This is a genomic window from Bradyrhizobium sp. S3.7.6, from assembly GCF_054061875.1.
In genome coordinates this window covers 447145-504815 of record NZ_JBSSEQ010000001.1, presented here as the reverse complement: position 1 = coordinate 504815, position 57671 = coordinate 447145, and the positions used below count along the sequence as shown (strand labels likewise).

Genomic DNA, 57671 nt, shown 5'->3' with positions numbered 1-57671 from the left:
CGATGGCGCGCCGGATCTGCATCTGCGTCGGATCGAAGCCGAGAACGCGGCGCCGCAGGATGCCCATCTCCCTGACGCCGAGCGCGTAGGTTGAAGCCGTCTTCTGTGCATCGTGGATGCGGAAGCAGGCGAGAAATCGCGGCAGGCGCACGAACTTGAATTCCGCGGCTTGCGCCCGCAGGATAAAATCCCAGTCCATCGCGTAGTGAAAGCTCTCGTCGATGGGCCCGATCATGTCCCACACGCGCTTGCGCCAGAACATCGTCTCCTGCGGGATGTAGTCGGCATATTGCAAAGCCTTGCCGTCATGGGGCGGCAGCACGGCGCGTCCGACCTCGAGCCCCTCGCGGTCGACGAAGATGCGATGGCCGTAGACGACGTCGACATCGGGATGCGACATGAAGTAGTTGGCGACATAGGCGAGCGCTCCGGGCAGCAGCATGTCATCGCTGTTGAGATAGGCCATGATCTCGCAATCGGCACCGGCGAAGCCGAGATTGATGGCGTTCGACTGCCCCTTGTCCGGCTCGCTCGTCCAGCTGATGCCTTCGCCTCCGCTCTTCAGGAGATCGATCGTGCCGTCGATCGAGGCGCCGTCCTGCACGTGATAAGTGAGCTTCGGATAGTTCTGACTGACGATGCTCTCGATCGTGGCGCCGAGATATTGCGCCTGATTGTAGCTCGGTGTGACCATCGTGATCCGCGGCGCATTCGCCGGGATCGCGGGCGCAGGCGGGAAGGCAGTCAGGTTGAGCAGGCGCGGCGGATATTGCTCGAAGGTCCACATCGGCGGGCGTCGCCAGAGGCTCCGCAGCGAGGACCGTCTCTGTCCGGCAGCAATGAGGTCCTGATTCCGTTCAAGGAGCGCGACACGATTTTCGAGTTGCTCCAGCCGCTGTTCGAGGCGCTGCCTGAACTCGTCGTCCATTACAGGTTGTCCTGAAAATTACAGCGCCAAAAGATCAATCGGCTGTTCTTACAGGTCTATGGGAGACGACGCCAGTTCAGCGGCCCGATCAAGCGCGGTTCCCCGGCTGTTCGGCGCGGTCTCTATCGATCCCGGATGGCCGATTGCGAACCGCTATTCACCTGTTTCGATCAAGGTGGCATGCAGGACGTAGCGCTCGGGCCCGGGCGTGACGGCGTCGAAGGGCCAGCAGGTCGTGAGCACCAGTTGGACATCTTGCGCCGCGGGATCGATGCCGGAATCATCGAAGCGAACCACAGCGGAGGAATCCGCCCGATAGCGAAAGTGCTTTCCGTCACGGCGTGTGACATCGATTACGTCACCAATGGCGACATTCCGCAGGAAGCGGAAATGTGTATCGCGGTGCGCAGCATATACGGCAATGCCGCGCTCGCCGGCATCAGCCGTTTGGTGGATATGGCCGGGTCCGAACGCGAGGGCCTGGCCGCTGGCGCCTTCGAGCACGATCGCGCTGGCCCCGATCCGCTTCACCTCGATCCGCGCGACCGGCCAGGTGTCGGCCCATGACCACGGCTTGACCGGCTCGCCGGTCGCAACGCTCCTGTCGAACGCGCGCTCCAGCAGCACCTGCGCGAGCCGTGCCTTGGCATGGATGTAGGCGCCGTCACCGAACAGGATGAGGCCGACAAGTGCAAGAGCGAGAGGAGAGATCAGGCGGAGCATTGTTTCCACACGCGTCATTGCGAGCGCAGCCAAGCAATCCAGAATCCTTCCGCGGAGGCAGCCTGGATTGCTTCGCTGCGCTCGCAATGACGGCAAGAAGAAAAAGGCGCGCGCGGCCGTTGGTATGGGACGGGCAGCCGCGCGCGCTAACAGAGGAGTTCGGGGGGCTCCTCTCTCAAACGACGTCAGTGAGCAAGGGCTGACGCCGGTTGAACACGTACAGAATCAGTGCGAGCACGATCAGGATGAAACCTGCGATCATCTTGAGCTCGGCCGAGGTTGCGGTCTTCGGTAGGCGGATCGTATCGGGCGCGGCGGGCGTCGGCCGCCTCGTCGCCGGCTGGTTGCGCGCATCCGCATGGCGTTCGCGCAACTGTGTGGGCGTCAGGTGCGGTCGCTCGCCAAAAACCTTCTCGAAATCCCAACCGGCCGGCAGGTTGAGCGGTAGCTCGCTGAGCTTGAGCGGCGCGCCCTCGGGGCGGCTCGGCGTCTTGTCGACCGCGACGAGGCTGGTGAGCCGCGTGACGATCTGATGGTCGAGCGCCAGCGCGAGGATCGCCTTGTCGGAGTCTTCGGGCGTCATCTCGCGCATGGTACGCGCCACCTCGGCATCGCCGATCTTGCGCTTGGCCCAGAGTTTTGACAGGCCCTTGCCTTCGGCGGCGTTTTGCAGCGGCAGCGTCACCGACCACGGGCGGTCGCCGACACGTCCCTTGATCTCGAGCGAGCCGGCGAGCTTGTCGAGCTTTGCCGCCAGCACCAGCGGTTCGTCGCGATAGACGTCGGGAATGATCGCAGGCGTCACGTCTGCCTTGGCATCGGAGAACTTTACGCTGAGCCCGGTCACCGCGGGGTTCTCCAGCTTGGCGAACAGGCCGCGCATGCGCTCCTCGACCTGCTCGACGGAGCCGATATGGGTGAAGGCCCCACGGCCGAGCTCGGCGGCGCGCGTCATCAGATAGGTGTTGGGCGCGGATCCGATGCCGACCATGAACACGCGCGAGCGGCCCCGCATCGCAGTGATCGTTTCGAACAAGTGCTGTTCGTTGCCGATCGCGCCGTCGGTCAGGAACACCACCTGGCGGACCATGCTGGTGTCGCCAGCCTTGTCGGTCAGCGCGGCGCGCATCGCCGGCACCATCTCGGTGCCGCCGCGGGCCTGTAATCCATTCACGAAACCGAGTGCTTCGCCGAGATGCGCGGGGTCGGCCGGCACGGAGGTCGAGAACAGCACGTCCATGGTGTCGTCGAAACGGATCACATTGAAACGGTCATTCGGCTGGAGGCGGCCGAGGGCATAGAGTAGGCTCGCCTTGGCCTGAACGATCGACGTACCGCCCATCGAGCCCGAATTGTCGATCACGAACACGACCTCGCGCGGCAGCGGCTTTTGCGTCGTCTGCTCGGCACTGGGCGGGGTGACGAAGGCGAGCAAATAGTCGGCATCGCCGACACGCTCGCGGAACAGGCCAACCGATGGTGCCTTCTCCGCGGCCGGCTTCCAGGTCAGCTCGAAATCGCGGTCGGCGGCCACGGCGCCGTCAGCGAGCGTGACGATTCGCGTCGCATTGTCCGGGCTCTCGACCTTGACGTTATGGTGGTGACTCCTGACCTCGCCGAGCGCGAAGCCTGCCTTCAGGCGCACCGTGATGCTGGTCGGATTGACCGGCGCGTTTCTGGCGGGATCCAGCACCGGCGGCGAGATACGGTCGCGGTCCGGCACCGGCTCCGAATTGGTCGCGCCCCAGCCCGAGCCGTCCGTGCGGAAGTCGACGCTCTGCACGATCGGCGCCGGATTGTAGCGCGGCCCGACCACCAGCGGCAGCCGCAGCGAATATTCATTGCCGGATTGATGCACCGGCTCCTGATATTCGATCTGCACCAGCACGGTTTCGCCGGGACCGATATTGGCGACCGAATTGGTGAAGATGTTCGGCCGCTCCTGCTCGGTGAGCGCGGCCTTCTGGCCGGCACGGCGCGCCTGCTCGTAGATCACCCGTGCCTGCTGCCGCTCCTTGATGTCGCCGATGATGACGCGGTCACCGACCACCATCTTCAGCGTGTCGACGGCGCCGCCGGTGGGAAGCGGATAAACGTAGGTCGCCTCGACCCAGTCCTTGGTCGGATTGCGGAAGGCCTGGGTGACGCGGGCGCGCAGTGTCGGGCCTGATACCGTGATGTCGACGTCGATGCCGAGGCGGATCGCCTCCGTGTAGGCACCGTCCTCCTTCAGGAGAAGGGTGCCGGATTTGGCATCGCCGGGCTGGAGCAGGCTGGCCTGCTCCGTCGTCGCCGACCATCCGGGCTCAAGACTCACGAGCAGGGCCACGAAGGCGACCAGCATCACCGCGATGCCCTGCACCAGAAGAAACAATCCGAGCTTGATCAGCCGCCCCAGCATGGGGTGCTCGTCGCTGTCGGCTGTGTCGTAGCTATCCATTTCGCCTGCTCCCGAAGGGTGTTCGCTGGCTCCGAGCATCCGTCGGGAGCGCCTGAATGCGCGAGCAGAATGATCGGCAATGTTCCGCCGCGGCCGGCCCGGGCAGGCCAAGGCCGGGATGGCCATGTACGGTTTTGTACTGGTTTGTCCGCCCTGCTAGACTGGCGTCCGTGGAGCAGGGCTGACGATGCAGATGCAGGATAAAGTCACCGACGGACAGCTTTCGGACGAGCAGAGCCGCGAGATCGCGGAGACCATTCGCGAGGAGCTCGCCAGGCGCCGGATTTCCCGGCAGGCGTTGGCCGAGCAGGCCAAGCTCAGCCTGTCGACGCTGGAGAAGGCGCTCGGTGGCCGGCGGCCGTTCACGCTGGCAACGACCGTGCGGCTGGAGCAGGCGCTGGGCGTCTCCTTGCGTAAAAGCACCGCCGTGGTGACGCCTCCGGCCGCAAACGATGTCGCGCCCGACAGCCTCGGCTCCTATGCGCATCGCGCGGTGACCTGGCTCGAGGACGTCTACATCACGCTGCGGCCGTCCTTCGGCGACAAGGATGCGATCTTCGCCTATCGCACCGAGATCGTCTGGGAGCCGAAGGTGTCTTCGCTGGTGTTCCGCGAGGGCGAGCGGACCGATGCCGCCTATGAGCATACCGGCGAAGTTGCGGTGCCGCATCAGTCCGGCTTCATCTATCTCGTCATCATCAAGCACGGCCAGCATCGCGTGATCACGGTGTCGCGGCCGACGGTTGCCGGCGAGATGTACGGCATCATCTCGACGCTCCGCGCCGGACCCGGCTCGCAACTGACGCCGATCGCAGCGCCGATCGCCTATGTGCCGCTCCGCAACGTTGCGAAGCCGTCCCTGGGACGGGTCGGCCCCGACGATGCCAACCATGCATTGTATGGAAAGCATCTGCGCCGCACGGTGGAGGAATCGTTCGCGTTGTTTCTGTCGGTATAGTCCGCGAGAAAGAGTCCGGAATGGCGTCGCGTGCGTCTATAAGGGAATATGCAGGACGTGCCCGCACCATACGGCGGTGAATCTCCGCTGTTCTCCATCATCATCCCGCTGGAACATCACCGCGGGCAGTGGGAGCTGTCCTGGCTCGGCTGGACGTCGCAGACTGCCGACAAATCGCTTTACGAAATCATCCTGGTGGTGCCGCCTGATTTCGAGGCACTCAACGAGCTGAAGGCGCTGGCCGGCGGCAAAGCGCGCCTCGAATTCACCAATTCGGACCATGACATCGGGCTCTGCGCCTTCGGCGCCACCAAGGCCCGCGGCAAATATCTGTTCTTCACGGAGTCGCATTGCCGGCCCGAGCCTGACGTGATGGAGGCCTGCATCCGCGCGATCGACGCGCGTCCCGACTGGGCGGGGTTCTCCTGTCAGTCGGTGCCGATCTGCCATAACCGGCTGTCCGTGGCGGAGGCCGCCATGTACCAGGCCGACATCGAGTTCGGCATGAAACAGCATCCCTGGCGCAAGGTGCTGGACCAGTGCTTCGTGACGCGGCGCGACGTCTATCGGGAATGCGGCGGCCTGCGCGAGGAATTCGGCCATTTCGCCGAATGGGTGCTCGCCGCCGCGTATCACGCGAGGGGCCATACGATCGGCTATCTCGAGGAGGCGCGCTTCCATCACTACTATATCGGCGAAATCGGCGAGCTGAAGACATTCACGCTCGATTTCGTGCGGGGCGAGATCCGCTATCTCAGCGAAGCGCACAACGATCCCGGCAGCGAGCTGCTCGAAACTCCGGTCGAGTGGAGCAGCCGCGGCGATTTCAACGTCGCGCTGGCGCGTAGCGCCCTTGCTGCACGGATGCGCGCCGGCGGCGTAACCGGCGAAGGCCTGCAGGCGATCGGGCGTTGGGGCGCGATCGCACTGGCCGGCGACCGCCTTGCGCTTGGTCTTGCACGTTTGTCGGCAGGCTATGCGCGTTGCAGTCTGACCCTGCTCACCATGGGCGGCTCTCGCGGCAGCATCGCGCGCTGGCTGAAGCGCTATATCGCCGCGCTGATCCACTATCAGCGCCTCCATTGTATCCGTGGCATTCGGGGGAGCCTTGGCGGAGCTGCGCAGAGTCCCGGCGATCAGATGGTCGCACAGGCCGGCTTCCATGCCTGGGAGGTCTGGCAGGGCCGCAGCTTCCGCTGGAGCGAGCCGGAAGCCGCCTTGCGGATCGAGGCGCCGCCTGGACGCACCATCATTCGCATCGCGTCGCCGGAAATTCGCGAGCCGCTGGATCGGATCGGCGTGCAGTTCTATCTCGACGGCGTGCGCGTTGCGGATACCGCGACCGCGATCGACGCGGGTGCCTTCGTTCTTCAGCTCGATCTGCCGCCATCGGGCGGGGCGATCCTGGCATGGGCCTGTCCGCGTTTTGCGGCCATCGATGACCCGCGCCGGCTCGGCCTGCCGGTCGCGGGGATCGACGTCAGTGCAGGCGAAGACGTCAGCTGCACGTCTCCGCCCGTTGCTGCGATGCGTGGCTAGCCGCCCGTTTCGGCGCTGATGATGTCGCCGAACAGCTCCCACTGGCCCTTCTTGAACCGCCACATCTTGAGCTGCTCGATTGGCGCGAAGTCGGTAGATGAGGTGTTGATCTTGATCCCCGGGATCAGCGTGTCGGGGACGAAGTCCTTCAGGCTGGCGGCCTGCTTCATCACGTTCTCACGGGTCAGATTGTCGCCCGACTGCTTCAGCACCTGCACCATCGTCTGGGCTGCGGCATAGGCGTACACCAGATTGGCGTCCGAGATGTTCGCACCGGGCATGTACTTGTCGATGAAGGTCATGAATTTCTTCATGCCCTCGTCGTCCTTCCACTGCGGATCCGACGCATCCTTCAGATAGCCGGCCGACAGCACGCCTTCGGATGCCTCGAGGCCGGCCGGCTTCATCACCGCGCCGATGGAGACCGAGACGTCGGTCATCAGGTGCATCGGCTTCCACTCGAGCTCCGCGATCTTCTTGATGGCCTGGGCCGCGAATTTCGGGGTCGCGATGTTCACGAAGACATCGGCACCGGTGCCCTTGAGCTTGACGATGTGGGCGTCGATCGACGGCTCCGAGGTCTCGTAGCTCTCCTCGGCCACGATCAGCTTCGATGCCTTGTCTCCGAACACGTCCTTGATGCCGGCGAGGTAGTCTTTGCCGAAATCGTCGTTGGCATAGAAGATCGCGACCTTCGCGTCCGGCCTCTCCTTCAGAATGTATTTTGCGAAGATCTGTGCCTCGACCCGGTAGCTGGGCTGGAAGCCCATGGTCCAGGGAAAGTTCTTCGGGTCGTTCCACTTGCTGGCGCCGGTGGCGAGGAAGAGCTGCGGCACCTTCTTGGAATTGTGATACTTCTGCACGGCGGTCTGGGTCGGCGTGCCCAGCGCGTTGAAGACCAGGAAGACCTCGTCGCTCTCGATCAGCTTGCGGATCTGCTCCACGGTCTTCGGCGGCGAGTAGCCGTCATCATAGGAAATCCAGTTGATCTTGCGGCCGTTGATGCCGCCCTGGTCGTTGATCATCTTGAAATAGGCTTCCTCGGTCTTGCCGATGATGCCGTAGGCGGACGCGGGACCGGAATAGGCCTCGACATTGCCGATCCTGATCTCGGTGTCGGTGACGCCGGTGTCGTACGCCTTCTGCGCATACGCGGACGGGGTCGCAAGCAGCGTCAACGCCGTTGCCGCGGCAAGCAGGGAGAGTTTCTTGTTCATGAAAATTCCTTGGGGTTTTCTTTGCGGTTTCTTCTGGGTTGGAGCAGGCACGTCAGAAACGAAGAAGCGCCCGCAAGGGGCGCTTTGATCAGGCGTTGGCGACTTTCTTGTCGACTTCGGACGCCACCGAGAATTCTTTCCGCAACGTCGGCTTGTGGATCTTGCCGGTGGCGTTGCGCGGCAGCGCATCGACGAAGCGCACCTGTCGTGGGCATTTGAAGCGCGCGAGATTGGCCGCGCAGTGCGCAAAGACATCCGCCTCGGTCAGCCGCTGACCGGGCTTGGCTGCGACGATGGCGAGCCCTACCTCGCCCCATTGCGGATCGGGAATGCCGATCACGGCGGCTTCCGCGATCGCGGGGAGCTGATGCAAGACGTTCTCGACCTCGGCCGGATAGACGTTCTCGCCGCCCGAGATGTACATGTCCTTCCAGCGGTCGACGATGTAGTAGAAGCCTTCCTCGTCGACGCGCGTCGCATCGCCCGTGTGCAGCCAGCCGTCGGTGAAGGATGTCTTGTTCGCCTCCGGCCTGTTCCAGTAGCCCGGCGTGATGTTCGGGCCCTTGACCCAGAGCTCGCCGAGTTCGCCGACCTCGGCATCGCTGCCGTCGGGTCGCACGATCCGCACCTCGGTGTGCAGCACCGGCTTGCCGGCCGAACCCGCCTTGCGTGCCGCATCCTCGCGATCCAGCACCAGCACGGCCGGCGAGGTCTCGGTCATGCCGTAGCCCTGCTGCAGCGCGACGCCGCGCGCCTCCCACACCTTGAGCAGCGGCACCGGCATCGGCGCGCCGCCGACACCGCAGACGATCAACCGGGTCAGGTCAGTCGTCGCGAAGGCCGGATGCTGTGCCATGAACTGATAGATCGCGGGCACGCCGAAGAACACGTTGATGCCCTGCGCCGGATCGTTGATCAGGCCGAGCGCCGTGCCGGGATCGAAGGCGCGCATGATCATCACGGTGCCGCCGGCATGCAGCACCGGGTTGGTGTAGCAATTGAGCCCGCCGGTGTGGAACAGCGGCAGCACCGTGAGCAGCACCGAGGCCGGACCGATGCAGGCGGGGCCGCCGAGATTGACGCAATTCCAGAACGTCATGCCATGGGTGATGGTCGCACCCTTGGGATGGCCCGTGGTGCCCGACGTGTACATGATGGTCGAGACGTCATCGAGCGTGACCTCCTCGGCGCGGGCAAGCGGCTTGGCGGACGCGATGCCGGTCTCGTAAGCGCCGCCGGGGCCGAGCAGCAGGCTGGTCGCGACGTTGCAGAGCTTTGCGACGGCGAGCGCGGTCTCGGCGAGATCGGTGTCGTGGATCATCACCTTCGGCGCGCAATCGCCGGTGATGAACTGGAGCTCGGGAACGGTGAGGCGGGTGTTCAGCGGCACGAAGACGGCGCCGAGCCGTCCGCAGGCGAACTGCACCTCCAGCGTATCGGTCGTGTTCAGCGCCAGCACCGCGACGCGGTCACCGCGCGAGACCTTGAGAGTGTCACGGAGAAATCCGGCCAGGCGCGAGACGCGGGCATCGAGCTGCGAATAGGTGAAGCGGCGCTCGCTCGCGAGGTCGATGACCGCGACCTTGTCAGGCGTACGGCGGCCGTGATGGACGATCCAGTCGTAATAACGAACGGCCAAAAATCCCTCCCTCGGCGGTCTTGTGCCGCCTGCGTCCCTATTTGCCGGGCACCATGCCCGGCGTGGCCCTGGGGCCAGCCGGAGTTTGTGCGCACGTCTTTTTTTGCCCCGGAGTTGGCCTGCGAGCGGCGAAAATCGTCTTGCGTTGAGTTGCTAGGCGATGGGCTGCCGTGCAGCGGTTCCCCCGGTCAGCCACTCTGCGCAAGTGAGCGGCAAATGTTCCGGCCATGGTGGCCAACACGAATCCGCCAGCAGGGCGAGACGACGATGAAGAGCCCGTTCTATACCACCGAGCATGACGCCTTCCGCGAGGTGATGCGCCGCTTTGTCGAGAAGGAGATCACGCCCTTTGCCCATGAATGGGACGAGGCCGGCGAATTTCCCCGCGTGCTTTATCGCAAGGCGGCCGAGATTGGCCTGTTGGGGCTCGGATTCCCCGAGGAATATGGCGGGATCGCCGCCGACCAGTTCATGAAGATCGTCGCGAGCCAGGAATTGGCGCGCGCCGGGGCCGGCGGGGTCAGCGCCAGCCTGATGAGCCACACCATCGGCTCGCCGCCGATCGCGCGGGCGGCGCGCCCGGAGGTCAAGGCACGCGTGCTGCCGCAGGTGCTGTCGGGTGAGAAGATCTCCGCGTTGGCAATCACCGAGCCGGGCGGCGGCTCTGATGTCGCGAACCTCCGCACCAGGGCGCGGCGCGATGGCGATCACTACGTCGTGACCGGCGAGAAGACCTTCATCACCTCAGGGATGCGCGCCGACTATCTGACCGTTGCGGTGCGTACAGGCGGCGAGGGCGCCGGCGGCGTCAGCCTGCTTCTGATCGAGGGTGACACGCCCGGCCTGTCACGGACGAAACTGAAGAAGATGGGCTGGTGGGCCTCCGACACCGCGACGCTGCATTTCGATGACTGCCGCGTGCCGGCCGAAAACCTGATCGGCGAGGAAGGCCAGGGCTTCAAGATCATCATGCGGAATTTCAACAGCGAGCGCATGGGCATGGCGGCCGGCTGCACCGCCTTCGCGCGGGTCTGCCTCGACGAGGCGATCGCCTATGCCAAGGAGCGCAAGACTTTTGGCAAGCCGCTCGCCCAGCACCAGGTCATCCGTCACAAGATCGTCGACATGGCGCAGAAGGTCGCGGCATCCCAGTCGATGCTCGAAATGCTGGCCTGGCGGCTGGAGCAGGGCGAGAGCCCGGTCGCCGAAATCTGCATGATGAAGAACCAGGCGACGCAGACCATGGCGTTCTGCGCCTCCGAGGCCGTCCAGATCTTTGGCGGCGCCGGCTTCATGCGCGGCATCAAGGCCGAGCGCATCTACCGCGAGGTCAAGGTCAATGCCATCGGCGGCGGCACGGAGGAGATCATGAAGGATCTGGCGTCAAGGCAGATGGGGCTGTGAACGCCCCACCGTCATGCCCGGGCATAGCCGTCCGCAGGACGGCGTCGCTTCCGCTCGCCTATGTCCTGGGCATCCACGTTCTTGCTGCCGGCTGACGAAGACGTGGATGGCCGGGACAAGCCCGGCCATGACGAGCACATTGGAGATACCGAGAGCTGAGCTGACAAAAATGCTATTCACCGCCGACCACGACCACATCCGTCGTTCCCTGCAAAAGTTCATCGCGGGCGAGATCAACCCTCACGTCGATGAGTGGGAGAAGGCCGACATCTTCCCGGCGCATGAGCTGTTCAAGAAGATGGGCAGCCTCGGCTTCCTCGGGCTCAACAAGCCGGTCGAGTTCGGCGGCTCCGGCCTCGACTATTCCTACGCCCTGATGATGGCGGAGGAGCTGGGCGCAATCACCTGCGGCGGCGTGCCGATGGCGATCGGGGTGCAGACCGACATGGCAACGCCGGCGCTGGCGCGGTTCGGCTCGGACGAGGTACGGGGCGAATTCCTCAGCCCCTCGATATCAGGCGATTACGTCGCATGCATCGGCGTCTCCGAGCCCGGCGCCGGCTCGGACGTCGCCTCGATCAAGACCAATGCGCGCTCTGACGGCGACGACTACGTCATCAATGGCGGCAAGATGTGGATCACCAACGGCACCCAGGCCGACTGGATCTGCCTGCTGGCCAACTCCGGCGATGGGCCGGTTCACCGCAACAAGTCGCTGATCTGCGTGCCCATGAAGAGCAAGGGCGTCACGGTGGCGCGAAAGCTCGACAAGATGGGCATGCGCTCGTCAGACACCGCGCAGATCTTCTTCGACAATGTCCGCGTGCCCAAGCGCAACCGCATCGGCGAGGAGGGCAAGGGCTTTACCTACCAGATGATCCAGTTCCAGGAGGAGCGGCTCTGGGGCGCGGCGGCCTGCCTGAAGGCGCATGAATACATCATCAACGAAACCATCGAGTACACCCGCAACCGCAAGGCCTTCGGGAAGTCGATCCTCGACAACCAGGTCGTGCACTTCAAGCTCGCGGAGATGCAGACCGAAGTCGAGTTGTTGCGCGCGCTGATCTATCGCGCCGCCGAGCAACTCGTGGCCGGCGAGGACGTAACCAAGCTTGCGACCATGGCCAAGCTCAAAGCCGGCCGACTCGGCCGCGAGCTCACCGACGCCTGCTTGCAATATTGGGGCGGAATGGGCTTTACCAACGAGACGCCGGTCAGCCGTGCCTATCGCGATAGCCGGTTGACGTCGATCGGCGGCGGTGCCGACGAGGTCATGCTGATGGTCCTGTGCAAGATGATGGGCACGCTGCCCGGCAGTAAAGGGAATGCCTGATGATCACGCTCTATCACTGCGACGCCGCGCGCTCGTTCCGTCCGCTCTGGATGCTGGAGGAGATGGGGCTTCCGTACGAATTGAAGATGCTGCCGTTCCCGCCGCGGGTCTTCGCCAAGGAGTACCTTGCGCTCAATCCGCTCGGCACCATTCCCTTCATGGTCGACGGCGAGACGAAGATGACCGAGTCCTCCGGCATCTGCCATTACCTCGGCATCAAGCACGGACCGACGCCGTTGATGGTCGGACCCGAAGATCCCGCCTATGGCGCGTTCCTGAACTGGATGTATTTCAGCGATGCCACGTTAACCTTCCCGCAGACGCTGGTGCTCCGATACACCCAGCTCGAGCCGGAGGAGCGCCGCAATCCGCAGGTCGCAGGCGACTATGCGAAATGGTTCCTAGGGCGCCTGCGCGCGGTCGAGGCGGCGACGGCCGATGCCGAAACATTGTGCGCAGGCCGCTTCACCGCCGCTGACATTGTCATCGGCTACGCGCTCCGGCTTGCCAACAACGTCGGACTCGCCAAGGATTTCGGGCCAAATGTCGCAGCCTATTGGGCGCGGCTGCAGCAGCGCGACGGATTCAAGCGTGCGGTCGCTGCGGAGCAGAAGGCCGGCGTCGAGCAGAATGTTGCGCCGCGCGTGAGGGCGTAAGCATTCCGTAGGATGGGACTGCGGTCTCATCGCGGTTCCGGGACGACTGATCATCGTCCCGGAATGGTAATCTTTTGCGCGCCATGACAGCGCTATCGCGCCGTGACAGCGCCCAAATTTCCGCTAAGGTGACCTCCGTCCGCAGCGGCCAAAGAGCCGCGCGAGGAGGATCCCAATGGAAGATAACGGTCGCGAATCCGACCATCTGATGCTGATCACGCCGGAGCGGGTATTCTATGCCGGCCTGCTCGGCCGCCCCCGCAAGCGCACCCCCGGCTGCTGCCACGTCTATGTCGCTGTGAAGGGCAGCCTGCATCTGACGATCGACGACGTTCTCGCCACCGGCGAGCTGTTCGTGACCCTGCCGAACCAGCGGCATTCCATCGCCAGCGACTACCGCACTGCAATCAGCGTCACGCTCGAGCCGGAAAGCATGCCGGACGGCGTGATCGAGGCCCTGGCCGCGCGGCTGACCGGACCCGACCGGGCCGTCTATGCCCGCAAGATCCTCGCCGCCTATACGCTGCTGCGCCAGCGCCGCTATGGCGACATCACCACCGCCGAATTCGACGAGATGTGCTTTGGCGAGGCGCTGCCGCGTCGCGTGCTCGATCCGCGCGTGATGCGCGCCGTCGCCCGCATCGGCCGCTTCTCCGGCGAGCCGGTGACGGCGGATACGTGCGCGGCGGAAGCGGGGCTCTCGGCCTCGCGCTTCCTGCATCTGTTCAAGGAGGAGACCGGCATCTCGTTCCGCTCCTTCCGCGCCTGGAAGCGTGCGCGGCATTTGCTGCACTTCGCCAACCAGGACCTCAACCTCGCCCATCTCGCGCAGGACATCGGCTATCCCGACTCGACCCATTTCAGCCATTCGATCCGCCGCTTCTATGGATTGAAACCGCGCGCGATCTTCGTCGGCTCGCGCGACCTTGCGATCTACCGCAGCACCGAGACGGTGAGGCTCGCGGAGGCGAGCTAGCGTCGCTCTCGTAGGGTGGGCAAAGCGAAAGCGTGCCCACCATCTTCGTTCAGCGCCAAGACATGGTGGGCACGGCGCGAGAGCGCCTTTGCCCACCCTACGATAGCCGTGCCTTCCAGCTTCTCCGCGCAAGAAGCCGCATGCCGCTCATCACATGATCGCAAGCGTTGAATTCTCAACGTGCGAGATATTTTTGGCATGAGCGACAAGGCCGTCATCACCTGCGCGCTGAACGGCGTGCTCACCGACCCGAAGCAGCACAACGTGCCGGTTACGCCCGAGCAGATGGCACGCGAAGCCAAGGCTGCGTTCGATGCCGGCGCCAGCATCATGCACATCCATCTGCGCCAGCAGGCGCCGGACAAGGGACATCTGCCGTCCTGGGACGTGAGTGTCAGCAAGGAGATTCAGCAGGCAATCCGCGAGGCCTGCCCCGGCGTCATCATCAATCACACCTCGGGCGTCTCAGGGCCGAACTACAGCGGCGCGCTCGACTGCATCCGCGAGACCAGGCCGGAGATCGCCGCCTGCAACGCCGGCTCGCTGAATTATCTGAAGGTGAAAGCCGACAACACCTGGGCCTGGCCGCCGATGATGTTCGACAACGCGGTCGAGAAGGTGAAGGACTATCTCGACGTCATGAACGCCGTCGGGACGATCCCCGAGTTCGAATGTTTCGACGTCGGCATCGTCCGCTGTGTCGGCATGTACCACCAGGTCGGCATGTACAAAGGCCCGCTCGAATATAATTTCGTGATGGGCGTTGCCTCCGGCATGCCGTCCGATCCCGATCTGCTGCCGATCCTGATCAAGCTGAAGCGGCCCGAGGCGCATTTCCAGGTCACCGCGATCGGCCGCGAAGAGATCTGGCCGCTGCACCAGCGCTGTGCCGAACTCGGCGGCCATCTCCGCACCGGTCTGGAGGACGCCTTCTATCTCGCCGACGGCAAGAAGGTGACGTCGAATGGCCAGTTGATCGAGGCCATCGCCGCCTGCGCCCGCCGTGCGGGCCGCGAGATCGCAAGCCCCGCCGAGGCGCGGAAGATCTTTGGGACGAATAGGTAAGGTATCGCCTCAACCGTCATTGCGAGCGAAGCGAAGCAATCCAGGGTCTTTCCGCGGTGACGGTCTGGATTGCTTCGTCGCTTCGCTCCTCGCAATGACGAGCAGGATAGAGTTATGTCCATTCTCGACAACACCACTTCCCCCGGCAGCACTGCCTATCATGCCAATCGCGACGGCATGCTCGCGCTGATCGACCGCATGCGCGCGCTGGAAGAGCGCACGCGTGCGGCGTCGGCGGCGGCAAAGGATCGCTTCCACAAGCGCGGCCAGCTGCTGCCGCGCGAACGCGTCGCGCTGGTGCTCGATCCCGGCGCGCCCTTCATCGAGCTCTCGACGCTCGCCGGTTACATGTTCGACGTATCAGATGCGAACAAGAGCGTGCCCGGCGGCGGCGTCATCGCCGGCATCGGCTTCGTCTCCGGCGTCCGCTGCATGGTCAGTGCCAATGACGCCGGCATCGATGCGGGCGCGCTCCAGCCCTATGGCCTCGACAAGACGCTGCGGGTGCAGGAGCTCGCGCTGGAGAACAAGCTGCCTTACGTCCAGCTCGTCGAAAGCGCCGGGGCCAATCTGCTGCGCTACCGCGTCGAGGACTTTGTCCGTGGCGGCAACATCTTTCGCAATCTCGCGCGGCTCTCGGCGGCGGGGCTGCCGGTCGTCACCGTCACGCACGGCTCGTCGACCGCGGGCGGCGCCTACCAGACCGGCCTGTCCGATTACATCGTCATGGTCCGTGGCCGCACCCGCGCGTTCCTCGCCGGGCCACCTCTGTTGAAAGCCGCAACCGGCGAGATCGCGACCGAGGAAGAGCTTGGCGGTGCCGAGATGCACACGCAGGTCTCAGGTCTTGGCGATTACCTCGCGGAGGACGACCGCGATGCGCTGCGCATCGCGCGCGAGATCATGGCAGCGCTGGAATGGGAGCGGCCGGGCCGCGCGGCTCCGCAGTTCAAACCGCCGCGCTACGACCAGGACGAGCTGCTCGGCATCATGCCGATGGACCACAAGCGCACCGTCGACATGAAGCAGGTGATCGCGCGCATCGTCGACGATTCCGACTTCACCGAGATGGCGCCCAATTACGGCCCCGCCACCGTCTGCGGTCACGCCCGCATCGAAGGCCAGGCGATCGGCATCATCACCAACAACGGCCCGCTCGATCCCGCCGGCGCCAACAAGGCGACGCATTTCATCCAGGCCTGCTGTCAGACCCGCACGCCGATCCTCTATCTCAACAACACCACCGGCTACATGGTCGGCAAGGCCTATGAAGAAGCCGGCATGATCAAGCACGGCTCCAAGATGATCCAGGCTGTCACGTCGGCGACGGTGCCGCAGATCACCATCTATTGCGGCGCCTCGTTCGGCGCCGGCAATTACGGCATGTGCGGACGCGGCTTCCATCCGCGCTTCTGCTTCTCCTGGCCCAACGCCAAGAACCGCCGTGATGGGCGGCGAGCAGGCCGCCGAGACCATGGCGATCGTGACGGAGGCCGCCGCCGCGCGCCGGGGCAAGCCGGTTGAGAAAGAAAAGCTCGACGCGATGAAGGCGCAGATCATCGGTGTGTTCGACGGCCAGATGGACGTGTTCTCGACCAGCGCCCGCGTGCTCGATGACGGCGTGATCGACCCGCGCGACACCCGTGCGGTGCTCTCCGAGGTGCTCGCGATCTGCCGCGAGGGCGACGCGCGCACGCCCCAGCGCATGCAATTCTCGGTGGCCCGCCCATGAGGAACGGATCAGTGCAGCACCGGCCGTTCTTCAGGGTTTTGGTTGCCAATCGCGGCGAGATCGCGCTGCGGGTGATGCGGAGTGCGCGGCAACTCGGCCTCGGCGTCGTTGCGGTCTATTCGGATGCCGATCGCGATGCGCTCCACGTGCGGCAGGCCGACCAGGCCGTGCGCATCGGCGAAGCCCTGCCGGCGCAATCCTATCTCAACATTCCCGCGATCATCGCCGCGGCCAAGGTGAGCGGCGCAGATGCCGTGCATCCCGGCTATGGCTTCCTCGCCGAGAACGAGGACTTTGCACAGGCCTGCAAGGAGGCCGGCCTCGTCTTCATCGGCCCCTCGCCGCTGGCGATCGAGGCGATGGGCAACAAGGCTGGCGCCAAGGAGATCATGAAGAAGGCCGGCGTGCCCTGCGTTCCCGGCTATCAGGGCGCCGACCAAAGCGACGAGGTCATGCTCACGGAAGCCAGGAAGATCGGCTTCCCCGTGATGATCAAGGCGGTTGCGGGCGGCGGCGGCCGCGGCATGCGGCTGGTCACCGATGCCGCATCCTTCCCCGATGCGCTGCGCAGCGCGCGGTCGGAGGCAAACGCCGCGTTCGGCGATCCCACGGTCATCCTCGAGCGAGCGATCCAGAACCCGCGGCACATCGAAATCCAGGTGTTCGGCGATAGCCACGGCAACGCCATCCATCTCGGCGAGCGCGACTGCTCGGTGCAGCGGCGACATCAGAAGCTGATCGAGGAGGCGCCATCGCCGGCGGTCACGCCGGAGCTGCGCGCGAAAATGGGTGAGGTCGCTGTCGCCGCAGTCAAGGCGCTGCGCTATGAGGGCGCCGGCACGCTGGAATTCCTGCTCGACGCCAGCGGCGAATTCTACTTCATGGAGATGAACACGCGCCTCCAGGTCGAGCATCCCGTCACCGAGGCGATCACCGGGCTCGATCTCGTCGAGCTGCAGCTGCGTGTCGCGCGCGGCGAGCCTCTGCCGGTGAAGCAGCAGGACGTCCGATTCTCGGGCCACGCCATCGAGGTGCGGCTGTGCTCGGAAGATGCCGCGCAGGATTTCATGCCGCAGTCCGGCCGCATGGCGCGCTGGCAGGTACCTGACAGCATCCGCGTCGAGCACGCGCTGCGATCGGGTGCGGGGATTCCGCCGTTCTACGATTCCATGATCGCCAAGGTGATCAGCCATGGCGCGACACGGGGAGGAGGCGAGGGGGCGGCTGATTGTCGGCCTGGAGCAACTCACTGCGTTTGGCGTGACCACCAATCAGGCGTTCCTGATGTCCTGCCTGCGCCATCCCGGATTTGCCAGAGGCGAGGCGACGACAGCTTTCATCGGTGCACATCGCGACGAACTGTTGGCGCCGTCGGCGAATGCTGCATTCAATACGGCGCTGGCGGGCCTGCTGCTCTATGTCACCAATCCGCGCGCGCCGTCATGGCAAGGTGGCCGGAGCCTGGCGGCAACATTCCCGCTGCCGGCGAAAGTCGAGATCGCCGGCCACACCCACGAGCTCGAAGTCACGCGTGAGCGCGATGGCGGCTACATCGTCGCCGCCGACGGCCGTCAGGACAAGTTCGAGATCGACCAGCTCGATCCCGACGCCATCCGCTTTCGCCACGACGGCGTGATGGACTGCGCAAAATTCCTGCGCGATGGCGACCGGCTCTACCTCCAGCATCGCGGCATCCCGCTTGCGGTCACCGATCTCACCCTCGCCGCGCCGAAGGCGGCCGCAACCAACGGCGGCGATGGCAAAGTCCGCGCCGCCATGAACGGCCGCGTCGTCGCCGTGCTGGTCAAGCCCGGTGACCGCGTCACCGCCGGTCAACCGGTGATGACCCTGGAAGCGATGAAGATGGAGCACGTCCACAAGGCCGGCATCGACGGCGTTATCGCCGCGATCGACGTCGCCGAAGGCGAGCAGGTCACCACGGGTAGGGTCGTGGCGGAGATCGGGGCGGGGTAGCGCTCTCGCCATTATCGCGAGGAACGACTTGTCCGCCCTAGCTCGAAGAGCGAAGGTGGAGGCGACGAAGCAATCCCGTCTCACTACTCGGAGGGGCCCGGATTGCTTGGCTGCGCTCGCAATGACGATGGGGTGAGATGCTCCGTCGAGCCCTGCCGTGGCAGCTCTTCGTTTTCGCGCCGAAATTTGAATGATTTCAATCCGATAGTTACCAGTTCGTGCTCAAGCGCAGTTTTATTGAACAATATTCACTTTCGGCTTACTAATATTGAACGATGTTCAATTCACGAGGAGGCCTGTATGTTGCGCGCAACTGATCCCGGCCGAAACACAGCTGCCACGCTCCCTTCGCGGTCCAACCGACTGCCGTTCGCCGCACCTCAGATCCGCGAAAAATATTTGATTGGCGCGCTCTTCGTCCTGACGCTGGTGGCGCTCCTCGCGCCGGCGTTGCCCGCCTCCGCCTGGCACATCCCGCATTTCGTCGACACTCGCACCTGGCTGGGCGTGCCCAACGCCGGCGACGTGCTGAGCAATCTTGCCTTCCTGGCGATGGGCGCTTGGGGCTTGCTGCGCCTGCGTGCCCACCCTGATGCGCCCGCGGGTGCAGGTTGCCTCTTCGTGGGTCTGATCCTCACTTGCATAGGATCGTGCATCTATCATCTGGATCCCGACGCGCCGCAGCGGCTGGTGGCCGATCGTCTCGGTATGGCGGTGGCGTTCGCGGGCTTTCTGGGCATCGCGGCCAGCGAGCGCATCAGCGTGCGTGCCGGTCAGGCGGTGGTGGTGCTGGTGACGGTTGCGGGCCTGCTCGCGGCCTGGGTGGCACGCGAGAATCTCACGCCATGGGTGGTCGTGCAGTTCGGCGGCATGGCGTTGGCCGTGGGACTGGCGTTGACACGGCCCCGGCCCGGTGCGCTTGGCGTGTCTCTGGGCGGCGTGATCTTCTTTTACGCGCTGGCCAAGCTTTTCGAGCTGGGTGACGTGACCATATTTGAAGCGACAGGCCACATTGTCTCGGGCCACACGCTCAAGCATCTGGCCGCCGCGCTGGCGGCCTGGCCGGTGATCCGGGCGTTGCGGCCTGTTGCTACTGGCTCCGCCCCGTCCCCTCGTTGAGCAGGCACGCCACCTGATGTCCGCCGCCTGCGTCCACCAGCGCCGGCCGCTCCGTCTTGCACCGCTCGATCGCAAACCGGCAGCGGGTGTGAAATGCGCAGCCGGAGGGCGGATTGACCGGACTCGGCACGTCGCCGTCGACCAGCGGCGCGAGCTTCTTGGCAAACGGGTTCGCAACCGGCACGGAGGCGAGCAGGGCCTGCGTGTAGGGATGGCGCGGATTGCGGAACAGCTCGTCCTTGCCGGCGATCTCGACGATGCGGCCGAGATACATCACGGCGACGCGGTGGCTGATATGGGCGACCACGGCGAGGTCATGCGCGATGAAGAGATAGGAGAAGCCGTGCGCCTTCTGCAGGTCGATCAGGAGATTGATCACCTGCGCCTGGATCGAGACGTCGAGCGCGGAGACCGGCTCGTCGCAGACGATCAGGCGTGGACCCAGCGCAAGCGCCCGTGCGATGCAGATGCGCTGGCGCTGGCCGCCGGAGAATTGATGCGGGAAGTTGCGCATCTGATCGGGCCGCAGGCCCACCTGCTCGAACAGTTTTGCGGTACGCGCTTCCAGCTCCTTGCCGCTTGCGAGCCCATGCACGGTGAGCGGCTCGCCGACGATGTCGCCGGCGGCCATGCGCGGATTGAGCGAAGCGAACGGGTCCTGGAACACGATCTGCATCGAGCGGCGATGCGGCCGCAGCGCGGTCTTGGAGAGACGGGTGATGTCCTCTCCGTCAAGGCGGATCTGACCCGAAGTCGGCTCGACCAGCCGCAGCACGCTGCGCGCCACCGTCGACTTGCCGCAGCCGGATTCACCGACCAGGCCGAGCGTCTCGCCGGTATGAACCGAGAACGAGACGCCGTCGACCGCATGCACGGTGCCGACCTGCCGCCGCAACACGCCGGCGCGCACCGGATAGTGCTTCTTGAGATCGGTGACTTCGAGCAGCGCTTCGGTCATGCCACCTCCGCCACTTCGGCCGCGCGCCAGCACGCCGCGAGATGGCCGCCGCCCCAGTCCTCCAGCGGCGGATATTCGGCCTCGCAACGCTTGATCGCGAGCTTGCAGCGTGGCGCGAAGGCGCAGCCTTTCGGCAACCGCACCAGCGAGGGCACCGTGCCGGGAATTTCGTTCAGCCGCGCCTGCACCGGAACACCTGACGCCGGCACGGCCGGGATCGAGGCCATCAGCCCGCGCGTGTAGGGGTGCTTGGGATCGGCGAACAGCGCTTCCACCGTTGCCTCCTCCACCTTCTTCCCCGCATACATCACGATCACCCGCTGCGCGGTCTGCGCGACGACGCCGAGATCATGCGTGATCAGCACGAGGCCGGTGCCGAGCTCCTTCTGAAGGTCGAGGATCAGCGCCAGGATCTGCGCCTGGATGGTGACGTCGAGCGCGGTGGTCGGCTCGTCCGCGATCAGCAGCGCCGGCCGGCAGGCGAGCGCCATCGCGATCATCGCGCGCTGGCGCATGCCGCCGGAAAGCTGATGCGGATATTCCCGCGCGCGCCGTGCCGGTTCGGGAATGCGGACCAGCCGCAGCATCTCGACCGCGATGTCACGGGCTTCTCTGGCCGGCATCGCCCGGTGCAACCGCACCGCCTCGACGATCTGGTCACCGATCCGCATCACCGGATTGAGCGAGGTCATCGGCTCCTGGAAGATCATGGAGATGCGATTGCCCCTGACAGCACGCATCTCGGATTCATCCAGCGCCAGCAGCTCGGTGCCTTCGAGCGTGACCGACCCGCCGACGATGCGGCCGGGCGGATCGGGCACCAGCCGCATCAGGGACAGCGCGGTGACGCTCTTGCCGCAGCCGGATTCGCCGACGATCGCGAGCGTCTCGCCACGTTTCACGGTGAACGAGACGTCGTCGACGGCTTTGAACAGGCCGGAATTGGTGAAGAACACCGTCTTCAGGTTCTTCACATCGAGCACGAGATCGGATTTGTCTGCCATCAGCCGCGCTGCCGGGGATCGAGGATGTCGCGTAGGGCGTCGCCGAACAGGTTGGCGCCGAACACGGCGAGGCTGATTGCGATGCCGGGGAAGATCACCAGCCACGGCGCGGTGCGGACATATTCGGCGGCGGATTCCGAGAGCATGCGGCCCCAGGACGGATAGGGTTCGGGAATGCCGAGGCCGAGGAAGGACAGCGAGGCTTCGGTCAGGATGGTCGAGCCGAGCTGCGCGGTCGCGAGCACGATCAGCGGCGCCAGCGTGTTCGGCAGCACGTGGCGTAGCGCGATCCGCACCTCGCTCATGCCGATCGACTTGGCGGCTTCGATAAAGGGCAGCTCGCGCAGCGCCAGCGTGTTGGCGCGAATGACGCGCGACACGGTCGGGATCAGCGGAATGGCGATGGCGATGATGACGTTCGGCAGGGACGGACCGAGCGCGGCGGTCATGATCAGCGCCAGGACCAGCAATGGAAGCGCTTGAAGAATGTCGGAGACGCGCTGGAATACGAGGTCGACCCAGCCGGAGAGATAGCCGGAGGTGAGGCCAACGATGACGCCGATCGTACCGCCAAGTGCCGTCGAGCCGATGCCGACCGCGAGCGAGATCCGCGCGCCGTGGATGATGCGGCTGAACACGTCGCGGCCGAAGGAGTCCGTGCCCATCCAGTGCGCCAGGCTCGGGCGCGCCAGCGCACGGGCGGCGTCGATGGTCAGGGGATCGTAGCGCGCGATGAAGTCGGCAAAGATCGCCGTGAGCACGAACAGCGTCATGATGATCAGCCCGGCCGCGCCCAGCACGTGCCGCTGTGCCAAATACAGTACGCGCCGCCAGCCGCCGGTCGCATGCGCGCCGGCCCGCCTCAGTTCGAGATCATAGTCAATCGCGGCCAAGCTGATCTCCTAATCCGTATACCGGATGCGCGGATCGAACACCGCGTAGAGCATGTCGACGATGAAGTTCGCGCTGACCACCACGACCGCAATCAGCATCACGAGGTTCTGCACGATCGGGTAGTCGCGCCAGCGGATCGCTTCGACCAGGAAGCGCGCGACGCCGGGGATGTTGAACACGGTCTCGGTCACGATCAGGCCGCCGATCAGGAACGCGGCCTCGATGCCGATCACGGTGATGACGGGCAGGATCGCGTTCTTCAGCGCATGCTTATAGTTGACGGCGGCGTCGGAGGCGCCCTTGGCGCGCGCGGTGCGGATATAGTCCTGCCGCAGCACCTCCAGCATCGAGGATCGCGTGATGCGCATGGTCAGCGCCGCGCTGCGGAAGCCGACGGCGGCCGCCGGCACGGCGTAGGTCGCGAACGCCTCGAGCCAGGTCTGCGGATTGGGATTGAAGATCGGCATCTGGTTGAACATCGCCACCGAAGCGGTGAGGATCAGCAGGCCGAGCCAGAACGAGGGCAGCGACAAGCCGCTGAGGCTGACGACGCGCAACGCGTAATCGAGCCGTGTCCCCTGCTTCACCGCGCTGATGACGCCGAGCGGAATGCCGATCGACGCCGAGAACAGCAGCGCCAGCCCGGCGAGCCGCGCGGTGATCGGGATCCGCGGCAGGATCTCCTGAAGCGCGGGCTTCTCCGAAACATAGGAGTAGCCGAAATCGCCGCGCAGAAAGCCGCTGATCCAGTGCCAGTACTGCACGACCAGCGGCTGGTCGATGCCGAGCTCCTTCTCCAGATTGGCCTTGTCGGCGGGATCGACGTAGCCCGCCGCGGCAAACAGGATGTCGACGATGTTGCCGGGCACGACGCGCAGCAGGAAGAAGATGACGACCGAGATCCCGAACAGGGTCACGAGCATCAGGAACAGGCGCCGCACCAGATAGGCAAGCATGCATCGCCTCCTGTCGAAATCGTCAGCCGCCTGCGCTACTTGTCCATCCAGACGTCCTCGTAGCGATACCCATTATAGGAGCTGTTCGACATCACCGTTACGCCCTTGACATAGGGCTGCCAGCAGGAGCCGGTGCGCGCGTGGAAGATGATCGGGCGGGCGACGTCCTCCTGCAGCTTCTTGTCGATGTCCCACACCATTTTCTTGCGCTTGTTGACGTCGGTCTCCTGCGACTGCACGTCGAACAGCTTTTCGATCTCCTTGTTGCAGTAATTGGTGTAGTTGCGCTCGGAACCGCAGGAATAGTTCTCGTAGAACGACTGGTCGGGATCGTCCACGGCGTTGCCGGTCAAATTGAGCCCGAGCATGTAGTCCTTGCGTGCGATCTTCGGGAACCAGTTCGCGGTCTCGACCACGTCGAGCTCGCCGTCGATATAGATGCTCTTGAGCTGGTCGATCAGGATCACCGCGGGATCGCGATAGACCGGAATGTTGCGGGTTGAGACCTTGACGGCGAGATGCTTGTCCGGCCCATAGCCGGCCTTCTGCATCAGCTTCCTGGCTTCCTCGCGGTTGGCGTTCACATCGGGGCCATAGCCGGGAATGCTCTCGAGCATCTCCTTCGGCATGCCCCACAGCCCGTTCGGCGGCGGCAGCATGGTGCCGCCGACATCGCCCTGGCCCTCGAACATGATCGAGATGAAGGCCTTGCGGTCGAGCGACAGCGCCATGGCGCGGCGGATATCGATATTGTCGAACGGCGGCGCGGACGAGTTGACGATGATGTTGGTGGCGACATTGTTGGGCTCGACCACGCAGACCGCTTTCGGCGCCTGCGATTTGACGTCCTTCAGCAGCGGAATGCTCACTTCGGTCGGGAACGCCATGTCGAACTTGCCGGCGACGAAGGCGAGGATCGCGGTCGAACGGTTCGGGATGATGGTGAACTCGATGCCGTCGAGATAGGGCCGCCCCTCGCGCCAATAGTCGGGATTGCGGGTCAGCTTGATCGATTCATTGGCCTTGAACTCGACGAATTTGAACGGGCCGGTGCCGATCGGGTGCGTGCGCATGTCGCCGGGCGAGACATGACAGGGATAGACCGGCGTGTAGCCCGAGGCGAGCAGGGCCAGCAGCGACGGCTGCGGCCGCTTCAAGTTGAAGGAAACTTCGAGGTCGCCGTTGGTGGAGACGTCATTGACCTGCTCGTACCAGGTCTTGCGCGGATTCTGCCGGAACTTCTGCTGCGACTTGCCCATCAGCATGTCGAAGGTGCATTTGACGTCCGCGGAGGTGAACGGCTTGCCGTCATGCCATTTCACGCCCGGGCGCAGCTTGAAGGTCAGCGTCTTGTTGTCGTTGACCCAGGCCCAGCTCTCGGCGAGTTCCGGAATGATGTTGTCCATCCTGTTCTGCGCCTCGTCCTGCTTGTAGATGACGAGGTTGTTGAACACAGGCATGAAGGGAACATTGAGCGAATAGGTCGCGCCTTCATGGATCGAGGCATTGCCGGGGCTGTCGCGGTGGTACATCCGCAGGATTCCGCCCTGTTTGGGCCCGCCGGCGAGCGTGGTCGTCGAGGCCGTCAGCACAGATAGCGCCGCCACTGCGGCGAGCGCCCACACGCTCCGCATGCTCATCCTCCCTGGACACTAGTCTTTTGGGCCTTTGCGGCCTGTTTGTCAGACGATAGCGACGCACGTGCAGCGAGGCAACCGGCAAGGCCGCTCGCCGCCTCGACAATTCGGATGACGGAAGGCCGCAGGCGTTCACACTCTCTTCATGTGAGAGTGCAGGTGCGAAGGGATGGTTCCTGTGCAGATGTTGCGGGCAGCTGCCTCAACAAACTCCGCCGTCGTCCCGGACAAGCGAAGCGCAGATCCGGGATCCATAACCACGGGAGTCGTTTGATGAAGACTCGGAGTTACCTGCTCGCGTGACGACTCCCGCCGGTGGTTATGGGTCCCGGGTTCGCGACTTCGTCGCGCCCCGGGACGACAGTGGGGCTCACACGATCCGTGACGTCTTGTTCCCCCAATATCGGTCCCGCAGCAGCCGCTTGTACAGTTTGCCCGTCGGCAGCCGCGGCAGTTCCTTTTCGAAATCGACCGAGCGCGGCACCTTCTGCCGCGACAGCGATTGACCGCAGAAGGCGATCAGTTCTTCGGCGAGCGCCTCGCCCGGCACGATGCCGGGCATCGGCTGTACCACCGCCTTCACCTCTTCGCCGAGATCGGGATTGGGCACGCCGAACACCGCGGCATCGGCGACCTTCGGATGGGTGATGAGCAGGTTCTCGCATTCCTGCGGATAGATGTTCACCCCGCCGGAGATGATCATGAAGGTCGCGCGGTCGGTCAAATAGAGGAAACGATCCTCGTCGACATAGCCGACGTCGCCGACCGTGCTCATGCTGCCGTCGGCCGAGCGCGCCTCCCTGGTCTTCTCGGGGTCGTTGAAATATTCGAACGACGATGCCGTCTTGAACCAGACCTGGCCCGGCGTGCCGGTCGGGCACGCCCTCATGTTCTCGTCGAGGATGTGGAGGTCGCCGAGCAGCACCTTGCCGACGGTGCCGCGGTGGCTAAGCCATTCCTCGCTGTTGCAGGCGGTGAAGCCGAGGCCTTCGGTCGCGCCGTAATATTCGTGGATGATCGGCCCCCACCATTTGATGATGTCGTCCTTGACCAGTGCCGGGCAGGGCGCTGCGGCGTGGATCGCGATCTCCAGCGACGACAGGTCGTAGCGGCCGCGCACCTCCTCCGGCAGCTTCAGCAAGCGCGAGAACATCGTCGGCACCAGCTGGGTGTGGGTGATACCCCATTGCTGGACGAGCTGGAGATAACGTTCGGGATCGAACGTCTCCTTGATGATCACGGTGCCGCCCATGCGGATCGTGAGGTTCACCGCGGCTTGCGGCGCGGAGTGATAGAGCGGGGCAGGCGAGAGATAGACCATGCCCTCGCGGTAGCGCCAAAGCTTTGTCAGGAAATCGAACAGCGGCAGATTGTGCTTCGGCGGTTCCTCCGGCAGCGGGCGCAGGATGCCTTTCGGCCGTCCGGTCGTGCCGGATGAATAGAGCATGGCGGTGCCGAGCCATTCATCGGCGATCGGAGCCTCGGGCAGGTCGGCGGTCACCTCGGCGAGGCCGACGATACGGTCGCTCTCGCCAGGGCCGTCGGCGACGATGCAGAGCTTGATGTCCGGACAGGCCTTGATCGCCTCGCGGGCGATGTCGAGTTTCGCAACGGACGTGATCAGGATTTTCGACTGGCTGTTGACGAGGAGATAGGCGAGCTCGCCCGGCGTCAGGAACGAGTTGATGCAGGTGTAGTACAGCCCGGAGCGCTCGCCCGCGCCGCAGGCTTCGAGGTAGCGCGAATTGTTCTCCATGAAGATCGAATAATGGTCGAGCCGCTTCAAGTCGTGCTTGCGGAACAGATGCGCCAGGCGGTTGCTGCGCGCATCGAGTTCGCGATAGGTGACGGCCTCGCCGGTTGCAGCCATGATGAAGGCGGGCTGGAGCGGGCGTAGACGAGCATGCTGACCTGGATACATCAGTCCTCCGGCTTGAAATTATGCGGCGAGAAGCAGGATTTCGCGAATGTCGGCGGGGCCGCCGATCTTGCGCGGGTTGCGCGGGATCCAGTTGGTGCGCATCGCCTGTTCGGCGATGGCGTCGAAATGCTCAGGCGAGACGCGGACGTCGGCGAGGCTGCGCGGCATGCCGAGCGAGCGGATGAAGGCGTCGAGCACGTCGCCGGCGTTGTGGCCGGGAAAACCCATCGCGGCGGCGACGATCATCTGGCGCTCGGAATTGTCGCGCGCATTCCAGCGCATCACCGCGGGCAGCATGATGCAGGAGGTGTAGCCGTGCGGCACGTCGAAGGCCGCACCCAGGACATAGCCGATGCCGTGGCTCGCGCCCATCGGCACGCCGGCGGCGAGCGCGCCCATCGACAGCCAGGTGCCGATCTGCGCATCCATGCGGGCGTCGAGATCGGCAGGGTCGGCCTTCACCCGCGGCAGCGCGTCGGCGAGCATGGCCAGCCCCTTCACCGACTGCGCGTCGGCATAAGGGTGCGTCTCGCGCGAGCAGATCGCCTCGACGCAATGGTCGACGGCGCGGATGCCGGTGGAGAGAAACAGCCATTCCGGCGTGTGCACGGTGATGGCGGGATCGAGGATGGTCGCACGCGGCACCGTGAGCGGATGCCGCAGCATCTGCTTCACATGCGTGCCACGGTCGGTGACGCCGGCGATCGCGCTGAACTCGCCGCCGGCGATCGTGGTCGGCACGCTGATCTGCCGCACGTTAGGGGCGGTCATCTCGGGCGCGACGCCCTTGTGGACGCGGATGCGCTCGATGCCCTCGACGTCGTCGATGCCGTTGGCAAGGCAGAGCTGCACCGCCTTGGCACCGTCGGTGATCGAGCCGCCGCCCACGGTGACGATCAGGTCGGCGTTCACTGCGCGCGCCGCATTGGTCGCCGCGATCACCGCCTCGCGCGGCGTATGCGCCGGCATGGCGTCGAACAGGCCGGCGCAGCGCGCGCCGAGCGCCTGTTTGATCTTCGCGATTTCGTCGGTCTGACGGTTCAGCGTGCCGGAGACCATCAGGAAGGCGCGGCGCGTCCCCAGCCGATCCATCTGCGCAACGACGGCCTCGGCCGCGGGATGGCCGAACACAACCTCCTCGATCGCGCCGTAAACGACACGTCCCTGGTGCACGCCTGTCCTCCCAGGACAATTCGGCTTTGTTTTTCTGGGAGCAATCTAGCCGAGCGGACGGTGTCCGTCATGTGCGAAGACGCTGGCGACTTTCTTACCCTCCGCCTCCCGGGGAGGGTGGCGAGCGCCGCGTCTTGATTGCTGACCTTCCGCCGACGCGCATCAGCTGCCGCTTGTCATCATCTCTCTCGCTGTCAACCCGTCATCCGGCTAGGGCATCCTCCCAAGCGTTGCGCGCGCTTTCGTCTTGAAGATTTCATCATTGAAACCCATCTTGTGTCGCCCGCGGGTAGGCGAGTACGCTGCTTTTGCTGCGGCAAATGTGCGAGGGACTTGGGATGAGCGGACCGGACCGAAACGAGCATTTTGTCAAAACGCACGATTTCGTCCTACCTCGACTTTGCGCAATTGCCGGGCTCCTCGCCGCGACGTTCGCTCTCACTGGTTGCGGACAACCGGCCTCGCAGGCCGCCGCCCCACCGCCCCCGCCGGTGACCGTTGCCCAGCCAGTCAAGCGCACCGTCACCGATTGGGACGAGTTCACCGGCCGCTTCGAGGCGGTCGAGGAGGTGCAGGTGCGCCCCCGTGTCGGCGGCTTCGTCAACTCCGTCGAGTTCCAGGACGGCGCGATCGTGCATCAGGGCGACCTGCTCTACGTCATCGACCCGCGCCCGTTCGAGGCGGTGGCCGAGCAGGCGGACGGCCAGTTGTCCGACGCGCGTGCCAAGGTGGAGCTTGCCAAGCGCGAGCTCGACCGTGGCCTGAACCTGGTCCAGACCAGCGCGGTCTCCGAGCAGGCCGTCGACCAGCGCCGCCAGGCCCTGCAGGCGGCGCATGCCGCGGAGACGCAGGCCGCAGGCGCGCTGAAGGCCGCCCGGCTCAATATCGAGTTCACCCATGTGACCGCGCCGCTCACCGGCCGCGTCAGTCGCCATCTCGTCAGCCCCGGCAATCTCGTGCAGGGCAGCGATACCGGCACCTCGACGCTGCTCACCTCGATCGTCGCGCTCGATCCGATCTACGTCTATTTCGACATGGATGAAGCTACCTTCATCAAATACAGCAAGCTGTGGTTCGAAGGCCGCCGCCCGAGCTCGCGCGACACCGCGAACCCGGTGCAGGTGACGCTCGCCGGCGAGACCAAGCCGTCGCATGAGGGCACCATCAACTTCCTCGACAACCGCCTCGATGTCTCAACCGGCACGCTGCGCAGCCGGGCCGTGATCAAGAACACCGATCTCTCGATCCTGCCGGGCCAGTTCGGCCGCGTCCGGCTGATCGGCAGCGCGCCCTATGAGGCGCTGCTGATTCCCGACGTCGCGGTCGCGACCGACCAGTCCCGCAAGATCGTGTTCGTCGTGAAGCCGGACGACACCGTCGAGGCCCGCCCGGTGGTGCTCGGTCCGCTCGATGAGGGCCTGCGCGTGATCCGCGAGGGGCTGAAGGCGGAGGACCGCGTCATCGTCAACGGCATCCAGCGCGCTCGCGTCGGCGCCAAGGTCGCTCCGTCTCCCGCGCCAGCGCCGGCCAAGTCCGGTGACAAGTCATGAACCTTGGCCGTCTCTCCATCAACCAGCCCATCCTGGCGATGGTGCTGTCGATCGTGCTGCTGATCGTCGGCGCGCTCGCCTATACGACGCTGCCGGTCTCCGAATATCCGCAAGTTGTGCCGCCGACCGTCGTTGTCACCACGCAATATCCGGGCGCCTCGGCGCAGACCGTGTCCGACACCGTCGCAGCTCCGATCGAGCAGCAGATCAACGGCGTCGAGGACATGCTGTATCTCTACAGCCAGGCGACCTCGAACGGGCAATTGACGATCACCGTCACCTTCAAGCTCGGGACCGACCTCGACAAGGCGCAGGTGCTGGTGCAGAACCGCGTCGCGATCGCACAGCCGCAGCTGCCGGACGAAGTGCAGCGCAACGGCGTCGTCACGCGCAAGAACTCGCCCGACATCCTGATGGTCGTGTTCATGCTGTCGCCGGACGATACGTTCGACCAGCTCTACATCTCCAATTACGCGCTGCTCCAGGTCCGTGACCAGTTGCTGCGGATCGACGGCGTCGGCGATATCCAGATCTTCGGCGCACGCGACTATTCGATGCGGCTCTGGCTCGACCCTGATCGTATCGCCAATCTCGGCCTGACCTCGACCGAGGTGCTGGCGGCGATCCGTGCCCAGAACGTCCAGATCGCGGGCGGCCAGATCGCCGAACCGCCGATCGCCGACCGGGCCTTCCAGCCAAACCTCGTTTTCACCGGGCGCCTGAAGGACCAGAAGCAGTTCGAGGACATCCTGATCAAGGCCGGCTCCGACGGCCGCACGGTGCGGCTGCGCGACGTCGCCCGCATCGAGCTCGGTGCTCTCGCCTACTCCACCAACAGCTTCCTGTTGCGCAAGTCGGCGGTTGCCATGCTGGTGACGCAGCGGCCGGGATCGAACGCGCTTGCGACGGCAAAGAATATCTCCGACACCATGGTGAAGCTCAAGGAGAGCTTTCCGAAAGGCCTCGACTACAATATCGGCTACAATCCGACCGAGTTTATCGCGCAGTCCGTCCACGAGCTGATCAAGACCATCTACGAGGCCATGCTGCTCGTGGTTATCGTGGTGCTGGTGTTCCTGCAAGGCTGGCGGCCCGCGATCATTCCGATCATCGCGATCCCTGTCTCGCTGGTCGGCACCTTCGCGGTGATGGCGGCGCTCGGCTTCTCCATCAACAACCTCACCTTGTTCGGCCTCGTGCTTGCGGTTGGCATCGTGGTCGACGACGCCATCGTGGTGGTGGAGAATGTGGAGCGCCATCTCGAGCACGGCTTAAGTCGGCGCGATGCGGCGCTGAAGACCATGGAGGAGGTCGGCGGCGCGCTGGTCTCGATCGCGCTGGTGCTCTGCGCCGTGTTCGTGCCGACCGCATTCATTGGCGGCATCTCCGGGCAGTTCTTCCAGCAATTCGCCGTCACCATTGCGGTGGCGACCGCGATCTCCTGCTTCTGCTCGCTGACGCTGTCGCCGGCGCTGGCTTCGATGATCCTCACGCCGCACGCAGAGAAGCGACCGCCTGCCGCCTGGAATCTCCTCGCGCGTGGCTGGAATGCGTTCACCGGCGTCTTCAACCGCGTGTTCGACCGGCTCTCGCATGGTTATGCCGGCCTCGCCAATTTCGTGATCCGCCATTCGGTGGTGATGATCCTGATCTATGTCGTGCTGATCGGCAGCGCCGGCTGGCTGATCGCGACCACGCCGCAGGGCTTCATTCCCGCGCAGGATCGCGGCTACGTCATCATCTCCGTGCAATTGCCGGGCGCGGCGTCGCTGGCGCGCACCACCGAAGTCGTGCGCGAGATCGAGCGGATCTCGCTGGACACGCCCGGCATCGTTCGCGTCGCCGCCTTCGCCGGCTTCTCGGGCGCCACCCGCACGCAGGCGGGCAATGCTGCGGCGCTGTTCCCGGTGTTCGACGAGCCCGAGGCGCGGATGAAGAAGGGATTGTCTGCGAACGCCATCACGGTCGAACTGCGCAAGCGCCTGGCCGCAATCCAGGGCGCCTTCATCATCGTGATTCCGCCGCCGGCCGTGCCCGGCATCGGCACCGGCGGCGGCTTCACCATCCGCGTCCAGGACCGCCAGGGCCGAGGACCTGAGCTGCTCGCCGCGGCCACCGACGAGCTTGTCGCCGCGGCGCGCAAATCGCCGTTGCTGCTCGGCCCCACGGTTTTCTCGCCGTTCTCGGCCAACACGCCGCAGCTCTTCGTCGACATCGACCGCACCAAGGCGCAGAAGCTCGGCGTGCCCATCGCCAGCATCAACGACACGATCCAGACCTACTTCGGATCGACCTACGTCAACGACTTCAACCTGTTCGGCCGCACCTATCACGTCACCGCGCAGGCTGACTTCCCGTTCCGAAAAGAGCCCAGCGACCTCTCGCGCCTGCGCACGCGTAACGCCTCCGGCGACATGGTGATGCTGGGCAGCGTGGTCGAGTTCAAGGACGTCTCCGGCCCCGACCGCGTCGCGCGCTACAATCTCTATGCTGCGTCCGAGCTCCAAGGCGAGCCGGCGCCGGGCACCAGCTCGACCACCGCGCTCAACACCATCAAGAAGCTCGCGGACGACATCTTGCCGAGCGGCTTCACCTTCGAATGGACCGATCTCTCCTACCAGCAGGTCACCGGCGGCAATGCGGGCCTGCTCGTGTTCCCGATCTGCGTGCTGTTCGTCTATCTCGTGCTCGCCGCGCAATATGGCAGCTGGACGCTGCCGTTCGCGGTGATCCTGATCGTACCGATGTGCCTGTTGGCCGCCACGATCGGCGTGCGCATCATGGGGCAGGACGTCAACATCCTCACCCAGATCGGATTCGTCGTTCTGGTGGGGTTAGCTGCAAAGAACGCGATCCTGATCGTCGAGTTCGCGCGCGACATCGAGAAAGAAGGCAAGCCGCGGCTGGAGGCGGTGATCGACGCCTGCCGCCTGCGCCTGCGGCCGATCCTGATGACCTCCTTCGCCTTCATCCTCGGCGTGCTGCCGCTGGTGATATCGTCCGGCTCCGGCTCGGAGATGCGGCAGGCGGTCGGCGTTGCCGTGTTCTTCGGCATGATCGGCGTCACCCTGTTCGGCCTGCTGTTCACCCCGATCTTCTATGTGGTGGTGCGGAACCTGGCGGAAGGGCGGAACGAGGGGAAGAAGCCGGAGGTGGTGGCTTCTTAGTTGTTGCGGGTGGCCACTGGCGTATCCACACCCTCGCTGTCGTCCCCGCGTAAGCGGGGACCCATACCCCCAGGGGGAAATTGCGGCGCGAGACAGGTAACTCCGAGCCTTCGCAAAGCTTCTCCCTGTGGTTATGGGTCCCGGGCTCGCGCTACGCGCGCCCCGGGACGACAGCGGTGGTTGGCGCGCAGAATCCCATACTAACGGCCTACGCCGAAATGGATGGGCAGGCGCGGGGTTCTTCACTAGTATCCGCGCGATTTCAAAACAGAAAACTGCTGGGAGCCAACATATGAAATCAGCACTTTTGGCCGCTGTCGCGACGTCTGCTCTGTTGCTGGCTGCGCCGGCCTTCGCGCAAGGCGTAAAGATCGGCATTCTCAACGATCAGTCCGGCGTCTATGCCGACTACGGCGGCAAATACTCGGTCGAAGCCGCCAAGATGGCGATCGAGGATTTCGGCGGTGAAGTGCTTGGCCAGAAGATCGAGATGGTCACCGCCGATCACCAGAACAAGCCGGATCTCGCCACGTCGATCGCGCGGCGCTGGTACGACGTCGAGAACGTGGACATGATCACGGAGCTGACGACCTCCTCGGTCGCGCTCGCGATCCACGAGCTCTCCAAGGAAAAGAAGAAGATCGACATCGTCGTCGGCGCCGCGACCTCGCGCCTCACCGGCGATGCCTGCCAGCCCTACGGCTTCCACTGGGCCTATGACACCCGTGCGCTCGGCGTCGGCACCGGCGGCGCGCTGACGAAAGCGGGCGGCGACACCTGGTTCTTCCTCACTGCCGACTATGCCTTCGGCTATGCGCTGGAAAAGGACACCAGCGAGATCGTCACCGCCAATGGCGGCAAGGTGGCCGGCTCGGTCCGCGTGCCGCTCAACTCGTCGGACTTCTCCTCCTTCCTGCTCCAGGCGCAGAGCTCGAAGGCGAAGATCGTCGGCCTCGCCAATGCCGGCCTCGACACCACCAACTCGATCAAGCAGGCCGCCGAGTTCGGCATCGTCTCCGGCGGTCAGAAGCTCGCCGGCCTCCTGATGACGCTCGCCGAGGTGAACGGTCTCGGCCTGCAGGCCGCGCAAGGCCTGGTGCTGACCGAGGGCTATTACTGGGACCTCAACGACCGCACCCGCCATTTCGGCGAACGCTTCTTCAAGCGCACCAGCCGGATGCCGAACATGATTCAGGCCGGCACCTATTCGGCGACGCTGAGCTATCTCAAGGCGGTCAAGGCCGCCGGCACCAAGGACCCCGACGCGGTCGCCAAGAAGCTGAAGGAGCTGCCGGTCGACGACGACTTTGCGCAGGGCGGCAAGGTGCTCGAGAACGGCCGCATGGTCCACGACATGTATCTGTTCGAGGTCAAGAAGCCGTCGGAATCGAAGAAGCCGTGGGACTATTACAAGCTGCTCGCAACCGTCCCCGGCGACAAGGCGTTCTTCGCCGCCAAGGACAGCGGCTGCCCGCTGACGAAGTGAGGCTCTCGTGTCCCGGACGCGCTGCAGCGTGAAACGCTGCTGCGCAGAGCCGGAACCCACATTTCTCCATGGGGCGAGACCAGATTGGGTCCCGGTTCAGCGGCGCGGCGTTACACGCTGCACCGCGCCCTGGAGACGGGCGCGCGTGATGCCGCGCCTCACACCATCCGCAACACCACCGCCCCCAATGCCCCCGCCCACAGCGCAATCGCCGCAATGCCCTGGATCGCAAAGCCCGGGCCGCGCTTTGCCGCCGCCTGCGAATAACCGATGAAGTAGACGATGCGGCCGATGATCCAGACCGCGCCGATTCCCGCTGCAATAGCGTCGCCGATATAGATCGCGAACAGCCAGAGCGCCGGCAGGAAGACCGGCATCCATTCCAGCGTGTTCGCCTGGATGCGGAAGGCGCGCTCGAAATCCGGATGGCCCGACATCGCCGGCACCTTGACCCCGGTCTTGGTGCGCGCGCGCGAGACGTTGATGCAGGTGAACATGTAAAATGCGATCGCCAGCAGCGTGACGAGGGCGGTGAGATGATACATCGCAGATCCTTTTGAGGAGGTCGCGCTTCAATAGCCGGTCAGCTCGAGATAGCCAACGCCGTCATGCGTGCCGGCAAAGCTGATCGGCCCTTCCCAATAGGAGAAGCCGGTCCCCATCCAGGCTTTTGGGTTAAGCGGCCTGCAGCCAATCGAGAATGATCGTGAGGGGATCGCGATCTGCCATTCCACCGGCAACTTGCGCCCCGCGATCTCGGCGGTCGCTTTCGGACTCATCTGGATATCGTCACCCGAAATCATCTGTGTGTCACCCGCGGCGCTGATCCAGTTGCCGAACGGATAGTCCTTGCCGTCCTTCTGGCGCAGCCGGTACAGCATCAGCTTGTCGCCGGATGCGAGATGTAGCGACAGCCAGTCCCAGCCGGTCTGGTCGGCATCGAGCGGCTGGCTGCTCCACTCGCGGTCCATCCAGGCCTGGCCCGAGACATCGACGGATTTGTCGTCGATCGTGAGGCTGCCGCGGGCGCGGTAGAACGGCTGGCTGTAATAGTAGGACGCCTGCCCGCGTTCGGACTTGCGGCTGTAGCCGTGATCGCCCTGCAGCACCACGGGACGATCGGCCTCCAGTGTGACCGAATAACTGAAGTCGGTGCCCGAAGCCTTCAGCGTCAGCGGCGCCAACGTGCGATCGTCGGTGCGCTCGGATTCTTTCATCTCCCAATCGTCGATCCACGCCGCAAATGGCTTTGCAGTGACGCCGGCCTGTCCAATGCCGCCGCGCGAAAACACCTCGTTGAAGCGGTGGGTGTCGGCGCGCGTCACCGCCGCATGCGCCATCCAGATCTGCTGATTGGCCCAGCCCTCTCCTTGCGGCCCTGGCCGCGCCGCCTGGCGGAACAGCGTAAATTGCAGGCCGCAAGCCGCTCCGCTGCTATCGACGAGGTTCGCGGTGAGATACCACCATTCGATGCGAAACTCCGGATGCGGGCCGTGATCGGCCGGGAAGCTGAACGTCTTTCCCGGCGTCACCTTCGCAAAGCCGTCGGCGGTCTCGCCGAGCCCGGCATAGCCTTGCGCGCCAGCACGGCGGGCCGCCGCGAGGGCGGCGATGCCGCCGGCGAAGGCGCGCCGCGAAATCTTGTCAGCGCTCATTGGCAAACACCTTGACGAGGCTCGCCGGCTGCATCCGCGCCAGTCGTATCATCGGCAGCAGCGCGGCAAGCAGCGAAGCGATCAGCGCGACCGCGACCAGCTCCACCAGCTGCAGCGGAAACACGTGGAACGGCAGCCGCCAGCCGAACGCCTTCACATTGACGATCGCGATCAGACACCAAGCCACCAGCAATCCGAGCGGCACGGCCAGCAGGGAGGTGAACAGCGCAACCGACAATGTCTTGGTCAGTTCGATCGCGGCAAGGCGCGGCCGGGTGATGCCGATCGCCCACAGCGGCGCGAGCTGCGGCAGGCGGGAATTCGCCAGTGTCAGCAGGCTGGTCAAGAGCGCAATGCCGGCCACGCCGAGCGTGAAGGCATTCAGCGCCGACGTCACCGCAAAGGTGCGGTTGAAGATCCGGATCGATTCCGCCTTCACTGTTGCCTGATCCGCGACGCTGCGGTCGTCGAGCGCGAATTGCTTCTGCAACGCCGCGATCAGGCCGGGGATATTTTCCTTCGCGACGATCAGGCCGATCCGCGTCTGCGGCGTCTGCGGGAAGTGCCGGATCAGCGCCGCGACGTTGACGGCGAGCTGCCCCTTGGGGTTGCCGTAATCGGCATAGATGCCGGCGATGTCGAGCTCCCAGGTGCCGCCGGGCGCCGGCACCTCGATGACATCGCCGACGCGGACGTTGAGGCGGCGGCTCAGCTGCTCGCTGATGAAGGCGGCATTGCCGGGCACGAGCTGGGTCCAGGCGCGCGGCGCGGTCTCCAGCAGTGGCCAACGTTCGCGATAGAGCGCATGATCGGGCAGGCCGAGCAGCTCGACCGGCTGCCCCTGAACCTGCGTATCGGCGCGTCCGCCCGACAGGATCGCCTGCACGTCGCTGCGCTCCTTCAGCCAGCTCCGGATCGCGACGCCTTGCGCATTGTCGGAGGCGCTGATGTAGACGTCGGCGGCAAGCCGCCCGTTGAGCCAGCCGACGAAGGTGCGGCTGAAGGTCTCCACCATGGTGGACACCCCGACATTGACGGCCAGCGCGAGCAGCAGCGCCATCAGGGCCAGCGACAAGCCGGAGAGCTGTTGCCGGCTGTCCGCCCAGAACCACAGGGCCAGCGGCCCCTTCGCCCAGCGCTGGCCCACGAGCAGGATGATCTCGAGGAATGCCGGCAGGATCAGCGCCGCGCCGAACATCAATGCGGCCAGCACGCCGAATCCCGCAATCAGCGATTGCCCGTAGTGCAGCAGCAACAGCGCGACCGCAAACACGGCGCAGGCCGCGCCGCTCTGCAGGATCAGCCAGCGGCGCTGCCGCTGCTGCCAGGCGTACGGCTGCGCAGTCGCCAGCACCGGCATCCTGACCGCCTTGATCAGGCTGGTCGCGGCGGCCACGAGTGCACCCGCGATGCTGATGCCGATACCGGCGAGCCACCATTCGGAGCGCAGTGTGAGCTGTCCCGGGATCTGCGCGCCATACAGCCCGCGCAGCGACGCCGCGACGTCGGGCAACAGCGCAGCCGCGATGAAATAGCCGCAGACGAGCCCGATCAATCCTGCGACCAGCGCCAGCGCCACCAGCTCGACCACCAGCACCGTGTTGACCAGCCGCGCCGAGGCACCGCAGGCCCGCAACGTGCGCAGCATCGGCAGCCGCTGCTCGAAGGCGAGGCCGACGGCGGAGTTGACGATGAAGAGGCCGACGAAGAACGACAGCAGGCCGAAGGCGGTCAGGTTGAGATGAAAGCTGTCGGTGAGGCGCTCCAGCTCCGTCTCCGCATTCGGCTCGACCCGCTGCAACTTCTCGCCGACGATACTGGCCAGCGGCGCCGGCTTGCCCCTCGGCTTGCCGATCAAAAGCCACGACACCTGGCCCGGCTTGTTCAGGAGCCGCTGCGCGACGCCGATGTCGACGACGAGTACGCCGGACACGAGCTGCGGCAGCACGCGCAGCGGCGGCAATTTTGCGCCGTTGCTGATCGGCGGTGCCGCGCCTTCCTGTTCCTGCAGATCGCTCAGCGTCTCCCGCGCCACCAATGTCTGGCCGGGCGGCGCAACAAAACTGCTCAAATCCGAGGCGCCGAGGCGTGGCGCATTGCCGACGTCGGCCGGCATCGTGACCGGCTCGATGCCGAGCAGCCGCACCGAGCGCCCGTTGACCTGGACGCGGCCTTCCAGCACCGGCGAGACCGGCCAGCCCGCGCGGCGAAGTTTTATGAACAGCTCTTGCGAGAAGGTCGCGGCATCAGGCGCCACCAGCATCGCCGTGCGCACGCCGCCGAACGTCGCCGCCGCGCGGTCATAGGCATTGCGGGCCTGCTGGTTGATCGCCTGCACGCCGCTCCACAGTGCGGTCGCCGCGATCAGCCCGATCAGGAGCGTCGCGAACTGCATCTTGTGCCGTCGCCAGTGGCTCAGCAGCACCGCGAGGACCCACAGCGCGCGCCTCATGCGATCCGCCCCGCATGCAAGGTGACGTGGCGGTCAAGCGTGCCGGCGAGATGCAGGCTGTGTGTCACCATCAGGAAGCCGCAGCCGGTGCGGGTGACGAGATCGCGCGTCAGCGCCAGCACGTCGTCGGCGGTATCCTCGTCGAGATTGCCGGTCGGCTCGTCCGCGAGCAGCAGTGAGGGCTTTGTCGCCAGCGCCCGGCCGATCGCGACCCGCTGCTGCTGGCCGCCTGATAATTGCTCTGGATAACGCTTGAGCAGATTGCCGAGCCCGAGCCGCTCGATCAGCTCCTTTGACCATGCCGCATCGTGACGGCCGGCGATCCGCGCCTGGAAGGCGAGATTGTCGGCGACCGACAGGCTCGGGATCAGATTGTACTGCTGAAAAACCAGGCCGATCCGGTCGCGCCGCAGCTCGGCCCGGCCCGCGTCCGAGAGCTTGGTGACCTCGGTGTCCTCCAGGCGAATTGTGCCGTCGTCGGCGGCATCCAGACCCGCGATCAAGTGCAACAGCGTGCTCTTGCCGCTGCCGGACTCGCCGGTCAGCGCGACGCGCTCGCCGGCCTTGAGGTCGAGGTCGACGCCACGCAGCACATGGACCGGCTCGCCGGCCGAGGAGAAGGTCTTTGAGAGGTTTCGGATGCTCAGCAAGGTCAATGCGCCGGACGGAATTAACTCAATGCTGCGTAGCACACTTGCCGTGGAAATGCCGGGGTTGCGTTGGCCTTGAAGCCGTTGTTAGCTCCCAAAACGGCCAAATCAAAAACGTGCCGACAAAAAGACATACGGGGAGATTGATGAGCGCTCAGGGAACGCCCGACGTTGCGGGCAGGACGGCAGGGGAAACCAAGGCAACGCCGAAGGGCGCCTGGACCGTCACTTTTCTCCTCTTTCTCTTCATGGTGGTGAACTTCGCGGACAAGATCGTCGTCGGTCTCGCCGGCGTGCCGATCATGACCGACCTGAAGCTCGATGCCGAGCAATTCGGCCTGCTCGGCTCCTCGTTCTTCTTCCTGTTCTCGATCTCGGCCATCGTGGTCGGCTTCATCGTCAACAAGGTGCCGACGCGCTGGGTGCTGCTGACGCTGGCGGTGATCTGGGCGCTGGCGCAGTTCCCGATGGTGGGCACCGTCTCGTTCACCACGCTCCTGATCTGCCGCATCGTGCTGGGCGCTGGCGAAGGACCTGCCTTCTCGGTCGCAGCCCACGCCATCTACAAATGGTTCCCCGACGAGAAGCGCACGTTGCCGACCGCGATCCTGTCGCAAGGCTCGGCCTTCGGCGTCATCCTGGCCGTGCCGGCGTTGAACTGGGTCATCGTCAATCACTCCTGGCACTACGCCTTCGGCGCGCTTGGCGTCGTCGGCCTGCTCTGGGTCTGCGCCTGGCTGACGTTCGGCAAGGAAGGCCCGCTCGAGGATACGCAGGTTCTCGCCGTCACCGAGCCGAAAATCCCTTATGTGCAGCTGCTGACCTCGCGCACCTTCCTCGGCTGCGTGATCGCGACCTTCGGGGCCTATTGGGCGCTGTCGCTCGGCCTCACCTGGTTCACGCCCTTCATCGTCAAGGGCCTGGGCTTCTCGCAGAGCCAGGCCGGCTACGTCTCGATCCTGCCCTGGGTGTTCGGCGCGACCGTCGTCATCCTCACGGGGTGGGTCTCGCAGGTGATGATGGCGCGCGGCTACACGACGCGCATCTCGCGCGGCGTGCTCGGCTCGGTGCCGCTGATCATCGGCGGCCTGATCCTGGCGATGATGGCGCATGTGCAGGGTGCTGGCCTGCAGATCGCGCTGCTCGTCGTCGGCTCCGGCTTGTGCGGGGCGATCTACGTCGTCTGCCCGCCGATGCTCGGCGAGTTCACCCCGGCCTCGCAGCGCGGCGCGGTCATCGCGATCTACGGCGCGCTGTACACGCTGTCGGGCATCATCGCGCCGAACGTGATGGGCACCGTGATCCAGCGCGCCGGCAACATGGTTGACGGCTACCTGACCGGCTTCACCATCAACGCGGTGGTCATGGTCGGCTCCGGCGTCATCGGTCTGATGCTGCTCTGGCCGAACACGGAAAAGGCCAGGCTGACCCGCGGTGCGGCCCCGCAGGCCGCGGCGCTGAAGGGCGCGGTGTCGCCGACGTAAGGGGCGCGCTTTCTTACCCTCCCCTGGAGGGGGAGGGTCGATCGCGCGCAGCGCGAGCGGGGTGGGGTGATCCCTCCGCTCGGGCACTATTGGATGTGGAGAGACTGTCACCCCACCCCGCTACACATTCCGCTTCGCTACATGCGTAGCGACCCTCCCCCTCCAGGGGAGGGTAAGCGGCAAGCTCGCTTAATTCACCCCCTGCGCACCCCGGATCAACTTCCCCGGTCGCCTGCCGGTGGCCTCACCGTGCCGCCGCGTCACCACGCCCGACACGATCGTCGCGTCATAGCCGTCGACATCCTGCAACAGTCGCCGCCCGCCGACCGGCAGATCGTAATGCACCTTCGGCGGATGCAGATGCAGCCGGTCGTAGTCGATCACATTGACATCGGCCTTATAGCCGGGAGCAATGAGCCCGCGATCGGTGAGGCCGACCGAGAGCGCGGTCTTGCGTGACTGCGCGGCGACCACGAAGGGGATCGTAAGCTTCTCGCCGCGCGTGCGGTCGCGGGTCCAGTGCGTCAGCAGATAGGTCGGGAAGCTCGCGTCGCAGATGATGCCGCAATGCGCGCCGCCGTCGGAGAGGCCCGGCACCGATTGCGGATCGATCAGCATCTCGCGTGTCGCGTCGAGATTGCCGTCGGCATAGTTGAGGAAGGGCACGTAGAGCATGCCCTTGCCCTCATCCGACAGCATCGCATCGTAGGCGAGCTCTTCCGGCTGGCGGCCCTGCTTGCGCGCCTGCGGGCCCAGCGCGTTCTCCGGCGGCTGCTCGTAATCGGGGGGATCGCCGAGCAGGAACATCTTGTCGTAGTTGGGCCGGAAGAACAGCGGATCGTCGGTCGCGGTCGCCGTCTCGCTCAGGATCGCGTTGCGTACGTCCGGCTGATGCAGCCGCGCCAGGCGCTCCCTGAGCGGCAGATGCGCGATCGCCTTGTAGCTCGGATGGGTCTGAAATGGATTGCGCGACAGCTCCAGCCCAAGCAGCAGGCCGACCGGGCGCGCCGCGATCTGCGCGGTGATGGAAAGGCCGCGTTGTGCGGCCGCATTGATCTCGTCCAGCGTCTGGCGCCAGCGGTTTGGCGCCTTGTCGTTCTGCGTGATCGAGAACGAGATCGGGCATTTGGTGGCATCCGCCACCCGCAGCATCATCGGCAGATCCTCGTGGAGGGTGGAGAGGTCGAGCACGAATTGCAGCACGCTGCGGCCCTGGCTGTGCATCGCGCCGGCAATCGCGGTGAGCTCGTCCTCGCCGGCCTTGAGCGTCGGCGTGAAATCGCCGGTCGAGGTGCGGTGGTTGAGCGTGCGCGAGGTCGAGAAGCCCAGCGCGCCCGAGCGCACCGCCTCGCCCGCGAGCTTCGCCATCGCCGCATTGTCCTCGGCCGTTGAGGGATCGCGGCGCGCGCCGCGTTCGCCCATGACGTAGACGCGCAGCGCGGCATGCGGCAGCTGCGCGCCGACATCGATGTCGAAATCGCGCTTCGACAGCCAGTTCATGTAGTCCGGAAAGCTCTCCCACGCCCAGGGAATGCCGGCGCTCAGCACCGGCTCGGGAATATCCTCGACCCCCTCCATGAGCTGGATCAGACGGGTGTGGTCGGCGGGCTTGCACGGCGCGAAGCCGACACCGCAATTGCCCATGATCGCGGTGGTGACGCCGTTCTGCGACGACGGCGTGATGTCCTGGCTCCAGGTGACCTGGCCGTCATAATGAGTGTGCACGTCGACGAAGCCCGGCGTGACGAGCTTGCCGCGCGCGTCGATCTCTTCCTGTCCCTTCGCGGAGATCTTCCCGACCTCGGTGATCTTGCCGGCAGTGATGGCGACATCCGCCTCGAACAATTCGCCGCCGCTTCCATCCGCGACGGTGCCGCCGCGGATCACGAGATCAGGGGTGCTCATGATGTTTCTTCCCGTTTTGTTGTTTTACGTTTTTCTATTCGTCGTCCCGGACAAGCGAAGCGCAGATCCGGGATCCATAACCACAGGGAGCAGTGTTGCGAAGACTCGGAGTGACCAGTCTCTTGCCGCAATGTCTCCCTGGGGTTATGGGTCTCTGCGTTCACAGGGACGACAGTTGAATTTGTGGCTTAAGCCTTGGCTTGCGGCTTCCGCTCCGTGAACGGCGACAGCACCACGGTTGCGACCATGAAGATCACGGACGCCCCGAACACCCAGTGCGGCGCGCTCTGGTCCATGATCCAGCCGAACAGCAGCGGGCTGACGATGCCGCCGAGATTAAAGCCGGTGGAGACGATGCCGAAGGCGCGACCCGCGGCGCCAGGAGGCGCGGCGTTGCGCACTAGCATGTCCCGCGACGGCGCGATCACGCCGGAGAGGAAGCCCGCAGTCGCCATCGTGACGGTCAAAGCCCAGCCCGGCAGTGTCACCAGCGCGATCAGCAGCACGATCAGCGCATTTGCGGCAAAGCAGGCGGCTGCGACATAGCCATGGCGCTCGGTGTAATCAGCGAGGAAGCCGCCCGCGAGCACGCCCACAGCGCTGGAGCCGAGAAACGCCGTCAGCGCGACGTTGGCGGCGGAGTAGGACGCGCCGTAGCCGCTCATCAGCGCCACCACGCCGAAATTGTTGATGCCGGCGACCGACAGGCTGAGCAGCATGAACAGCGCGGTGAGCGTGATCAGCGCCGGCGTGATGACGGCCTGCTTGGGCAGGTTCGCGTTGCCCGGCTTGGTCTTGTGCGCGCCGGCATCGGGAATGTTCATGACGATCAGCAGCAGGGCCACCAGCACGGCGATCGCGCCCGACGCGATCAGCGCACCCGTGCCGCCGGAGACGGTGACGAGCGCCGCGACGATCGCCGGCGCCACGGCGCCGCCGAGATAGCCGGCAAAGGTGTGGACCGAGAAGGCACGGCCCATCCGCGCCTCATCCATATGCTCGGCCAGGATGGCGTAGTCAGCGGGGTGGTAGACGCTGTTGGCAAGACCCAGCAGTACCGCGCAGGCAATCAGCGAGGCATAGCTGAGGTGCAGGCCGAGCAGGATCAGCGTGAAGCCGCCGAGCGCGAGCCCGCCCAGCAGGATCTTGCGCGCGCCAAAATGGTCGACGAGATAGCCGGTCGGCGCCTGCGTCAGGCCGGATACGACCGCCGAGACGGTGAGCGCGAAGCCGAGCTCGATATAGCCGACGCCGAGCTGGCTCTTCAGGAACGGAAACAGCATCGGCAGGACCAGCAGATGGAAATGGCTGACCCAATGCGCGATCGAAATCCCGGTCAGCGTGCGCAGCGCGCTGTCCGCCTTGCCTTGTTGCGGTGCGGCGAGAACGTCGACCATTGCAGTTCCGTTTCACGTCCTTAAGCGGACGCGCAAACTATCGGGCAGAGCCGTTATTTGTCCATGAACGCGGGCGCATGGCAGGTAGCGCGGGTGGGGGAAGTGAGGGGCGTTAGGGCGCCTCCACGCACCCATAACCCAGGGAGCAGTTTGGCGGAGGATCGCTGCTCTGTACTGTGACCTGTCACAGTCGAGATATCACGCGGTATGGGTCCCTGCGTTCGCAGGGACGACAGCGGGGTGTGGGCAGCGCTAGCACGCGATCAAAATCCGCGGCCGCCCTCACAACGGCTCGTCATCCGAACCGTAGCGGTCGCGTTTCGGCGTCGCGATGTCGCCGTCGTCGTAATCGTCGTCGTCGAGCGGAGGCGAGGGCTTCTTCGCCCTGTCGTCCGCTTGCTTGTTATCAACGACTTTGGGCGGCTTGCGCGGCTTGGCGGTCTTGGCCATGGGTGATCCCGGATGGTGATGCGTCATCCGCTTCTACCCCAAAAATATGTGCGGTTCCTGACTTACCGCAAGAAGGGGGCGTCAGTGCACCACAGGCCCGCCCGCCTTCTTCCAGGCATCGATGCCGCCGGCGATGTGGGCAGTGTTGGAAAGGCCGGCTTCCTTGGCGGCGGCGACAGCCATCGCCGAGCGTTCGCCGAAGGCGCAGAAGAACACGACGCGGCGGCCGGTGGCGGCCGCGACCTCGCGCAGCATGCCGCCGGGCTTCAGGCTGTCTTCAACGGACGGGTAGGGCGTATGCAGCGCGCCTTCGAGCATGCCGTGCTTCATCCGCTCATTGGTCTCGCGCAGATCGACCAGCAGGATATCGGGACGGCCAAGCGAGCGGATCGCCTCGACGGCGCTGACCGCGCGGCCCTCTTTCTCCAGCTCCTCCTGATGCAGGCCGACATGCATGTTGGCGGGCACCGCGACGTCCATCATCTTCGGATTGGGCAGCTTCAGGTTCGCCATCAACTCGATATATTCGTCGACCGAACGCACCTGGAGCCGCGGATTGTAGCGCTTCTCCTCGCCGATGGTGGAGACGGTGTCGCCCTTGTAGTCATGCGCCGGGAACACCATCGTCTCGTCCGGCAGCTTGAGCAGGCGATTGAAGATCGAATCGTATTGCGCGCGCGACGAGCCGTTCTGAAAATCGGTGCGGCCGGTGCCGCGGATCAGAAGCGTGTCGCCGGTGAAGACGCGGTCGCCCATCAGATAGGAGTAGGAATCGTCGGTGTGGCCGGGCGTATACATCACGTCGAGCGACAGGCCCTCGATCGTCACCTTGTCGCCGTCGGCGACCCGCATCGCCACAACGTCGGCCTTGGTCTGGTCGCCCATCACGGTCATGCAATGGGTGCGGTCGCGCAGTTCGCCGAGGCCGGTGACGTGATCGGCATGCAGATGGGTGTCGACGGCTTTCACCAGCTTGAGGTCGAGCTCGCGCAGCAGCCGGCAGTAGCGATCGACCTTCTCAAGCACGGGATCGAGGATCAACGCCTCGCCGCCGGGGCGGCTGGCGAGGACATAGCTGTAGGTGCCCGAAACGCTGTCGAAGAGCTGGCGAAAGATCATGGCAAGACCCGGCGTGGAACTGGTTTCGAGGATTCTACTACGCCAGAGGCTGGAAAGAGAAGCAATTCACTGTATAGAGAGTGAAATTTAGAAAATTATTATTCTGCGTGATGGGGTGGGGGGCGGTTTTGCCGTAGGTCCTTGCCCCACCACCGCTGTCATCGCCCGCGAAGGCGGGCGATCCAGTATTCCAGAAGCCGTGGTGGGATACGGAGGGCCCGCGGCGTACTGGATTCCCCGCTTTCGCGGGGAATGACACCGAGGGTGGCGCGGCGCCGTGCCCCGACAAAAAGGTCAGGGCCGCACCACCGTGTACCCATTCTCCGCCAGGAACAGGATCTGCCCGACGCCCACCTGCACCGGCGTCGCAGTCGGAATGAACTCCGGCCGTCTTCCGGTCTCCCGCTCGATCGTGTCGACCGTGTTGAGGCAGATATCGAAGCGCACGCCCTGCACGATCAGGCTTTCGACCTGCTTGCGGCGCTCGCTGCCGGTGAACAGGAGATCAATGCCGGGACCGAACGCCACCACCTCGATCGCGACCTTGTCCGGATCGTAGGCCTTCAGGAGATTGTTGGCGACGCTCAGCACCAGCGCGTGCTTCTTCGCATCGCCGTCGGAGAGCTGAAGCACGATCTTGTGCTCGGCGAACGGCTTGTCCTGGAGCGGCACTTGCTGTGCCGAGGCCCATGGCGTGGCGAAGGCGAGCGCCGCCAGCAGCATCGCGCAGCAGATTTGCGATCGCATCATCCCTGTCCTGCAATGCCTGGATTGCCCTCGACGCCCTTCAGCGTCACGCCGGAGCCGAGCCGCTCCTGAAACATCCGGCCCGAGCGCAGATATTTGGCGACGACATCCCACACCGGTGCGCCCTGCTGGCCGTTGACCGAGGCCCAGCCCGCGACCTTGTAGCGGTTGCTCGCGCTGAGCGCCTTGCCGCCATTGAGCTTCAGTTCGGAGATGCGGCTGCCGATCGCAGCTGTCGGCGTGCAGGTGTAGCTGAGCCCGCCGGCGCGCACCATGTCGCCGCCCTGCTGGTAATAGGGATCGGGGTTGAAGAGGTTGTCGCAGATGTCTTCCAGCACTTCCTTGATCTGGGCGCCGGTCATCTCCTGCACATAGGTCTCGGGATAGGTGATCGCGGTTTCCGCGAGCACATCCTCCATGGTCAGCGGCTGGCCGGACAGTGCGGTGACGCCCCAGCGGAAGCCCGGCGACAGCGCGATCTCGGCATCGAGTTCGCTGCGCAGCGCGGTGCAGATCAGCTCGTCGACGGGGCCGGCGAAATTGTCGCGGCGATAGAGCAGGCGGTCGGGCGTTGCGATCTTCTCCGACCAGTCGGTCACATGCGGCGCACGCACCCGGCCGATCAGCTCGGCCATGCCGGGGTCGGGCTTCAGCAGCTCGGAATAGACCGGCAGCAGATGGTACCTGACATCGCCGACCTTGCCCTTGTCGAGCGCGAGATCGAGGACGCCCAGAAATTTTCCGTTGGAGCCGGCATTGGTGACGAGCGTCGTGCCGCTCGCGTTCTTCACCGCGATGGGCTGCGGGATCGCATCATGGGTATGGCCGCCGAGGATGACGTCGATGCCGGTGATGCGGCTCGCGAGCTTGAGATCGACGTCCATGCCGTTGTGCGACAGCAGGACGACCGCATCGACCTTCTCGGTGCCGCGCAAGGCATCGACATGCTTCTGCAACTCCTCCTCGCGGATGCCAAAAGTCCAGTCCGGCGTGAACCGCTTGGGATGCGCGATCGGCACATAGGGGAAGGCCTGGCCGATGATCGCAACACGATGGCCGCCGAGCTCCTTGATCATCGAAGGCTTGAACACGCGCCCGCTCGCCTTGTCGAAGGCGGGGGCGTCGTTGAACGCGGCCTCCTCGGTCAGGAAGACGTTCTGCGCCAGAAACTCGCCCTTGAAGCGCTCGAGATTGTCGCGCAGCGCCTGCTCGCCATAGGTGAATTCCCAGTGCCCGGTCATCGCCTCGATGCCGAGCAGATTGGCGACCTCGACCATGTCGCGGCCCTGCATGATGTTGGCAAGACCCGTGCCCTGCCAGAGGTCGCCGCCGTCGACGAGCACGGAGTGCTTTTCGCCGGCATCGCCGCGCAAGCGATCGATCAGTGTCTTCAGATGCGCGAAGCCGCCGAGCTTGCCGAAGCGGCCTGCGGACTTCTCGAACTCGAAGCAGCTGAAAGCATAGGCATCGGCGCTGTCGGAGCGGATCCCGAACCGTTCGAGGAAAGCGCGGCCAACCAGATGCGGCGGCCGTCCTGCCATCTCCCCGATGCCGATATTGACGCTGGGCTCGCGGACATAGACCGGGTTGAGCTGCGCATGCGTGTCGGTGGTGTGTAGGATGCGCGCATTGCCGAACCGCTCAAGGTCGTAAATGCTCGCGGTCTCGGCGCCGCGCGCGAGCCGCGGCAGGCTGAGCGATGTGGCGACAGCAGCGGTGCTCTTCAGGAAATCGCGGCGGCGGATGGCCATCCAGAAATTCTCCGCGCCTCTCAACGGCAATTCGACGGTTCCACGAGATTTTTAGTCTAGCGGATTTCCATCGCCTTCCACGCCTCTTTTTCTGACGTCGCCTGGAAGATCGAGGCCTTCGCCAGCGCCTCGGCCTCCTTCGAAGCGGCAACCGCGCGGTCGAAATCGCCGCCGTCGGCCGCCTTCTTGGCTGCCGCCAGCGCTGATACGGTCACGGTCCACTGGTTGCGCATGCCGGCTGCCTCCTTGGAGGCGGCCTCCGCAGCGGCATAGGCCGCCTTGTAGTCTGCCTCGTCTGCCGCGCGCGCTGCTGGCGCGAGGCTCAATGCGAGCAACATGGCGAGAGGAAGTGACAGCTTCATGGCCGCGCTCCCGGCCCTGAAATCGGCAGGCCGTTGGCGACGTAGGACAGGAAATATTCGACGTCGCGATATTCATCGGCCTGCGGCTCCAGCGGAACCGCGCGGGTCTGGCTGTTGCAGGTGACGAAGCGGCGGCTGGTGGTACCCATGCCGCTCCATTCGGAGCGGTAGATCGGCATCGCGTTCAGAATGCCGAGTGCCGGCGCCAGGATCTCGGCGCGGATGCGCTCGCCCGGGCTCTGCACATGGCAGCTCGCGCAGGAGAAATTCATCTGGCCGCGGCGCGTGTAGAAGTAGCGCTTGCCGTTCTCGTACGCGGCGAGCGCGCGCGGGTCGTCGGGAATCTTGATGTCCATCGGCTTGCCGCGCGAGGTGAACGCCATGTAGGCGGTGAGCGAAGCCATCTCGTCCTTGACGTAGGAGTAGGGCGCCTCGCCATTGGCCTCGCGGCAGCGGTTGAGCGCGAGCTCCAGCGTGACGACCTTGCCTTCCCCAGTGTCGAAGTAAGGATAGTTCTGGCGGATGCCGATGCCGCCGTTCGGGAAGCAGTCGGCATAGGTCTTGCCGTTCTTGAACGGGGTCGCGAACATCTCCTTGCCGGCGTCGAGCGCGAACTCGTAGGGCGCAAATTCCTCCTTCTCCTGCCACTGCCGCTTCATGTCCTCGTTCATCGAATAAGGACCGTTGACGAAATCGTCGTGCTTCACGGTCGGAAACTTCTGGAAGAAGAAGTTCTGGAACGCTTTCGCATCGGCAACGGGATCGACCTTGTCGGCCGCGATCACGCGCGGAGAGGTGAGGGCGAACGCGACCAGCGCGGCGCTCAACGAACCAAGCAGGAGATAGAAGCGGACATTCATCACGAAATCTTCGCGGTGGTCGTGTCCGACCCGCCCTTGTTGTCGGTCCAGGAGACCTTGAGGTCGTCGCCCTTCTTGGCGCCCTTGAAGCTGAACTTGACGTAGGGGTCCTTCGAGACCGCGGTGCCCCAATCGGCGACGAAGACATCCTTGCCGTTACATTCGAACTTCAGTCGCTGGATGAAGTGCGCCGGAATCACCTCGCCCTTGGAGTCCTTGACCAGGCCGGTGTCCATGGGGTGCTGGATCAGTACCTGCACCTCGGTGATGTCGCCGTTGGCGGTGGCGCGGACGCGAATGCTGGATGCCATCTAAATTCTCCTAACCGCCGCAGCCGCCGACTGTGACTTTGACTTCCTTCGTCGCGCTGTAGAGCTTGCCGTCGGCTTCCACGATCGCTGTCACGTTGGTGGTCTTGGCCATCTTCAGGCGGTTGGCGACAGCAGGGATCGTGCCATCGGGAATCTTGTAGCTCGCCGCGAGCGCGCTCGGATTCTCGGCCACGAAGAACGAGATCGAGGTGACCTTGTCGAGCGTCGTCGTCACCGAGATCGGCACCACGCCGCCGTTCTCGGCGATCTCGGGCGCGTCGAGCTTGACCTTGTCGGACGGCTCGGCGGTCTTGCCGTAGAGCGCCTTGATCGCGTCCGCCTCGCTCTTCTGCTTGAACGCTTCTTCCGGGTATTTGTCGTTGGCCGCCGCACGCGCGGGCGCGAACGGCAGGTTGCCGAGGCCGAGCAGCGCGACGCCGGCTGCGCCCTGAAGGATCAGGCGCCGCGTCGGATGAGGGCCGGTGGTGATGGTCATCTCGAATCTCCTGGACATTCTCTTGGCGTGCCGGCGGTCACAGGGTCTGGAGGAAATCAACGATCGCGCTGATCTCCTGCTCGGTCAAAATCCGGTTCCGGCCGAACGGCGGCATCATGGTCTGCGGATTGCGCTTGGTCTCGTCGAAGATGATCGCGACCAGCTCGTTGCGATCAGGGTATTTTGACTTGATGTCCTTGAGCTCCGGTCCGATCGTGCCCGGCAGGTCGCCGCCCTTGATGACGTGGCAGGTCAGGCAATTGCCCTTGCCGCGGTCGAAGGCGAGCTTCTGGCCATCGGCCACGGCGGATTGCGCCCGCGCGGGGCCTGCGGCAAGCCCGGCGGCGATCGCCAGCAGGACGTAAAGGACGGGCGTCCGTGGAAAGGCGGTCAAGGCGTCATTCCGAGGCGTTATGTCGATGATCTCGTTCGCGGAAATATAGTGTTCCAAAGCACAAAGGGCATCGGCTGACAATCAAGACTATGCGCGCGGCAAAATGGAGTTAATATCTTCCGCATTGCAACTAAAGAGCTTATTTGTCCGGCGGATTCGGGCCAGGGGTGCTGGCCGGCTGTTTTCGGGGCGTTTGGGCGCCCATCGTGTTTTTTTCCCGTTCTCGTTTTTTCAAGGGGACCTCAATTGGCTGAATATGTCGTCGAATTTGGCAGGGACGGCGGACGGGTGGAGTCGGATGGGCGGCTCGATGCACCGGCATTTCATCGCAATCACGAGCCGCTCTGGGCGGCGCTGGAAAAGCATCTCGCAGGCCTGACCGGCAATGTCGTCGAGCTCGGCAGCGGAACCGGCCAGCACGTGGTCCATTTCGCGCAGCACACGCCCGGCCTGATCTGGTGGCCGAGCGACCTCAACCAGCGCCACCTCAAGAGCATCGAGGCCTGGCGCGTTCATTCGGGCCTGCAAAACATCCGCTCGCCGCTGCGGATCGATCTCACCGACCCCGACTGGTGTCCGGAGATGCGAAGCGGGCAGGGCCCGACGAGCCTGGCCGCATTGTTCTGCGCCAACGTGATCCACATCGCACCATGGAGCGTGGCCGAGGGCCTGTTCGCCGGTGCCGGCCGTTACTTGCGGGCCGACGGCAAGCTGTTCCTCTACGGTCCGTTCAAGCGCGACGGCAAGCACACCGCGCTCAGCAACGCCGTGTTCGACACCTCCTTGCGCGAAGGCAATCCCGAATGGGGCGTGCGTGATATCAGCGACGTCGAGACGCTCGCCCGCGGAGCGGGGCTGAGCCTCGTCGATACGATCGAGATGCCGGCGAACAATCTGACGCTGGTGTTTTCGCGCTAAGCCACGAAGGCGGTGCGCTCCCTCCCCCGCAAGGGGGGAGGGAATGAGAGAGCAGTGGCCGCCTCACGTCGTGATGCGATCAAAGTCCACGAGGGGCTGCGCGCCTACGCCTCCCCGTCCTTCCACCCGATCCTGTCCTTCAAGAACCGGAAGCCGATCACCTCGAAGCCGGCGCGCTCCTTGTTGTCCTTGCCGTAGCCGTGGCCGCCGGCTTCCGGCTCGTAGAACCAGGCCTCGTAGCCCATCGCCTGCAGCTTTGCGGCCATCTTGCGCGCGTGGCCGGGATGAACGCGGTCGTCGCGCCGTGTCGTGGCGATCAGGATCGGCGGATAGGACTGGCCGGCCTTCACGTTGTGATAGGCCGAGTAGGTCTTCAGCCACTCCCACTCTTCGGGCTTATCAGGGTCGCCATATTCCGCGATCCAGCTCGCGCCCGCGAGCAGCTTGGTGTAGCGGCGCATGTCGATCAGCGGAATGGTGCAGAACAACGCGCCGAAGCGCTCGGGGTAGCGCACCAGCATGTTGGTGATGAGGATGCCACCGTTCGACCCGCCTTGCGCCGCGATCCGCTTTGCTTTGGTCACGCCGCGTCGCACGAGATCGGCGGCAACGGCCGCGAAATCGTCGTGCGAGAGTTTCTTGCCGGCGAGCCGGCCGGCGTCGTGCCAGCGGGTGCCGAACTCGCCACCGCCGCGCAGATTCGCCTGCACGATGGTGCCGCCGCGCTCGAGCCACAGCTTGCCGAGCGAGGGGTTGTAGTACGGCTTCACCGCATGGGCGAAGCCGCCATAGGCGCTCATATAGACGGGCGCATCGCCGGTCTCGCTGGCCGGACCCGTTTGCACATAGGGAATGCGCTCGCCGTCGATCGAGATCGCCTCGTGCTGTGTGACCACGAGGCCGTCGGCGGTGAACGTCTTCGGCGCCTGCTTCAGCACGGTCGGGCTTGCGACGCCGCGCTCCAGCAACAGCAGCGACGGCGGCGTGAGCGGGTCCTGCACATTGGCGAGCAGGTCTCCATTGCTCTCGGACGGATGGCGATCGAGCGGCCAGATGTCGACGACGCCGATTTGCGGGAGTCCGGGAAGCGTCTCGCGGCTCCAGCCGCCGGCGGATGGTGTGAAGATCTCGAAGCGCGGCTGCAGCTCGTCGAGGATCGACAGCACCAACTTTCCCGCCGCCCAGAACAGACCTTGCAGGGCCTGCCGCGGCCCGGGTTCGAACAGGACGATGAAATCGCGGTGGCCTGAAAGGAACGCGGAGAGCGAGATGCCGAGCACCGTGTCGGTGGCGTAGGTCCGCCCCTCGACCGTCCAGTCCTTGCGCAGCTTCATCGCGAACCAGTCGCCATGCGCCTGCAGCCAGATGCCGGTCGGCAGATCGAGCTTCGTCGTCGCACCAGCCGCATCGCGCAGCCAGATCGCATGATTGAAGAAATCGATCTGGTCGACGATCCAGACCCGCGGCGCCGGTCCCGTGTCGTCGGCCATGCCTGACATCGCCATGTGATCGGCCGTGGTCTCGAGGATTACCTGGGCCTGATCGACGGGCTCGCCGCGCCGCCACACGCGAACGGTCCGCGAATATCCGGAAGTCGTCGCCATGCCCTCGCCGTGGGCGCTCGACAGCACCAGCGTATCGGCATCTATCCAGTCCACGCCGCCCTTGGCCTCCGGCAGCGTAAATCCGTCCGCAACGAAGCTCTTCGTGTCGAGGTCGAATTCCCGCAAGGTGACGGCGTCGCTGCCGCCGCGCGACAGGCTCAGAATCGCCCGCGAGTGTCCCGGCATCGTGGCGATCCCGCTCAGCAGCCAGTCCTCGCCTTCGCTCGCCGCGAGCTGGTCGATGTCCAGCATGATCTCCCACGCCGGATGCGGTTTGCGAAATTCCGCCAGCGTGGTTTGCCGCCACAGGCCGCGCGGGTTGGCGGCATCCTTCCAGAGATTGTGTAGATCGCTGCCGCGCCGGCTGACATAGGGGATGTTGTCGGGACGATCGTAGATCGCCGCGAGGACATCGCGGTCGCGCTCGAAGGCCGCGCCCCCGAACGCGGCGAGCGTCAGCTGATTCTGCCGCGCGACGAAATCGAGCGCCTGCTTGCCTTCGATCTCCTCCAGCCAGAGCCAGGGATCGTCGTCGGGAGCGCTGAGCGTGGGTCGGTCGTCGACAGACATGAACGAAACTCCCAAGGATCGCGGCGGATAGGATTTGATCGAGCGCAAGCCGTCAAGCGCGCAGGCCCGGTATCATCCGCCCGATTGCGTCAGAGGCATGGCCTGCGCCCGTTTGCGCCGGTTGCCCGCCCTCCCGCGCCCCTCCATAGTGCCGGGAATCAACAAGTCCTCTCGGGCGGAAATGCCGATGTTAGACGTGACTACAGCCCACGAAATCGCTGCCGACGCCCGCGTGCGTGCCAATGTGGTGCGCCTTGCCGCGGCGCAAGCGCTGACCGGCGCCAACTCGGCGGTGATCTTCGCCACCGGCTCGATCGTCGGCGCGACGCTCGCGCCCGACATGTCGCTCGCGACGGTGCCGCTGTCGATGTACGTCGTCGGGCTTGCCGCCGGCACGCTGCCGACCGGCGCGATCTCGCGCCGTTTCGGCCGCCGCTGGGCTTTCGTCATCGGCACCGGCTGCGGCGTCCTCACCGGCGTGCTCGGCTCGTTCGCGATCCTGCATGCCTCGTTCGCGTTGTTCTGCGTCGCGACCTTCCTCGGCGGCCTCTACGGCGCGGTGGCGCAATCCTATCGCTTCGCCGCCGCCGACGGCGCGAGCGCGGCCTACCGGCCGAAAGCTGTGTCCTGGGTGATGGCCGGCGGCGTGTTCGCCGGCGTGCTCGGTCCACAGCTCGTGCAATGGACCATGGACGTCTGGTCGCCCTATCTGTTCGCCTTCAGCTTCCTGGTGCAGGCTGCGGTCGCGCTGGTCGCGATGGGCATCGTCGCCGGCGTCGACATGCCGAAGCCGGCACCGGCAGATCTGCACGGCGGCCGGCCGCTGCTCGACATCGTGACCCAGCCGCGCTTCATCGCGGCCGCTTTGTGCGGCGTCATCTCCTATCCCATGATGAACCTGGTGATGACCTCGGCGCCGCTCGCCATGAAGATGTGCGGCCTCAGTGTCAGCGATTCCAATTTCGGCATTCAATGGCACATCGTCGCCATGTACGGCCCGAGCTTCTTCACGGGCGCGCTGATCGCCCGATTCGGCGCGCCCAAGATCGTCGCCGCCGGCCTGCTGCTGGAGGCCGTGGCCGCCGGCATCGGTCTCTCCGGCCTCACCGCGATGCATTTCTGGGCCACGCTGATCGTGCTCGGCGTCGGCTGGAATTTCTCCTTCATCGGCGCCTCCGCGCTGGTGCTCGAGACGCACCGTCCGCAGGAGCGCAACAAGGTGCAGGCCTTCAACGATTTCCTGGTGTTCGGCATGATGGCGATCGGCTCGTTCTCCTCCGGCCAGCTGCTGGCGAATTACGGCTGGTCGGCGGTGAACATGGTGGTTTTCCCGCCGGTGGTGCTCGGCCTCGCCGTGCTCTCGCTGGCGTCCTGGGCCCGCCGCCGCAAGGCGCGGCTGGACGCAGCGATGGGCGAATTCCCGGATGCGATCTGAGTTGGCAGGAGGCTGTCAGCAGCGTTGATAGTTCGATCCAGGTCGAAGTGATTTTCTGAGGTGAGATAATAGATGCTGCGTCATGGCCGGGCTTGTCCCGGCCATCCACGTCTCGGGACGTCGAAGAAAGAACGTGGATGCCCGGGACAAGCCCGGGCATGACGGAGTAGGCGGCAAATGCTCGACAATCCTCAACAGCCCCGAATCGACGAATCCGCGCTCCGCTACGAAGGCTGGCGCATCGTCGCGGTCTGCTTCCTGCTCGCGACCTTCGGCTGGGGGCTCGGTTTCTACGGCCAGAGCGTCTATGTCGCCGAGCTCCAGCGCGCGCGGGGCTGGCCGGCCTCGCTGATCTCCTCGGGCACGACGTTCTTCTATCTGTTCGGTGCGCTGCTCGTCGTCTTCGTTGGCGAGGCCGTCAGAAAATATGGCCCGCGGCTCTGCCTTATCGCCGGCACGCTGGCGATGGCGGCGGCCGCGGTCGCGATCGGCGCGGTGCGCGAGCCCTGGCAGCTCTATCTCGCCGATGCCGTGCTCGCCTTCGGCTGGGCCGGCACGAGTCTCGCCATGATCACCAACACGATCAGTCTGTGGTTCGACCAGAAGCGCGGCATGGCGATCAGCCTTGCGCTCAACGGCGCCAGCTTCGGCGGCATCGTCGGCGTGCCGCTGCTGGTGACCCTGATCGGCCACATCGGCTTCGCCAGCGCGATGTACGCGGCCGCCGGCGCCATGCTGGTGTTGCTGCTGCCGGTGATCCTGCTTCTCGTCGGCCGGCCGCCCGATCTTCACGGCTGGCACGCGACGGCGAAGGCCAGGCCGCAATCGTCGACGGAGATCCGCGCATGGGCGTTGCGCGACGTCGGCTTCCTCACGGTGACCATTGCGTTCGCGCTGGTGCTGTTCGCGCAGGTCGGCTTTATCGTGCACCTGATCTCGTTCCTCGATCCCGTGATCGGCCGCGAGCGCGCGGCGGTGGCGGTCGCGGTGCTGACCGCGATGGCGGTGATCGGCCGCGTGCTGTTCTCGATGGTGATCGACCGCCTCAACCAGCGGCTGGCTGCAGCACTGTCGTTCCTGAGCCAGGCGGCGGCGCTTTGCGTCGTCATCAATTTGCACAACGACTATGTGCTGATCGCGGCCTGCGCGGTGTTCGGCTTCTCGGTCGGCAATCTCATCACGCTGCCGTCGCTGATCGTGCAGCAGGAATTCGACTCCGCCTCGTTCGGCGTGCTGATCAGCCTCAACACCGCGATCAACCAGGTGACCTATGCGTTCGGCCCGGGCGTCGTCGGCTTCCTGCGAGATTTCTCGGGCGGTTACGCGCTGCCGTTCTATCTGTGTATCGCGCTGGAGGTGGCGGCCGCGGCGCTGATCATGGTGCGGGGGAAGCCAAAAGCGAAAACGGCATAGAGGCGCGACGGCGCCTTAACACACTCCGTCATTGCGAGCGCAGCGAAGCAATCCAGGCTGCCACTGCGGAAAGATTCTGGATTGCTTCGTCGCTTCGCTCCTCGCAATGACGAGGAGAGAGCGGTATTTAAGCCTCGCGCTGCTTCAGCAACCCCTCGACATCCAGCCGCTTCGTGAACATCGCAAGCTTGCCGTCCGGCCCGAGCGGCCATTGGTCTTTCGGCTTGTCCCAATACAGCTCCACGCCGTTCTCGTCGGGATCGCGCAGATACAGCGCCTCGCTGACGCCGTGGTCGCTCGCGCCATCGAGCGCAATGCCGGCCGACAGCACGCGATGCAGCGCATCCGCCAGTGCGGGCCGCGTCGGATAGAGGATCGCGGTGTGGAAGAGACCGGTCGTGCCCGGCGGCGGCGGCGAGCCGCCCTTGCTCTCCCAGGTGTTGAGCCCGATGTGGTGATGATAGCCGCCGGCCGAGATGAACGCCGCGCCCGAGCCCATGCGCTGCATCAGCTCGAAGCCGAGCACGCCGCAATAGAAGCCGAGCGCGCGATCGAGATCGGCGACCTTGAGGTGAACGTGGCCGATCCTTGTGCCGGCATTGACGGCTGGGCTTTGCGACATGGTGCTGCTCCGTTGACCAACTCCAGATAAGGCCGGCTCCGGGACAGTGCTACCTGCCTATCCCGAAACCCATCGTTTCCAGATACGAAACTATGAGAGCTCCGGCACCTCGCCCTCCGGCAGCTCGAACTCGAACGTGTTCAGCGTCATCGACACCATTGTGTAATAGCCGCACAGCCCGATCACCTCGACCACGCCGCGCTCGCTGAGGACCTTCACCGCTGCATCGTAGAGGCCCTTCTCGACGCCATGGCCTTCATGCAGCGACTTCGCGACGTCGTAGATCATCTTTCCCTTGGGATCGTCGAAGACAGGCGTGCGGCGATCGCGGATCGCGTCGATGATCTCAGGATCCATGCCGCCCTGGAGCGCCAGGCGCTTATGCGCATACCATTCGTAATGCGCAGTCCAGTGCCGCGCCGTCACCAGGATCGCGATCTCCGAAAGCTTGGCGGGGAATATCGTGTCGTAGCGCAGCACTTCGCCGAGCCGCGTGGCGTGACGGGCCATGTCGGGGCTGTTGAGCCAGGCCATCATCGGCGCCGGCGGCTTGCCGCGCTTGCCGGCAATCGACTCGTCATAGGTCTGCCGCTGGCTCTCGTTCATTTCGCCAGGCGAAAGTAGTTT

45 protein-coding genes and 2 pseudogenes (2 of these 47 only partly in view) are annotated in these 57671 nt (G+C 65.0%); 17 read left to right on the top strand and 30 right to left on the bottom strand.

Features of this window, described 5'->3' with window-relative positions:
• The 3 genes from ACVJ5M_RS02445 to ACVJ5M_RS02435 form a co-directional block, all read right to left on the bottom strand.
• A protein-coding gene (locus tag ACVJ5M_RS02445) for a glycosyltransferase family 2 protein (RefSeq protein ID WP_231143710.1) crosses the window boundary here: on the bottom strand, nucleotides 1-928 show its 5' portion. It extends 65 nt beyond the left edge of the window; 928 of the gene's 993 nt are visible here — the first part of the coding sequence; the start codon lies at nucleotides 926-928; the stop codon falls past the left edge of the window.
• A 153-nt stretch (nucleotides 929-1081) separates the two neighbouring features.
• Nucleotides 1082-1651, bottom strand: a complete 570-nt coding sequence (locus ACVJ5M_RS02440) for a class GN sortase (protein ID WP_063979994.1) — start codon at nucleotides 1649-1651, stop codon at nucleotides 1082-1084.
• Between the two features lie 175 nt (nucleotides 1652-1826).
• Nucleotides 1827-4091 carry a marine proteobacterial sortase target protein gene (locus ACVJ5M_RS02435; RefSeq protein ID WP_063979993.1) on the bottom strand — a complete coding sequence of 755 codons (2265 nt, stop codon included), beginning with the start codon at nucleotides 4089-4091 and terminating at the stop codon, nucleotides 1827-1829.
• Nucleotides 4092-4278: 187 nt separating this feature from the next.
• Here ACVJ5M_RS02435 and ACVJ5M_RS02430 point away from each other — a divergent pair, with 187 nt between their 5' ends.
• Both ACVJ5M_RS02430 and ACVJ5M_RS02425 read left to right on the top strand, forming a co-directional pair.
• On the top strand, nucleotides 4279-5049 hold the full coding sequence (locus ACVJ5M_RS02430) for a helix-turn-helix transcriptional regulator (protein WP_063979992.1): 771 nt from the start codon (nucleotides 4279-4281) through the stop codon (nucleotides 5047-5049).
• Nucleotides 5050-5097: 48 nt separating this feature from the next.
• Nucleotides 5098-6588, top strand: a complete 1491-nt coding sequence (locus tag ACVJ5M_RS02425) for a glycosyltransferase family 2 protein (protein ID WP_063979991.1) — start codon at nucleotides 5098-5100, stop codon at nucleotides 6586-6588.
• Here ACVJ5M_RS02425 and ACVJ5M_RS02420 read toward each other — a convergent pair.
• Nucleotides 6585-7805, bottom strand: coding sequence for an ABC transporter substrate-binding protein (locus tag ACVJ5M_RS02420; RefSeq protein WP_063979990.1), 1221 nt, complete (start codon nucleotides 7803-7805; stop codon nucleotides 6585-6587). The two genes, ACVJ5M_RS02425 and ACVJ5M_RS02420, sit on opposite strands and share 4 nt — an antisense overlap.
• A gap of 88 nt (nucleotides 7806-7893) precedes the next feature.
• Entirely contained in the window at nucleotides 7894-9444 is a 1551-nt protein-coding gene (locus tag ACVJ5M_RS02415) for an acyl-CoA synthetase (RefSeq protein WP_063979989.1), read from the bottom strand.
• A gap of 267 nt (nucleotides 9445-9711) precedes the next feature.
• On the opposite strand from ACVJ5M_RS02415, the gene ACVJ5M_RS02410 reads away from it, so the two are divergent.
• The 8 genes and pseudogenes from ACVJ5M_RS02410 to ACVJ5M_RS02375 all read left to right on the top strand — a co-directional run bounded on the left by ACVJ5M_RS02410 (nucleotide 9712) and on the right by ACVJ5M_RS02375 (nucleotide 19703).
• Nucleotides 9712-10848, top strand: a complete 1137-nt coding sequence (locus ACVJ5M_RS02410) for an acyl-CoA dehydrogenase family protein (protein WP_354095531.1) — start codon at nucleotides 9712-9714, stop codon at nucleotides 10846-10848.
• Between the two features lie 169 nt (nucleotides 10849-11017).
• Nucleotides 11018-12181 carry an acyl-CoA dehydrogenase family protein gene (locus tag ACVJ5M_RS02405; protein ID WP_063979987.1) on the top strand — a complete coding sequence of 388 codons (1164 nt, stop codon included), beginning with the start codon at nucleotides 11018-11020 and terminating at the stop codon, nucleotides 12179-12181.
• Nucleotides 12181-12837 (top strand): glutathione S-transferase family protein, encoded by a 657-nt coding sequence (locus tag ACVJ5M_RS02400; protein WP_063979986.1) that lies wholly within the window; start codon nucleotides 12181-12183, stop codon nucleotides 12835-12837. The genes ACVJ5M_RS02405 and ACVJ5M_RS02400 overlap by 1 nt, the downstream gene beginning before the upstream one ends.
• Before the next feature lie 175 nt (nucleotides 12838-13012).
• On the top strand, nucleotides 13013-13813 hold the full coding sequence (locus ACVJ5M_RS02395) for a helix-turn-helix domain-containing protein (protein ID WP_063979985.1): 801 nt from the start codon (nucleotides 13013-13015) through the stop codon (nucleotides 13811-13813).
• A gap of 198 nt (nucleotides 13814-14011) precedes the next feature.
• Entirely contained in the window at nucleotides 14012-14878 is an 867-nt protein-coding gene (locus tag ACVJ5M_RS02390) for a BKACE family enzyme (RefSeq protein ID WP_028155241.1), read from the top strand.
• 114 nt (nucleotides 14879-14992) lie between these two features.
• Nucleotides 14993-16610 (top strand): annotated as a pseudogene (locus ACVJ5M_RS02385) (acyl-CoA carboxylase subunit beta).
• A pseudogene (locus ACVJ5M_RS02380) lies at nucleotides 16607-18584 on the top strand (acetyl/propionyl/methylcrotonyl-CoA carboxylase subunit alpha). The pseudogenes ACVJ5M_RS02385 and ACVJ5M_RS02380 overlap by 4 nt, the downstream one beginning before the upstream one ends.
• A 300-nt stretch (nucleotides 18585-18884) precedes the next feature.
• The gene (locus tag ACVJ5M_RS02375; RefSeq protein ID WP_063979982.1) at nucleotides 18885-19703 is read left to right on the top strand and encodes a hypothetical protein; all 819 of its coding nucleotides are present in this window, start codon (nucleotides 18885-18887) and stop codon (nucleotides 19701-19703) included.
• On the opposite strand, the gene ACVJ5M_RS02370 is transcribed toward ACVJ5M_RS02375, so the two are convergent.
• From ACVJ5M_RS02370 to ACVJ5M_RS02340, 7 genes are all read right to left on the bottom strand, one after another.
• The gene (locus ACVJ5M_RS02370) at nucleotides 19675-20661 is read right to left on the bottom strand and encodes an ABC transporter ATP-binding protein (RefSeq protein WP_063985943.1); all 987 of its coding nucleotides are present in this window, start codon (nucleotides 20659-20661) and stop codon (nucleotides 19675-19677) included. The genes ACVJ5M_RS02375 and ACVJ5M_RS02370 overlap by 29 nt on opposite strands.
• Entirely contained in the window at nucleotides 20658-21665 is a 1008-nt protein-coding gene (locus ACVJ5M_RS02365; protein WP_063979981.1) for an ABC transporter ATP-binding protein, read from the bottom strand. Before ACVJ5M_RS02365 ends, ACVJ5M_RS02370 begins: the two co-directional genes overlap by 4 nt.
• The gene (locus tag ACVJ5M_RS02360) at nucleotides 21665-22558 is read right to left on the bottom strand and encodes an ABC transporter permease (protein WP_063979980.1); all 894 of its coding nucleotides are present in this window, start codon (nucleotides 22556-22558) and stop codon (nucleotides 21665-21667) included. The genes ACVJ5M_RS02365 and ACVJ5M_RS02360 overlap by 1 nt, the downstream gene beginning before the upstream one ends.
• Nucleotides 22559-22567: 9 nt before the next feature.
• On the bottom strand, nucleotides 22568-23515 hold the full coding sequence (locus ACVJ5M_RS02355) for an ABC transporter permease (protein ID WP_063979979.1): 948 nt from the start codon (nucleotides 23513-23515) through the stop codon (nucleotides 22568-22570).
• 35 nt (nucleotides 23516-23550) lie between these two features.
• Entirely contained in the window at nucleotides 23551-25149 is a 1599-nt protein-coding gene (locus ACVJ5M_RS02350; protein WP_063979978.1) for an ABC transporter substrate-binding protein, read from the bottom strand.
• 373 nt (nucleotides 25150-25522) lie between these two features.
• Nucleotides 25523-27073, bottom strand: coding sequence for an AMP-binding protein (locus tag ACVJ5M_RS02345; RefSeq protein WP_063979977.1), 1551 nt, complete (start codon nucleotides 27071-27073; stop codon nucleotides 25523-25525).
• An 18-nt stretch (nucleotides 27074-27091) separates the two neighbouring features.
• Nucleotides 27092-28246 (bottom strand): iron-containing alcohol dehydrogenase, encoded by a 1155-nt coding sequence (locus tag ACVJ5M_RS02340; RefSeq protein WP_063979976.1) that lies wholly within the window; start codon nucleotides 28244-28246, stop codon nucleotides 27092-27094.
• A 338-nt stretch (nucleotides 28247-28584) separates the two neighbouring features.
• On the opposite strand from ACVJ5M_RS02340, the gene ACVJ5M_RS02335 reads away from it, so the two are divergent.
• From ACVJ5M_RS02335 to ACVJ5M_RS02325, 3 genes are all read left to right on the top strand, one after another.
• Complete coding sequence (locus ACVJ5M_RS02335; RefSeq protein WP_063979975.1) at nucleotides 28585-29796, top strand: efflux RND transporter periplasmic adaptor subunit; 1212 nt, start codon at nucleotides 28585-28587, stop codon at nucleotides 29794-29796.
• Nucleotides 29793-32963, top strand: coding sequence for an efflux RND transporter permease subunit (locus ACVJ5M_RS02330; protein WP_063979974.1), 3171 nt, complete (start codon nucleotides 29793-29795; stop codon nucleotides 32961-32963). Before ACVJ5M_RS02335 ends, ACVJ5M_RS02330 begins: the two co-directional genes overlap by 4 nt.
• A 292-nt stretch (nucleotides 32964-33255) precedes the next feature.
• Nucleotides 33256-34449, top strand: coding sequence for an ABC transporter substrate-binding protein (locus ACVJ5M_RS02325; RefSeq protein ID WP_063979973.1), 1194 nt, complete (start codon nucleotides 33256-33258; stop codon nucleotides 34447-34449).
• Between the two features lie 158 nt (nucleotides 34450-34607).
• On the opposite strand, the gene ACVJ5M_RS02320 is transcribed toward ACVJ5M_RS02325, so the two are convergent.
• The 4 genes from ACVJ5M_RS02320 to ACVJ5M_RS02305 are packed head-to-tail and all read right to left on the bottom strand — an operon-like array spanning nucleotide 34608 to nucleotide 39206.
• The gene (locus ACVJ5M_RS02320; RefSeq protein WP_063979972.1) at nucleotides 34608-34994 is read right to left on the bottom strand and encodes an MAPEG family protein; all 387 of its coding nucleotides are present in this window, start codon (nucleotides 34992-34994) and stop codon (nucleotides 34608-34610) included.
• 27 nt (nucleotides 34995-35021) lie between these two features.
• Nucleotides 35022-36104, bottom strand: a complete 1083-nt coding sequence (locus ACVJ5M_RS02315; RefSeq protein ID WP_063979971.1) for a lipocalin-like domain-containing protein — start codon at nucleotides 36102-36104, stop codon at nucleotides 35022-35024.
• Entirely contained in the window at nucleotides 36094-38556 is a 2463-nt protein-coding gene (locus ACVJ5M_RS02310) for an FtsX-like permease family protein (RefSeq protein WP_063979970.1), read from the bottom strand. Before ACVJ5M_RS02310 ends, ACVJ5M_RS02315 begins: the two co-directional genes overlap by 11 nt.
• Nucleotides 38553-39206 (bottom strand): ABC transporter ATP-binding protein, encoded by a 654-nt coding sequence (locus ACVJ5M_RS02305; protein WP_231143709.1) that lies wholly within the window; start codon nucleotides 39204-39206, stop codon nucleotides 38553-38555. The genes ACVJ5M_RS02310 and ACVJ5M_RS02305 overlap by 4 nt, the downstream gene beginning before the upstream one ends.
• 146 nt (nucleotides 39207-39352) lie before the next feature.
• Between ACVJ5M_RS02305 and ACVJ5M_RS02300 the strand changes: the two genes are divergently transcribed.
• Nucleotides 39353-40690: an MFS transporter gene (locus ACVJ5M_RS02300; RefSeq protein WP_063979969.1), complete on the top strand. Its 1338-nt coding sequence runs from the start codon at nucleotides 39353-39355 to the stop codon at nucleotides 40688-40690.
• Between the two features lie 189 nt (nucleotides 40691-40879).
• Here ACVJ5M_RS02300 and ACVJ5M_RS02295 read toward each other — a convergent pair whose 3' ends face one another.
• The 11 genes from ACVJ5M_RS02295 to soxX form a co-directional block, all read right to left on the bottom strand.
• Nucleotides 40880-42595 carry an N-acyl-D-amino-acid deacylase family protein gene (locus ACVJ5M_RS02295; RefSeq protein ID WP_231143707.1) on the bottom strand — a complete coding sequence of 572 codons (1716 nt, stop codon included), beginning with the start codon at nucleotides 42593-42595 and terminating at the stop codon, nucleotides 40880-40882.
• Between the two features lie 188 nt (nucleotides 42596-42783).
• A complete protein-coding gene (locus ACVJ5M_RS02290) occupies nucleotides 42784-43992 on the bottom strand; it encodes an MFS transporter (protein ID WP_063979968.1) in 1209 nt (402 codons plus the stop codon).
• 282 nt (nucleotides 43993-44274) lie between these two features.
• Entirely contained in the window at nucleotides 44275-44442 is a 168-nt protein-coding gene (locus ACVJ5M_RS02285) for a hypothetical protein (RefSeq protein ID WP_187387843.1), read from the bottom strand.
• A gap of 81 nt (nucleotides 44443-44523) precedes the next feature.
• Nucleotides 44524-45561, bottom strand: a complete 1038-nt coding sequence (locus ACVJ5M_RS02280; RefSeq protein ID WP_063979967.1) for an MBL fold metallo-hydrolase — start codon at nucleotides 45559-45561, stop codon at nucleotides 44524-44526.
• A gap of 294 nt (nucleotides 45562-45855) precedes the next feature.
• The gene (locus ACVJ5M_RS02275; RefSeq protein ID WP_063979966.1) at nucleotides 45856-46311 is read right to left on the bottom strand and encodes a DsrE family protein; all 456 of its coding nucleotides are present in this window, start codon (nucleotides 46309-46311) and stop codon (nucleotides 45856-45858) included.
• Nucleotides 46308-48059, bottom strand: coding sequence for a thiosulfohydrolase SoxB (gene soxB / locus ACVJ5M_RS02270; RefSeq protein ID WP_063979965.1), 1752 nt, complete (start codon nucleotides 48057-48059; stop codon nucleotides 46308-46310). Before soxB ends, ACVJ5M_RS02275 begins: the two co-directional genes overlap by 4 nt.
• A gap of 56 nt (nucleotides 48060-48115) precedes the next feature.
• Nucleotides 48116-48421: a hypothetical protein gene (locus ACVJ5M_RS02265; protein WP_063979964.1), complete on the bottom strand. Its 306-nt coding sequence runs from the start codon at nucleotides 48419-48421 to the stop codon at nucleotides 48116-48118.
• Nucleotides 48418-49281 carry a sulfur oxidation c-type cytochrome SoxA gene (gene soxA / locus ACVJ5M_RS02260; protein WP_063979963.1) on the bottom strand — a complete coding sequence of 288 codons (864 nt, stop codon included), beginning with the start codon at nucleotides 49279-49281 and terminating at the stop codon, nucleotides 48418-48420. Before soxA ends, ACVJ5M_RS02265 begins: the two co-directional genes overlap by 4 nt.
• Nucleotides 49281-49592 (bottom strand): thiosulfate oxidation carrier complex protein SoxZ, encoded by a 312-nt coding sequence (soxZ, locus tag ACVJ5M_RS02255; protein ID WP_063979962.1) that lies wholly within the window; start codon nucleotides 49590-49592, stop codon nucleotides 49281-49283. The genes soxA and soxZ overlap by 1 nt, the downstream gene beginning before the upstream one ends.
• Nucleotides 49593-49602: 10 nt before the next feature.
• Nucleotides 49603-50088 (bottom strand): thiosulfate oxidation carrier protein SoxY, encoded by a 486-nt coding sequence (gene soxY / locus ACVJ5M_RS02250; RefSeq protein WP_063985941.1) that lies wholly within the window; start codon nucleotides 50086-50088, stop codon nucleotides 49603-49605.
• Nucleotides 50089-50125: 37 nt separating this feature from the next.
• Nucleotides 50126-50482 carry a sulfur oxidation c-type cytochrome SoxX gene (soxX, locus tag ACVJ5M_RS02245; protein ID WP_028151969.1) on the bottom strand — a complete coding sequence of 119 codons (357 nt, stop codon included), beginning with the start codon at nucleotides 50480-50482 and terminating at the stop codon, nucleotides 50126-50128.
• Nucleotides 50483-50728: 246 nt separating this feature from the next.
• On the opposite strand from soxX, the gene ACVJ5M_RS02240 reads away from it, so the two are divergent.
• A complete protein-coding gene (locus tag ACVJ5M_RS02240) occupies nucleotides 50729-51400 on the top strand; it encodes a DUF938 domain-containing protein (RefSeq protein WP_063979961.1) in 672 nt (223 codons plus the stop codon).
• Nucleotides 51401-51504: 104 nt separating this feature from the next.
• Here the strand turns inward: ACVJ5M_RS02240 and ACVJ5M_RS02235 are convergent, their stop codons facing one another.
• Nucleotides 51505-53574: a prolyl oligopeptidase family serine peptidase gene (locus ACVJ5M_RS02235; protein ID WP_063985940.1), complete on the bottom strand. Its 2070-nt coding sequence runs from the start codon at nucleotides 53572-53574 to the stop codon at nucleotides 51505-51507.
• A gap of 187 nt (nucleotides 53575-53761) precedes the next feature.
• Between ACVJ5M_RS02235 and ACVJ5M_RS02230 the strand changes: the two genes are divergently transcribed.
• Both ACVJ5M_RS02230 and ACVJ5M_RS02225 read left to right on the top strand, forming a co-directional pair.
• Nucleotides 53762-55009, top strand: a complete 1248-nt coding sequence (locus ACVJ5M_RS02230) for an MFS transporter (RefSeq protein ID WP_063985939.1) — start codon at nucleotides 53762-53764, stop codon at nucleotides 55007-55009.
• Nucleotides 55010-55186: 177 nt separating this feature from the next.
• Nucleotides 55187-56422 carry an MFS transporter gene (locus tag ACVJ5M_RS02225; RefSeq protein ID WP_063979960.1) on the top strand — a complete coding sequence of 412 codons (1236 nt, stop codon included), beginning with the start codon at nucleotides 55187-55189 and terminating at the stop codon, nucleotides 56420-56422.
• 127 nt (nucleotides 56423-56549) lie between these two features.
• Here ACVJ5M_RS02225 and ACVJ5M_RS02220 read toward each other — a convergent pair whose 3' ends face one another.
• Entirely contained in the window at nucleotides 56550-57044 is a 495-nt protein-coding gene (locus tag ACVJ5M_RS02220; RefSeq protein WP_063979959.1) for a VOC family protein, read from the bottom strand.
• 90 nt (nucleotides 57045-57134) lie between these two features.
• Nucleotides 57135-57671, bottom strand: the 3' portion of a protein-coding gene (locus tag ACVJ5M_RS02215) for a carboxymuconolactone decarboxylase family protein (RefSeq protein ID WP_063985937.1). It continues 9 nt past the right edge of the window; the window shows 537 of its 546 coding nt (coding positions 10-546); the start codon falls outside the window, past its right edge; it ends in the stop codon at nucleotides 57135-57137.

What these genes read in the sequence shown, in the direction of transcription:
- ACVJ5M_RS02440 (WP_063979994.1), bottom strand. Translation starts at nt 1,651, where the DNA reads ATGCTCCGCCTGATCTCTCCTCTCGCTCTTGCACTTGTCGGCCTCATC.
- ACVJ5M_RS02435 (WP_063979993.1), bottom strand. Translation starts at nt 4,091, where the DNA reads ATGGATAGCTACGACACAGCCGACAGCGACGAGCACCCCATGCTGGGG.
- ACVJ5M_RS02430 (WP_063979992.1), top strand. Translation starts at nt 4,279, where the DNA reads ATGCAGATGCAGGATAAAGTCACCGACGGACAGCTTTCGGACGAGCAG.
- ACVJ5M_RS02425 (WP_063979991.1), top strand. Translation starts at nt 5,098, where the DNA reads ATGCAGGACGTGCCCGCACCATACGGCGGTGAATCTCCGCTGTTCTCC.
- ACVJ5M_RS02420 (WP_063979990.1), bottom strand. Translation starts at nt 7,805, where the DNA reads ATGAACAAGAAACTCTCCCTGCTTGCCGCGGCAACGGCGTTGACGCTG.
- ACVJ5M_RS02410 (WP_354095531.1), top strand. Translation starts at nt 9,712, where the DNA reads ATGAAGAGCCCGTTCTATACCACCGAGCATGACGCCTTCCGCGAGGTG.
- ACVJ5M_RS02405 (WP_063979987.1), top strand. Translation starts at nt 11,018, where the DNA reads ATGCTATTCACCGCCGACCACGACCACATCCGTCGTTCCCTGCAAAAG.
- ACVJ5M_RS02400 (WP_063979986.1), top strand. Translation starts at nt 12,181, where the DNA reads ATGATCACGCTCTATCACTGCGACGCCGCGCGCTCGTTCCGTCCGCTC.
- ACVJ5M_RS02395 (WP_063979985.1), top strand. Translation starts at nt 13,013, where the DNA reads ATGGAAGATAACGGTCGCGAATCCGACCATCTGATGCTGATCACGCCG.
- ACVJ5M_RS02390 (WP_028155241.1), top strand. Translation starts at nt 14,012, where the DNA reads ATGAGCGACAAGGCCGTCATCACCTGCGCGCTGAACGGCGTGCTCACC.
- ACVJ5M_RS02375 (WP_063979982.1), top strand. Translation starts at nt 18,885, where the DNA reads ATGTTGCGCGCAACTGATCCCGGCCGAAACACAGCTGCCACGCTCCCT.
- ACVJ5M_RS02370 (WP_063985943.1), bottom strand. Translation starts at nt 20,661, where the DNA reads ATGACCGAAGCGCTGCTCGAAGTCACCGATCTCAAGAAGCACTATCCG.
- ACVJ5M_RS02365 (WP_063979981.1), bottom strand. Translation starts at nt 21,665, where the DNA reads ATGGCAGACAAATCCGATCTCGTGCTCGATGTGAAGAACCTGAAGACG.
- ACVJ5M_RS02355 (WP_063979979.1), bottom strand. Translation starts at nt 23,515, where the DNA reads ATGCTTGCCTATCTGGTGCGGCGCCTGTTCCTGATGCTCGTGACCCTG.
- ACVJ5M_RS02350 (WP_063979978.1), bottom strand. Translation starts at nt 25,149, where the DNA reads ATGCGGAGCGTGTGGGCGCTCGCCGCAGTGGCGGCGCTATCTGTGCTG.
- ACVJ5M_RS02345 (WP_063979977.1), bottom strand. Translation starts at nt 27,073, where the DNA reads ATGTATCCAGGTCAGCATGCTCGTCTACGCCCGCTCCAGCCCGCCTTC.
- ACVJ5M_RS02335 (WP_063979975.1), top strand. Translation starts at nt 28,585, where the DNA reads ATGAGCGGACCGGACCGAAACGAGCATTTTGTCAAAACGCACGATTTC.
- ACVJ5M_RS02330 (WP_063979974.1), top strand. Translation starts at nt 29,793, where the DNA reads ATGAACCTTGGCCGTCTCTCCATCAACCAGCCCATCCTGGCGATGGTG.
- ACVJ5M_RS02325 (WP_063979973.1), top strand. Translation starts at nt 33,256, where the DNA reads ATGAAATCAGCACTTTTGGCCGCTGTCGCGACGTCTGCTCTGTTGCTG.
- ACVJ5M_RS02320 (WP_063979972.1), bottom strand. Translation starts at nt 34,994, where the DNA reads ATGTATCATCTCACCGCCCTCGTCACGCTGCTGGCGATCGCATTTTAC.
- ACVJ5M_RS02315 (WP_063979971.1), bottom strand. Translation starts at nt 36,104, where the DNA reads ATGAGCGCTGACAAGATTTCGCGGCGCGCCTTCGCCGGCGGCATCGCC.
- ACVJ5M_RS02310 (WP_063979970.1), bottom strand. Translation starts at nt 38,556, where the DNA reads ATGAGGCGCGCGCTGTGGGTCCTCGCGGTGCTGCTGAGCCACTGGCGA.
- ACVJ5M_RS02300 (WP_063979969.1), top strand. Translation starts at nt 39,353, where the DNA reads ATGAGCGCTCAGGGAACGCCCGACGTTGCGGGCAGGACGGCAGGGGAA.
- ACVJ5M_RS02295 (WP_231143707.1), bottom strand. Translation starts at nt 42,595, where the DNA reads ATGAGCACCCCTGATCTCGTGATCCGCGGCGGCACCGTCGCGGATGGA.
- ACVJ5M_RS02290 (WP_063979968.1), bottom strand. Translation starts at nt 43,992, where the DNA reads ATGGTCGACGTTCTCGCCGCACCGCAACAAGGCAAGGCGGACAGCGCG.
- ACVJ5M_RS02285 (WP_187387843.1), bottom strand. Translation starts at nt 44,442, where the DNA reads ATGGCCAAGACCGCCAAGCCGCGCAAGCCGCCCAAAGTCGTTGATAAC.
- ACVJ5M_RS02280 (WP_063979967.1), bottom strand. Translation starts at nt 45,561, where the DNA reads ATGATCTTTCGCCAGCTCTTCGACAGCGTTTCGGGCACCTACAGCTAT.
- ACVJ5M_RS02275 (WP_063979966.1), bottom strand. Translation starts at nt 46,311, where the DNA reads ATGATGCGATCGCAAATCTGCTGCGCGATGCTGCTGGCGGCGCTCGCC.
- soxB (WP_063979965.1), bottom strand. Translation starts at nt 48,059, where the DNA reads ATGGCCATCCGCCGCCGCGATTTCCTGAAGAGCACCGCTGCTGTCGCC.
- ACVJ5M_RS02265 (WP_063979964.1), bottom strand. Translation starts at nt 48,421, where the DNA reads ATGAAGCTGTCACTTCCTCTCGCCATGTTGCTCGCATTGAGCCTCGCG.
- soxA (WP_063979963.1), bottom strand. Translation starts at nt 49,281, where the DNA reads ATGAATGTCCGCTTCTATCTCCTGCTTGGTTCGTTGAGCGCCGCGCTG.
- soxZ (WP_063979962.1), bottom strand. Translation starts at nt 49,592, where the DNA reads ATGGCATCCAGCATTCGCGTCCGCGCCACCGCCAACGGCGACATCACC.
- soxY (WP_063985941.1), bottom strand. Translation starts at nt 50,088, where the DNA reads ATGACCATCACCACCGGCCCTCATCCGACGCGGCGCCTGATCCTTCAG.
- ACVJ5M_RS02235 (WP_063985940.1), bottom strand. Translation starts at nt 53,574, where the DNA reads ATGTCTGTCGACGACCGACCCACGCTCAGCGCTCCCGACGACGATCCC.
- ACVJ5M_RS02230 (WP_063985939.1), top strand. Translation starts at nt 53,762, where the DNA reads ATGTTAGACGTGACTACAGCCCACGAAATCGCTGCCGACGCCCGCGTG.
- ACVJ5M_RS02225 (WP_063979960.1), top strand. Translation starts at nt 55,187, where the DNA reads ATGCTCGACAATCCTCAACAGCCCCGAATCGACGAATCCGCGCTCCGC.
- ACVJ5M_RS02220 (WP_063979959.1), bottom strand. Translation starts at nt 57,044, where the DNA reads ATGTCGCAAAGCCCAGCCGTCAATGCCGGCACAAGGATCGGCCACGTT.